Origin of the sequence: Halorussus halobius, assembly GCF_004765805.1 — an archaeon.
GTDB lineage: Archaea > Halobacteriota > Halobacteria > Halobacteriales > Haladaptataceae > Halorussus > Halorussus halobius.
Genome location: NZ_SBIU01000007.1, coordinates 110,979 through 158,353 on the forward strand (window position 1 = coordinate 110,979; position 47,375 = coordinate 158,353).

At 58.7% G+C, this 47,375-nt stretch carries 50 protein-coding genes and 1 pseudogene; 35 read left to right on the top strand and 16 right to left on the bottom strand.

What is annotated here, in order from left to right; genetic code table 11:
- Window positions 1–72 precede the first annotated feature (72 nt).
- Genes EPL03_RS17915 through EPL03_RS17925 form a run of 3 tightly spaced genes read left to right on the top strand, consistent with a single transcriptional unit; the run spans window position 73 to window position 2,044 of the window.
- Window positions 73–450, top strand: coding sequence for a winged helix-turn-helix domain-containing protein (locus tag EPL03_RS17915; protein ID WP_004594564.1), 378 nt, complete (start codon window positions 73–75; stop codon window positions 448–450).
- The gene (locus EPL03_RS17920) at window positions 447–725 is read left to right on the top strand and encodes a DUF7521 family protein (RefSeq protein ID WP_004594563.1); all 279 of its coding nucleotides are present in this window, start codon (window positions 447–449) and stop codon (window positions 723–725) included. Before EPL03_RS17915 ends, EPL03_RS17920 begins: the two co-directional genes overlap by 4 nt.
- The gene (locus EPL03_RS17925) at window positions 722–2,044 is read left to right on the top strand and encodes an arylsulfotransferase family protein (RefSeq protein WP_004594562.1); all 1,323 of its coding nucleotides are present in this window, start codon (window positions 722–724) and stop codon (window positions 2,042–2,044) included. Before EPL03_RS17920 ends, EPL03_RS17925 begins: the two co-directional genes overlap by 4 nt.
- Here the strand turns inward: EPL03_RS17925 and EPL03_RS17930 are convergent.
- From EPL03_RS17930 to EPL03_RS17955, 6 genes are all read right to left on the bottom strand, one after another.
- Window positions 2,041–2,424 carry a SpoIIAA family protein gene (locus tag EPL03_RS17930; protein ID WP_004594561.1) on the bottom strand — a complete coding sequence of 128 codons (384 nt, stop codon included), beginning with the start codon at window positions 2,422–2,424 and terminating at the stop codon, window positions 2,041–2,043. The genes EPL03_RS17925 and EPL03_RS17930 overlap by 4 nt on opposite strands.
- Before the next feature lie 26 nt (window positions 2,425–2,450).
- Entirely contained in the window at window positions 2,451–3,386 is a 936-nt protein-coding gene (locus tag EPL03_RS17935; protein WP_004594560.1) for a cation diffusion facilitator family transporter, read from the bottom strand.
- 21 nt (window positions 3,387–3,407) lie between these two features.
- Complete coding sequence (locus EPL03_RS17940) at window positions 3,408–3,845, bottom strand: hypothetical protein (protein WP_004594559.1); 438 nt, start codon at window positions 3,843–3,845, stop codon at window positions 3,408–3,410.
- 1 nt (window position 3,846) lies between these two features.
- The gene (locus EPL03_RS17945; RefSeq protein ID WP_004594558.1) at window positions 3,847–6,531 is read right to left on the bottom strand and encodes a heavy metal translocating P-type ATPase; all 2,685 of its coding nucleotides are present in this window, start codon (window positions 6,529–6,531) and stop codon (window positions 3,847–3,849) included.
- Between the two features lie 126 nt (window positions 6,532–6,657).
- Window positions 6,658–6,846, bottom strand: a complete 189-nt coding sequence (locus EPL03_RS20860; protein ID WP_004594557.1) for a DUF7333 family protein — start codon at window positions 6,844–6,846, stop codon at window positions 6,658–6,660.
- 20 nt (window positions 6,847–6,866) lie between these two features.
- Window positions 6,867–7,271, bottom strand: a complete 405-nt coding sequence (locus EPL03_RS17955) for a DUF7541 family protein (RefSeq protein WP_004594556.1) — start codon at window positions 7,269–7,271, stop codon at window positions 6,867–6,869.
- Between the two features lie 481 nt (window positions 7,272–7,752).
- On the opposite strand from EPL03_RS17955, the gene EPL03_RS17960 reads away from it, so the two are divergent.
- Complete coding sequence (locus EPL03_RS17960) at window positions 7,753–8,019, top strand: hypothetical protein (protein WP_004594555.1); 267 nt, start codon at window positions 7,753–7,755, stop codon at window positions 8,017–8,019.
- Window positions 8,003–9,514, top strand: coding sequence for a hypothetical protein (locus EPL03_RS17965; RefSeq protein ID WP_004594554.1), 1,512 nt, complete (start codon window positions 8,003–8,005; stop codon window positions 9,512–9,514). Before EPL03_RS17960 ends, EPL03_RS17965 begins: the two co-directional genes overlap by 17 nt.
- 60 nt (window positions 9,515–9,574) lie before the next feature.
- Here the strand turns inward: EPL03_RS17965 and EPL03_RS17970 are convergent, their stop codons facing one another.
- The 4 genes from EPL03_RS17970 to EPL03_RS17985 all read right to left on the bottom strand — a co-directional run bounded on the left by EPL03_RS17970 (window position 9,575) and on the right by EPL03_RS17985 (window position 13,894).
- Window positions 9,575–10,645, bottom strand: a complete 1,071-nt coding sequence (locus tag EPL03_RS17970) for an iron transporter (protein ID WP_011222433.1) — start codon at window positions 10,643–10,645, stop codon at window positions 9,575–9,577.
- Window positions 10,646–10,874: 229 nt separating this feature from the next.
- Entirely contained in the window at window positions 10,875–11,936 is a 1,062-nt protein-coding gene (locus EPL03_RS17975; RefSeq protein WP_004594552.1) for an iron transporter, read from the bottom strand.
- The gene (locus EPL03_RS17980; protein WP_011222434.1) at window positions 11,923–13,230 is read right to left on the bottom strand and encodes a twin-arginine translocation signal domain-containing protein; all 1,308 of its coding nucleotides are present in this window, start codon (window positions 13,228–13,230) and stop codon (window positions 11,923–11,925) included. Before EPL03_RS17980 ends, EPL03_RS17975 begins: the two co-directional genes overlap by 14 nt.
- Window positions 13,231–13,306: 76 nt before the next feature.
- Window positions 13,307–13,894 carry a methyltransferase family protein gene (locus tag EPL03_RS17985; RefSeq protein ID WP_004594550.1) on the bottom strand — a complete coding sequence of 196 codons (588 nt, stop codon included), beginning with the start codon at window positions 13,892–13,894 and terminating at the stop codon, window positions 13,307–13,309.
- A 230-nt stretch (window positions 13,895–14,124) separates the two neighbouring features.
- On the opposite strand from EPL03_RS17985, the gene EPL03_RS17990 reads away from it, so the two are divergent.
- Window positions 14,125–14,403, top strand: coding sequence for a DUF7471 family protein (locus EPL03_RS17990; protein ID WP_225935279.1), 279 nt, complete (start codon window positions 14,125–14,127; stop codon window positions 14,401–14,403).
- Window positions 14,400–14,918, top strand: a complete 519-nt coding sequence (locus EPL03_RS17995) for a winged helix-turn-helix transcriptional regulator (protein ID WP_004594548.1) — start codon at window positions 14,400–14,402, stop codon at window positions 14,916–14,918. Before EPL03_RS17990 ends, EPL03_RS17995 begins: the two co-directional genes overlap by 4 nt.
- A 71-nt stretch (window positions 14,919–14,989) precedes the next feature.
- On the opposite strand, the gene EPL03_RS18000 is transcribed toward EPL03_RS17995, so the two are convergent.
- Window positions 14,990–15,283, bottom strand: a complete 294-nt coding sequence (locus EPL03_RS18000; protein ID WP_004594547.1) for a PadR family transcriptional regulator — start codon at window positions 15,281–15,283, stop codon at window positions 14,990–14,992.
- A gap of 133 nt (window positions 15,284–15,416) precedes the next feature.
- On the opposite strand from EPL03_RS18000, the gene EPL03_RS18005 reads away from it, so the two are divergent.
- From EPL03_RS18005 to EPL03_RS18025, 4 genes are all read left to right on the top strand, one after another.
- Window positions 15,417–15,584 carry a DNA-binding protein gene (locus EPL03_RS18005; protein WP_004594546.1) on the top strand — a complete coding sequence of 56 codons (168 nt, stop codon included), beginning with the start codon at window positions 15,417–15,419 and terminating at the stop codon, window positions 15,582–15,584.
- 75 nt (window positions 15,585–15,659) lie between these two features.
- The gene (gene xseA / locus EPL03_RS18010; RefSeq protein WP_004594545.1) at window positions 15,660–16,712 is read left to right on the top strand and encodes an exodeoxyribonuclease VII large subunit; all 1,053 of its coding nucleotides are present in this window, start codon (window positions 15,660–15,662) and stop codon (window positions 16,710–16,712) included.
- A 3-nt stretch (window positions 16,713–16,715) separates the two neighbouring features.
- A complete protein-coding gene (gene xseB / locus EPL03_RS18015; RefSeq protein ID WP_011222436.1) occupies window positions 16,716–16,898 on the top strand; it encodes an exodeoxyribonuclease VII small subunit in 183 nt (60 codons plus the stop codon).
- Between the two features lie 705 nt (window positions 16,899–17,603).
- Window positions 17,604–17,828: a hypothetical protein gene (locus EPL03_RS18025; RefSeq protein ID WP_199242302.1), complete on the top strand. Its 225-nt coding sequence runs from the start codon at window positions 17,604–17,606 to the stop codon at window positions 17,826–17,828.
- A 20-nt stretch (window positions 17,829–17,848) separates the two neighbouring features.
- Here EPL03_RS18025 and EPL03_RS18030 read toward each other — a convergent pair whose 3' ends face one another.
- Window positions 17,849–18,052, bottom strand: a complete 204-nt coding sequence (locus EPL03_RS18030; RefSeq protein ID WP_004594541.1) for a hypothetical protein — start codon at window positions 18,050–18,052, stop codon at window positions 17,849–17,851.
- Between the two features lie 139 nt (window positions 18,053–18,191).
- Here EPL03_RS18030 and EPL03_RS18035 point away from each other — a divergent pair, with 139 nt between their 5' ends.
- The 8 genes from EPL03_RS18035 to EPL03_RS18070 are packed head-to-tail and all read left to right on the top strand — an operon-like array spanning window position 18,192 to window position 32,082.
- Window positions 18,192–18,614: a hypothetical protein gene (locus EPL03_RS18035; RefSeq protein ID WP_004594540.1), complete on the top strand. Its 423-nt coding sequence runs from the start codon at window positions 18,192–18,194 to the stop codon at window positions 18,612–18,614.
- A 25-nt stretch (window positions 18,615–18,639) separates the two neighbouring features.
- A complete protein-coding gene (locus EPL03_RS18040) occupies window positions 18,640–20,295 on the top strand; it encodes a hypothetical protein (RefSeq protein WP_011222438.1) in 1,656 nt (551 codons plus the stop codon).
- Entirely contained in the window at window positions 20,295–21,197 is a 903-nt protein-coding gene (locus EPL03_RS18045) for a hypothetical protein (protein WP_011222439.1), read from the top strand. The genes EPL03_RS18040 and EPL03_RS18045 overlap by 1 nt, the downstream gene beginning before the upstream one ends.
- Complete coding sequence (locus EPL03_RS18050; protein WP_004594537.1) at window positions 21,190–22,563, top strand: hypothetical protein; 1,374 nt, start codon at window positions 21,190–21,192, stop codon at window positions 22,561–22,563. Before EPL03_RS18045 ends, EPL03_RS18050 begins: the two co-directional genes overlap by 8 nt.
- Before the next feature lie 6 nt (window positions 22,564–22,569).
- A complete protein-coding gene (locus EPL03_RS18055) occupies window positions 22,570–23,583 on the top strand; it encodes a hypothetical protein (protein ID WP_004594536.1) in 1,014 nt (337 codons plus the stop codon).
- On the top strand, window positions 23,580–25,664 hold the full coding sequence (locus tag EPL03_RS18060; RefSeq protein WP_004594535.1) for a VirB4 family type IV secretion system protein: 2,085 nt from the start codon (window positions 23,580–23,582) through the stop codon (window positions 25,662–25,664). Before EPL03_RS18055 ends, EPL03_RS18060 begins: the two co-directional genes overlap by 4 nt.
- Window positions 25,657–30,027 (top strand): type IV secretory system conjugative DNA transfer family protein, encoded by a 4,371-nt coding sequence (locus EPL03_RS18065; RefSeq protein ID WP_004594534.1) that lies wholly within the window; start codon window positions 25,657–25,659, stop codon window positions 30,025–30,027. The genes EPL03_RS18060 and EPL03_RS18065 overlap by 8 nt, the downstream gene beginning before the upstream one ends.
- Before the next feature lie 39 nt (window positions 30,028–30,066).
- Window positions 30,067–32,082, top strand: coding sequence for a hypothetical protein (locus EPL03_RS18070; protein WP_134671650.1), 2,016 nt, complete (start codon window positions 30,067–30,069; stop codon window positions 32,080–32,082).
- A gap of 43 nt (window positions 32,083–32,125) precedes the next feature.
- Here EPL03_RS18070 and EPL03_RS18075 read toward each other — a convergent pair whose 3' ends face one another.
- Window positions 32,126–34,105, bottom strand: coding sequence for a hypothetical protein (locus EPL03_RS18075; RefSeq protein WP_004594522.1), 1,980 nt, complete (start codon window positions 34,103–34,105; stop codon window positions 32,126–32,128).
- A gap of 525 nt (window positions 34,106–34,630) precedes the next feature.
- Between EPL03_RS18075 and EPL03_RS18080 the strand changes: the two genes are divergently transcribed.
- The 7 genes from EPL03_RS18080 to EPL03_RS18110 all read left to right on the top strand — a co-directional run bounded on the left by EPL03_RS18080 (window position 34,631) and on the right by EPL03_RS18110 (window position 39,449).
- On the top strand, window positions 34,631–34,921 hold the full coding sequence (locus EPL03_RS18080) for a hypothetical protein (RefSeq protein WP_004594521.1): 291 nt from the start codon (window positions 34,631–34,633) through the stop codon (window positions 34,919–34,921).
- On the top strand, window positions 34,921–35,247 hold the full coding sequence (locus EPL03_RS18085) for a DUF7558 family protein (protein ID WP_011222441.1): 327 nt from the start codon (window positions 34,921–34,923) through the stop codon (window positions 35,245–35,247). Before EPL03_RS18080 ends, EPL03_RS18085 begins: the two co-directional genes overlap by 1 nt.
- A 156-nt stretch (window positions 35,248–35,403) precedes the next feature.
- Window positions 35,404–35,754, top strand: coding sequence for a hypothetical protein (locus tag EPL03_RS18090; protein WP_004594520.1), 351 nt, complete (start codon window positions 35,404–35,406; stop codon window positions 35,752–35,754).
- Between the two features lie 6 nt (window positions 35,755–35,760).
- Window positions 35,761–36,090, top strand: a complete 330-nt coding sequence (locus tag EPL03_RS18095) for a hypothetical protein (RefSeq protein ID WP_004594519.1) — start codon at window positions 35,761–35,763, stop codon at window positions 36,088–36,090.
- An 84-nt stretch (window positions 36,091–36,174) separates the two neighbouring features.
- Window positions 36,175–36,432, top strand: a complete 258-nt coding sequence (locus tag EPL03_RS18100) for a HalOD1 output domain-containing protein (protein ID WP_004594518.1) — start codon at window positions 36,175–36,177, stop codon at window positions 36,430–36,432.
- A gap of 587 nt (window positions 36,433–37,019) precedes the next feature.
- Entirely contained in the window at window positions 37,020–37,880 is an 861-nt protein-coding gene (locus EPL03_RS18105) for a hypothetical protein (protein ID WP_004594516.1), read from the top strand.
- Window positions 37,881–38,111: 231 nt separating this feature from the next.
- Window positions 38,112–39,449 (top strand): AlbA family DNA-binding domain-containing protein, encoded by a 1,338-nt coding sequence (locus EPL03_RS18110; RefSeq protein WP_011222445.1) that lies wholly within the window; start codon window positions 38,112–38,114, stop codon window positions 39,447–39,449.
- Between the two features lie 5 nt (window positions 39,450–39,454).
- Here EPL03_RS18110 and EPL03_RS18115 read toward each other — a convergent pair whose 3' ends face one another.
- Window positions 39,455–40,204 carry a hypothetical protein gene (locus EPL03_RS18115; RefSeq protein ID WP_011222446.1) on the bottom strand — a complete coding sequence of 250 codons (750 nt, stop codon included), beginning with the start codon at window positions 40,202–40,204 and terminating at the stop codon, window positions 39,455–39,457.
- Between the two features lie 221 nt (window positions 40,205–40,425).
- Between EPL03_RS18115 and EPL03_RS18120 the strand changes: the two genes are divergently transcribed.
- The 3 genes and pseudogenes from EPL03_RS18120 to EPL03_RS20530 all read left to right on the top strand — a co-directional run.
- Window positions 40,426–41,346, top strand: coding sequence for a transcription initiation factor IIB (locus EPL03_RS18120; protein WP_049938512.1), 921 nt, complete (start codon window positions 40,426–40,428; stop codon window positions 41,344–41,346).
- A gap of 263 nt (window positions 41,347–41,609) precedes the next feature.
- Window positions 41,610–42,479: a biosurfactant protein 1 gene (locus EPL03_RS18125; RefSeq protein ID WP_011222448.1), complete on the top strand. Its 870-nt coding sequence runs from the start codon at window positions 41,610–41,612 to the stop codon at window positions 42,477–42,479.
- A 93-nt stretch (window positions 42,480–42,572) separates the two neighbouring features.
- Window positions 42,573–42,733 (top strand): annotated as a pseudogene (locus EPL03_RS20530) (transcription initiation factor IIB family protein); the annotation flags it as partial.
- On the opposite strand, the gene EPL03_RS20780 reads toward EPL03_RS20530, so the two are convergent.
- On the bottom strand, window positions 42,730–43,218 hold the full coding sequence (locus tag EPL03_RS20780) for a hypothetical protein (RefSeq protein WP_011222449.1): 489 nt from the start codon (window positions 43,216–43,218) through the stop codon (window positions 42,730–42,732). The pseudogene EPL03_RS20530 and the gene EPL03_RS20780 overlap by 4 nt on opposite strands.
- 17 nt (window positions 43,219–43,235) lie before the next feature.
- A complete protein-coding gene (locus EPL03_RS18140; protein ID WP_049938513.1) occupies window positions 43,236–43,787 on the bottom strand; it encodes a DUF7342 family protein in 552 nt (183 codons plus the stop codon).
- 335 nt (window positions 43,788–44,122) lie between these two features.
- Between EPL03_RS18140 and EPL03_RS18145 the strand changes: the two genes are divergently transcribed.
- From EPL03_RS18145 to EPL03_RS18170, 6 genes are all read left to right on the top strand, one after another.
- Window positions 44,123–44,311, top strand: a complete 189-nt coding sequence (locus EPL03_RS18145) for a hypothetical protein (RefSeq protein ID WP_004594506.1) — start codon at window positions 44,123–44,125, stop codon at window positions 44,309–44,311.
- An 86-nt stretch (window positions 44,312–44,397) separates the two neighbouring features.
- The gene (locus EPL03_RS18150; RefSeq protein ID WP_004594505.1) at window positions 44,398–44,778 is read left to right on the top strand and encodes a hypothetical protein; all 381 of its coding nucleotides are present in this window, start codon (window positions 44,398–44,400) and stop codon (window positions 44,776–44,778) included.
- Window positions 44,779–44,845: 67 nt separating this feature from the next.
- Window positions 44,846–45,508 (top strand): DUF6735 family protein, encoded by a 663-nt coding sequence (locus EPL03_RS18155; RefSeq protein WP_004594504.1) that lies wholly within the window; start codon window positions 44,846–44,848, stop codon window positions 45,506–45,508.
- A 37-nt stretch (window positions 45,509–45,545) separates the two neighbouring features.
- Complete coding sequence (locus EPL03_RS18160; RefSeq protein WP_004594503.1) at window positions 45,546–45,830, top strand: hypothetical protein; 285 nt, start codon at window positions 45,546–45,548, stop codon at window positions 45,828–45,830.
- Window positions 45,831–45,891: 61 nt separating this feature from the next.
- On the top strand, window positions 45,892–46,641 hold the full coding sequence (locus EPL03_RS18165; RefSeq protein ID WP_004594502.1) for a helix-turn-helix domain-containing protein: 750 nt from the start codon (window positions 45,892–45,894) through the stop codon (window positions 46,639–46,641).
- A gap of 59 nt (window positions 46,642–46,700) precedes the next feature.
- Window positions 46,701–47,375, top strand: a 675-nt coding sequence (locus EPL03_RS18170; protein WP_135830621.1) for a cation transporter, incomplete at its 3' end; no start/stop codon positions are given.

A 47,375-nucleotide genomic window follows, 5' to 3' on the forward strand; every position in this document is an offset into this window, starting at 1 on the left:
AGTTCGTGGGACCAATGGGATGCCTCTCCAGCAATCGGACACCATATCCCGAGGACCACGTATTATCGAATAATGGGAGATGATTCAGTGTCGTCCGAGGACACTCCGGAGGTACAGGATGTCCTTGATGCGCTGGATGATCCCGCGTGTCGGGCTATTCTCCAGGAAACTATCGAACCAATGACTGCGAACGAACTCCTCGACGCATGTGACATCCCCAAGTCGACGCTGTATCGAAAATTAGAACTCCTCAGTTCCGCTTCCCTCGTTCGAGAACAGGAGACGATCAACCCCGGAGGTGGACGGGTTACCTACTACGAGCGGTCGTTCGAGGACGTCACGATCTCTATGGACGACACAGGTACGTTTTCGGTGAGCGTCGATCGGCCGCCGAAATCTACAGACGAACGGCTTGCAGATATCTGGTCGATGATGGGGGACGAAGTATGAACGGCGTCATCACGGCGATTGCAGTCGTCAAGTTCGTAATCCTGCTTCTCGGTGGCGGGATTACCTATATTGCATTTAAAGCCTATCGACGTACGGGTGCGGATTCGCTACGTGTCCTTGGTGTCGGGTTCGGTATCATCACACTCGGGGCAATTCTAACTGGCGTGGCCAACCAGTTCTTTTCTGTCGGATTGGCCCTCGGCGTGCTCATCAACAGCCTGTTCGTCGCCCTTGGCCTCGCGGTCATCATGTACTCGCTGTATATCCAGAAATGAACCCCGTTCCGAATGTTGCCGTTCCTGATCTCCGTCGGGGTAGCTACCTAATCCTTTTCGGCGTTGTTCTGTTCGTTCTCACGCTTGTTAGCAGTGCAATGCTCGCCCCTGCGATTGGGACGGCTTCGGAGACAGACCAGACGTCCCGAACCTTGGTCGGGTCTCAGGGGGGTGGCCCAGGCTGGCACGAATACGGCAGCGTCTATCTTCTCAACGGGACGAACACTACCTGGCGTGAATCGAGTGCTGATAGCTATTTTGACGTCACACAAACGGAGAACGGAACAGTGTTAGCCGGGTTCATGGACAGCGGGTACGCTTCGTGCGGACCGTACGAGTCTCCCTGTACCCGAACGGGATTCCGAGTCATTGACCCCGGGAAAGACCTGCAGGTGGTTTCGGAGTATAGCTTCCCGGTGCGAACGAACAAGAACAGCGAAGTCCACGATGTCGAACGACTCGAATCGGGAGAATACTTGGTCACCGATATGGAGTACGAGCGTATCTTTACTGTCAAGAACGGCGAAGTCACGTGGCAGTGGAATGCGAGTTCGTTCTACGACGCCCCACAAGATCCGACGACGACCGACTGGCTGCACATCAACGACGTGGACGTCATCGGCTCTGGGCGCTATCTCGTCTCAGTACGGAATGCCAACCAGCTACTCGTTATCGAGCGCGGCGAGGGCGTCGTTGAGGTTATCAATGAGGATACGACCGATTCGAACGATGCCAATTGCCGGAAATCCGGCCAGTTGAACGACTATGACAATGATGGCGATATTCGATGCGGTGACCCCGACGTGCTCAACCACCAGCACAACCCCCAGTGGCTCGGGGATGGTGCCGTCCTCGTTGCCGACAGCGAGAACGACCGAGTCGTGGAACTGCATCGAACGGAGGGCGGTAAATGGGAGCCAGCGTGGGCTCTTGATCGGGCAGCGGGTGTCGAGCTCGATTGGCCCCGGGATGCGGATCGCCTCCCGAACGGAAACACGCTTATCACCGACACGCTCAACCGGCGACTCGTAGAGGTCGACGAATCCGGGACTGTCGTCTGGAGCGTTCGAACAGAGCGTATCCCATACGAAGCCGACCGACTGCCCTACGGTGAGTCTGTCGGAGCCCCGAAGTACACGACTAACGGAAGCAGCGTCGACAGCCCTGACGCCGGCGTGCCGGTTCTCTCACTACTGCTGGTCGGGCTTCGGGCAGTCGTTCCGTCAACGCCATTCTGGTTCCGGGAACCACAACTTGGACTGACGCTTGTCTCTACACTCCTCATTGTCGTCGGCGGAGTTGATCGTATTCGTAACTAAATTTCCTCTCGAAGCCAGTCGAGAGCTCGCTCGCGTTTCTTGATGTCGAAATATCGCATTTCGTTGGGGGCGACTGGCCAGATCGGTCGGATTGCATACCACCAGTCGAACAGGAGTTTTGCCCATCGTGTATCGCCGACTGCGGCGTACCGGTCGATATCGAACTCAGGGCCGTACCGGAGATCGGGAACCACCCCGTGGAGGTGTGTGAGAAACGCCCTGAACGTCCAGTTCGGAACTTCCTCGTACACGTGGATGTACCCGTGCTTATCGCTCTTTTCGACGAGGAGTGAGTACAGCTCTTGATAGCCTGTTCGCGTGCCCTTCCCGACGCGAATCGCAATGAGGTTCTCGTTCGTCTCGTCCAACACCTCGAACATTTGATCGGGTGCTGTGTGGGACATCGTTAGTGGGAGTGATTCGTCGTACCGACAGGGTCAGTATCGGGATCGGTACGCCCGACGAGCTCCACGGTTGCGTGGTCGATTCCTCGATTCGTGAGATAGTCGTGAACCCGTGACTGGATTCTCCGTTGCTCCTCGAGTGTGGTCGACGTATCTGTCAGTCGGACGGTTGCGACGGTGAGTTGACTACAGACTTGCCAGACGTGGAGATCCTCAATCTGGTCGACGCCATCGAGTGTCGTCAATTCATCCCGGAGTTCTTCGGACGACACCGGGCTCCGTTCCAACAGGATCGAGGTGCTTTCCCGGAGGACGTTCCCGGCCGACGCGAGCACCAGCAGCCCAATGAGTACGGCCGCCACAGGGTCTGCGATGGGGAGATCGAACACTGCGACGGCGGCGGTCGAGACGATTACCGCAACAGAGCCACCGGCGTCACCGAGCAGGTGGTAGAACGCCCCGCGCTCGTTGAGACTCATCTCACCACCCTGCAACACGTACACGGAGCCGATGTTTACCAGCAGGCCACCCGTAGCGATGATCAGCGTCAACTCGGGATTGATCGCCACTGGCTCAAGGAACCGCTGGTAGGACTCCCAGACGATGTATCCGACCATTGGAAGGAGCAAGACGCCGTTCAGGAAGGCCGCAACCGGCTCCAGTCGGTGGAGACCGTACGACCACGCCTCGCCACCCTCGAACCGTTCGGCGGTGTAGCTCGCGCCGAACGCCATCGCGTACGCCAGCATATCGAACAGCATGTGGAGTGCGTCGCTGATAAGCGCGACCGACCCGAACAGGAGTCCACCAGCCAGTTCGATGACGAATCCAAAGAAATTGACGACCGCGACGAGCGCAAGCCGACGCGTACTGCCACTTGATTTAGACGGGAGGTTGTGCTCTGCGGTCTCCTCATCAGTATGCTCGTGAAGGGTCATAAGTTCACATTAGAGGGGGTTCTATTTCGAATCTGAGGATTCCGGTTGTTCCTGGGTAGATTCCTGGGCCCCGTCTTCACTCGTCACCATCGAATCCTGCGCCGTTGATTCAGTGCTATCCGAAGAGGTAATCTCCTCATCGGCTCCCTCCGGTTCTGGTTTGGACCGCTCCGATTCTTCGGAGAGTGATGTATCTTGGGCGGAGGAGCCCGCGAAATCGAGCGGACGAAGCCAGATGAACCAAACCACAAATACGGTTGTGCCATAGCCGACGATCCACACGAGGTCAGCAACTGCAGAGAGGTTCGCCTGTTCGAAGGTGTATACCAACAAACCGGGCCCGATGAGCCCAATGAGCACAACGAGGACGGCAAACTGCGGAGACGAGAGTCCGAACGGGTATCGTTGCTGATCTGCCTCCGTATGGGATGTTGCGTTTCCCTCATTCTCTGCACCCATCTTACCCCTCCGAAGCGCTGGTTTCGGTGTCTGTCTCCGGCGTGATTCGAGAGAGTCGCATCGCGTTCCCGGTGACGGCCGTCGTCATTCCGGCATCGCCAGCGAGGACGGCGAGCCAGATCGGGACGTATCCGAACGGGACTGCGACTGCCAGCCCGGCTTTGACAGCGAGACTCGACCAGATGTTCTGTCGGATGACCCCGTTCGCATCGTGTGCGAGTTCGTAGAGGTACGGGAGCTTTGCGAGGTCATCACCCATCAAGGCGATGTCGGCGGTCTCCAATGCGGTATCAGTCCCGGCAGCCCCCATCGCCACGCCGACTGTGGCGGTGGCGAGCGCCGGTGCGTCGTTGATGCCGTCACCGACCATCGCAACGCCGTCGTACTCCTCGACGAGCTCCTCGATCGCCGTCACCTTGTCCTCGGGGAGTAATTCGGCCTGGTACTCGTCGACGCCGACCTGTTCGGCGATCGCGCGGGCAGTCCGCTCATTGTCACCCGTCAGCATCACCGTTCGGGAGACGCCGAGTTGCTTGAGTCGCGTCACTGTTCGCTTCGCTTCGGGTCGGATCTCGTCGGCGACTGCGATGACGCCTTCGAGTTCGTCTTCGGTTCCAACGAGGACAACGGTCTTCCCTTCTGCTTGGAGTTCGGGAACGGTCTCGTCGAGAAGGTCGAGGCAGTTGTTCCGGTCGCATATCTGCCGAGCTGTCTGGGTGACGACACCGCCGTCAGTGGTCGCGTGGACGTGTGATAGGTCGAATCCCAGCTCCTCGAACAGCCCCGGCTTGCCAGCGAAGTGGGGCGTCCCGTCGAGGTCGGCCCGGACGCCCTTGCCGGTGATGCTCTCGAAATCATCGATCTCGCGCTCGGCGACTCCCATGCTGCCGGCCTCAGCGACGATCGCCTCGCCGATGGGATGTTCGCTCCGTTGTTCGAGCCCGCGGGCACACCGGAGGACGTCTTCCTCCGAATTTTCGTTTAATGGAACGACGTCAGTGACGGTGAGCTCACCTTTCGTGAGCGTCCCCGTTTTGTCGAAGGCGACGACGTCGACGGCCCCCATCGCTTCGAGGTGGTTGCCGCCCTTGATCAGGACGCCGTTCTTCGCGGCGCTCGTAATTCCCGACACGACGGACACGGGTGTCGAGATGACGAACGCACACGGGCAGGCCAGTACCAGTAACGTCAACCCGTAGACGACGGCCGTGGGCCAGGTCGTGCCGAGAACGTACGGGCTTCCCACCGTCGTCAAAATGGCGAAGGCAACGACGACTGGCGTGTAGTACGTTGAGAAGCGTTCGACGAATTGCTCGCGCTCGGTCTTGTTCGACTGGGCATCCTCGACCATCTCCACGATTCGCGAGAGCGTGTTATCACCGGCTTCAGAGGTAACCTCTACCTCAAGATAGCCCTCTTCGTTGATCGTGCCGGCGTATACCTCATCTCCCATCGTCTTGTCGACGGGTACGCTTTCGCCTGTGATGGGTGCCTGATTGACGGCGCTTTCACCGTCGACGACGGTTCCGTCCATCGGGATCTTCTCCCCCGGTTTGACGACGACCACGTCGCCGACAGCGACCTCGTCGACAGGAACTGTCTCCGTGGTATCGTCCCGTTTGACGGTTGCCTCATCCGGTGAGAGGTCCATCAACTCCCGGAGCGAGTTCCGAGCGCGATCCATCGAGTACCGCTCCAGCAGCTCGGCGATACTGAACAGGAACGCGAGGGTGGCCGCCTCGAAGTAGAGCGCCTCACCGAAGGCGAGGCTCGCAACGAGTGCTCCGAGGATAGCCACCGACATCAGGAAGTCGATATCGAGGTTCAGATTCCGAGCGGAGTAGTAGCCGTTGCGGAAGATCTCCTGACCACCGGACGCGACGGCAACGAGGAACAGTACGTCGGCGACGAGCAGCTCCGTTCCGAGAAGGCTTGCAAGCTGTACATTCTGCCCGGTCAGGAAGAACTCGAAGAGCAAGCCGAGAGCGACGAATCCACCGCTGATCCACGTCTTGAGTGCTCGTGGACTCGTCCAGATGCTCTCGCGTTCCTCAGTCGGGTCCTGCCGTCCTGATTCGTCGCTCGACGTGTCTGTAACCTTGTACCCGGCACGTTCGATAGCGCCGATGATATCGGCTTCTCCAGTCCTCGAAGAATCGTACGTGACGACGACGGTTCCGGTCGTCGGCTGGGTTTCGAATGTTGTAATTCCCTCGACCCTCTCGAGAGCGTTCTCGATTTTGCCAGCACACGACGGGCAATCCATTTCCGGAACCGTGAATTTCGAGGACACTTCGCCGGTGTCCTCCACGGTGTACCCGGCCTTTTCGACCCGATTAGCAATCGCGGTGGCACTCGTTTGTTCGCCGTCGTATGAAACGGTCAGCGTCCCTTTCGTCACTTGCGGGTCGACGCTGCGGATTCCGTCCAGTTTTTCGACGCTGTTCTCTACCTTTCCTGCACAGGATGGACAATCCATCTCCGGGACCGCGAATTGTGCAACGTCCCCTTGGTCTATGGGTGGAGAAACGTCGTCGACGCCCTGTTCTGTGTGTTGGGCGTGTTCGTGATCACTGTGGTCGTGGTCATGCGTGTGACTATGCTCGTGGGACCCTTCTTCGTGTTCGTGGGCGCGATCCGGTGGCTCACCACTCCTGTTGTGGGAATCGTCGTCGGGGGAGGTCATCACTCTCCCCTAGCCACTACACATTTATTAAATCGACTGCTATAAAACACCCATTTTCTGCCAATACCTAATAAATACTTTGCCCTATATTATTAACTCGGCCGTTGTCTCATCTCAAATGCAGACCTAAGTATGGTTTGCTCGATACTCACCGTGTTTGACCTCGAGGAAGAGCGTAAAGACTCCAAACACGACGAGGCCGACGCTCACCATCATGACTGTACTTTTGCTCGTCGGACTCATCATCGTCCCACCAATTATGAGGGTGAGCAGGACCCCGAACGCGATTACCGTTTTCGTGTTATCGAATTCCATCGATAGTTTGTTACTGAAACTCAATCAGATGTTGTTTCCGACGTCTCTGCTGTCGATACCGTTGCGCGGGTCTTCCTTCGAACGAAGCCTACCCAGACAAGTGCACCAACGAGACACAGGATACCAGCGATCGCAATCGATTGACCGCGGATTGTCGTCCCGGTCTGGTTCTGTGTGATCAGCAAGATACCGATGCCGAAGAGGACGAATCCTTGAACACCTGCTGCTTTCGCTGGTTCAGTAATATACTCCGCCTCTGTGAGAATGCCAGCAACAGATCCGACGAACAACAACAGTCCCGCAACAGAGACAGGACGAAGGCCGAGAACGACACCGACCTCCGAGAGAGCAAATCCAATAGCGACAAAGAGTGGCCATGGACTCGCTCCCGTGAAGGTTGAATCCGTGTCTTCGGAATCGCTCATTATCTCGAGTTGAGCTTCACGATATAATAAATCGGCTGTTATTGATACCCCTATAGTTAATAGAAAATGGCTGTAATTCAGCCGTTAGTTAATATTGGTGCGGTATAACCTCACAGTCTGAAGCTGGTAATACTGCTTAGTCCCGATTCTCCGCGCTATCCCATCTTACGGTCAAATGGTTTTATAGAGACGCTCTGCCTACTCTTTTTTATGTGCATCTACTGCGACGCCTACGAAGAAGAGCGAGAAACGGAGAGTCAGTCTCCAGTCGAAGACAACCACTCTGAACAAAAGACTACTTCCACGCTGTCAAAGGGAGCGTTTGGACAACTTCGTTCTTCGCTAGCAGATCTGTTGTAACCGACCATTCTGGCCATTGATGACGCCACGTAGGTCGATACGCGAGCGGAGAAGTTCGAACGTCGAACCAGAACGGTTTCAACGCTGACTGGCCTACGGCCGAATAACAGCTTTCGAGAGTATGTCATACGAAGGCACTACGGTTCCACGGCGTGACTCACCTGCAGGGGAGTGTGATTACTGTGGGCATCCGTTCCCGACGACCGACCGCCTCGTCCTCCACAAAGGCTTAGAACATCCCCAAGAGCTGGATGACGACGAGGAGGACGCATTCCTCTCTGCCCGAGCAGACGAAGAAGACGAGTTGCGTACACTCCGTCTGAAAGCGCTTGGAGCCCTCGTGCTCCTGTACTTCGGTCTTCTATTCATGTATGCTATCTTTGCCTGACTCAGATACGAACACCGGGGCAAGCGAAGAGGTACACATAGAGTCAGGTCCAGGGTCGAGGCTTCGTCATTGGGTCGTCTCGAACACGAAGCTCAGACTCTTCGTACAGTTTGTACTCTGGGTCTCGATACTGACGCTGTTTACCGAAACAGTCGCTGCCGGTAACGGGATGACGCTCTCGAAGCAGCCTCGGGATACCCTTGCCGTTCCCCGATGGCTGTATCTTGCCACTGGCGGCGCCACGATCGGCGCCTCTGCCCTACTTGCGAGCTTCGTTACTGATCGAGCCTTTATCCGCTATCTCCACAACTGGTCACTCCCCGGTCCGACGGTCGACGACTGGTGGACACCGATTCGATGGATCGGACGTAGTTTTGGGATTGTCGTCCTTGGACTGGCAGTGTATCTCGGACTGACCGGACCGCAGCTCCCGACAGCAAGCTTCACCATTCTCGTCACATTTGTCGTCGTTCGAGCGGGCTTGCCGATGCTTACGTATCTTGGAGGGAACGTTTGGCCAGCACTGAACCCCTGGCGAGGGATCGTCTCGCTTCTCCCAGCTGGACACAGAACGTATCCAAGAGAATTAGCCCGATGGCCAGCTGTCGGTGGCCTATTACTCCTTGTGTGGATTGAGGTGATTTTCCCTGTCAGCACGATTCCGTCAATTCTTTCGCTTGCGATCCTCGGCTACAGTGCCGTCACAATCGCAGGCGCAGTACTCTTCGGTCCTGACGCGTGGTTCGAGAACGCAGATCCGTTATCCGTCCTGTTCCGATTTTTCGGGGCTGTCGCCCCTGTAAAACGGCGGGACGGGAAGCTCACTGTAAAACTGCCCGGTAGCGACCTGACTGACTCAGACTTAATCACGGACACCTCCGATGTTGCGTTCGTCATTGCGCTGATTTGGGAGCTCACGTACAGCGGCTTCATCACGACGCAGACGGGCGCAGCAACTACCGAGGCACTCGTCAGCCTCTCCAATATTGGAGTGGGAGCCGTACAGATTCGTGCGATCCTCATCTACACACTCCTTTTCGTCAGTGGCTACGTCGTTTTCTTCGCCGCGTATTGGTATGCGGGCGTACTCTCTCGGCGACGGACCGGGACATACATCACAGCGAAACGTATCGCCTTTCGGTTTGCACCCTCGCTATTGGCCATCGCAGCGGGATATCACCTCGCCCACTACACCGGACTGGCTGTATCCCTCAGTCCGGCTCTAGGCATGGCAATTCTCTCTCCACTGTCGCCCCCAGCGAATCCCCTGACATTGTCTCCACCTGGGTGGTTCGAGGGTTTGAGTATCGCCTACGTGCTCATCGGGCATCTCCTCGCTATCTGGGCAGCGCACGCGACCGCCTACGAACTCTTCTCGAGTCGTCTCGTCGCAATCCGGAGCCAGTACCCGTTCATCGGTGTGATGATCGGGTACACCGTTATTAGCCTCTGGATTCTCTCACTTCCAGGAGCGACGCCCCCATATCTACCCTGATTCTGGTGGTTTCGAGAGAACAACGGATCGCACACTAAGGTCAGAACTCAACCAGAAAGATCACTCGGCAGTGAACTCAATCGGGTCCATGTCGAGAAACGCGGTTTCGTAGCCGTCGTGGCGCGCCAGTTGGGGTGGTGTCTCTACAGTGATTCTGACCGTATCGCCAGTCTTGAGTTCATCAATACCCATCCCATAGAAACTCCCGAGGTCAGGATCAAGGGACGCTTGGAGTGTCCCTTGTGTGATTGTATCCCCTCCACGGTCGAGTGTTGCTGAAAGAGCCATCCTCGGGAGCATCACGCGATTGTAGGGTGTGCGTGGAGAAACGATTAGGAAGGGTCCTTCAGTATCACTAAACCGATGGTCACCGTCAACGAGAGCAACCAGCATCGTTGCGTCACCGGATTGCCCTTCGTGGAGTAGTCGACCGGGAAGCTCGGATTTTGTCGGCACGACCGGTTCAGGAATCATTTCCATATCCATTAGATCGACTGTCCCACGGGTGCCTGCTTTGTCCCCTAACCGGCGAATCTCCAAATTGTACGTCTCATCCGTATCGAACGTGAACTGCATCGTGGCAGACTGTCCCTCTGTAAATCGCCCGTTGAATGGACTCGTACGAGCTGTCTGCAACGGGCCAACCTGGAGCGTCACATCGTACTGTCCTTCCCCCGGGAGAGCGATATTGTCGCCGTAGTGGAACCCCATATTCGGCGAGATCATCGGCCAGAGGTTGGTCGAGGACACTCGACCGTCGCTGTTACTGATTTCGACAGAGACGTCGACCGGGAGGATCGTCTCCGTCTCGGTGTCCCAGACACTCGCCATCAGATGCACCGAATCATCCGACTGAACGACGACTTTCGTCTTTCGTGAGCCAGTGAGGTTCCAGAAACGGTGCGGGAAGGAGTGCATCAGTGCAAATCCGAGACTGCCTGCCGTCGTCGTTCCGTACATTCCCATCCCTTCGATGATTGCCGGATAGTAGACCGCGTCAGGTCGATCCTCCACGATCGGTGGATCACGCCATGCAGACTGCGTCTCGAATCCGAGCCGCCCCAGGCAACCAGACAGTACCAGGCCCCCCGAGAGAGCAGTCCCCTGTTTGAGAAACGTTCTCCGATTCATGTTCTCCTCTGAGATACTATGTTTGGTAGATTCATTGAGTCGACCTCGCTGTCGTCAACCGGGGGTTTCTGTAACTGCCAGCCTCGGCCATTCTGTGACTGTCTACGCTAAGCGAACGACGAATCCGGTGAGTACCAGGAGTGAGACAACGCCAAGTAACGTCGCCAGTAGGAGGTGCTTCTCTTCCATAGATTTGGCTTCGGTTGGAATTCTAAAGACACCTTTGGAACTACAACGTCACCTGCACATCTGGCATATCAACGAAGGCTGTCTCGTATCCTTCATGGCGAGCTGTTTGTGGGGGCGAATCGACCGTGATCGTCAGCTCATCTCCCGTCTGTACATCTGCGACCGTCGCTCCGTAGTGATAGCGGAGCTCTGGATCGATGGTTGCCTGTAGAATTCCGTCGAACACTGACATCCCGTCACGGTGCAGTGTTCCCGAAAGCGACATCATCGGCAGCATCGTTCGATTGTAGGGTGTGCGCGGAGAAACAGCGAGATACCTCTGCTCCTCGTCCCCACCGAAACGTGACGCGTCTTCGAGGATCGTAACCACGAACTTCGCGTCCCCACTCGTCCCCGAGCCACGAACGTCCCCCGGGAGCGCGTCCGGTGTCGGCACTTGCGAACTCGGTAACATCTCCATGTCCATCAGGTCGACAGCACCCTTCGTGCCTTCTCTGTCGTCGGGAATGTCCGTATACGAGATCTCGTTGAGCGTCGATTCGCTGAATTCGAACTCGAACGTGAACGAGGCGTTCCCCTGATTCTCGGCCAGCGACCCCGTCCGTCGCGTCGACGGCCCGCCGATGCTGACCTCGACAGTGTATGTGCCGTCGCCCTGGAGCTGTGCGTTATCGCCGAAGTGAAACCCCATCGGCTGGGAGAGCATCGGCCACGGTGCGAACTGGTCGACCTGCTCGCCGTCCTGTGTAATCGTGAGCTGTGGATTGATATCGGGTGGGATGATCCCCGTCTGTGTCTCCCAAACGACCGGCATCAGGTGAATCGAATCTTCGGATTGAATCTCGACCTTCGTGATCCCATTCGGCTTCATCAGCCAGAACCGGTGCGCATACGAGTACGTGAGCGCACAACTGTACCCGCCCTGTTCCTTCATTCCGGGCATTTTCATGCCCTCGTAGTGGGTCGGATAGTAGACTGCGTCCGGGCGGTTCTCGGGGAGCGGTGGTGCCCGCGCTGACCGCGTCTCAAACAGGCCGGTACACCCCGCGAGCCCCACGAGTGACGTGCCCCCGACCGCCCGAAGCACGTCACGACGATTCATGCGTCACCTCCTGTGCGTTCTCGACCGGTCGCGCAGGCGGCAGCGAACGCAACGACCGTGGGGGGACGAGGAAATTACCGCGACGCTCCGTTCGGATGTACTGCAGGATGCCGTTGTTGTTTCGCTGACCGACGGCCGACTGCTCGGTGACGTCAGTGCCATTCATCGCTTCTCTCGTGTCGACGAAGTCGGTGATCCGTCGCTGGAGCGCAAGGAAGTGGAGGCTGGCGGTTTCACCGTCGGTAGAATCGAAGTCGCGCCGAAGGATGAGAGGCGAGTCATCGTCATCGCGAGCGCGGGCGGATTTCTGGGAGTGACCGACGACGCCCATCTCGCGGGCCGTCTCATCCGTTGGCTGACAGTCGTCGATTTTGCTGCTGGTTCCGAGATTGTCTCCAGCGCCCTCGATTACGTCGTTCTCGGCGTGGTACGGACAGAACATCTTCGCCTCACGCTGCCAGCGATCGTCCTGATTGTACCACTGATTGAGATTGAGCTGGAGCTTGGAGATGTGCTGGGTCGTTCCACCGGCGAACGGCCCCGACTGGATTGTCACGCGATCTTCACTGGCCTGGTTCTTTTTGAATCCCGATTTGAATCCCATAAACAGCGGCGCGTCCTCTGGGACCTTATCTGCCGGAACACCCTCTGCATCGTCAGCATTCTCCGCCGGCAACCCGTCCCCAATAAAGCCCGTCCGCCGGTCGGCGATTGAGAAAACATCGGTCAGTGTAGCGTCAGGCTGATCGACACCGTTGAGGGTTGATTTGTTCCCTTTGAGGGCTTCTTCGGCACCGAGCACCACCTGTGCCGTGTTACTCGCGAGATGGACGACTGCATCGGGCGTATCGAACTCGGGATCCTCAAACGGCGCAAGTGCTTCTGGATCAGGGAGGTCAACGTCTTCGGGAAGCGATTCGTCGAATCGGTCGAAGTATGCCGGAGAATAACTCACCGTGAGCAATAACCCGCCCCCGCTTCGCTCGTAGGCGTGTTCGATCCCACGGAGAGCTGTTTCAACTTGGTCACGGTCGTCTTCGTTCGGGGGCCCGTCTCGTCGGTAATTTAGATAGAGGAGCACACGATGGCTCGGAGCGACGACGTTCCCGTGGTCGTCCCGTGGGAGGGCCTCATTCCAAGCGTGCTGACGTTGTGGATACGACGAGAGATCATCCGGCCCTGTTGGGACGTCAACATCTTCACGGCCTAAACAGGCACTGAATGCCGCTGCGCCTCCGATAGCGACGGCCGACTTGAGGAATTCTCTGCGAGGGATACCTCTCTCATCAGTCATTGACGACAGTTAGGAAGCCAACGGAAAAGGCGGTTCTGGTAGAGTTCTTGAATCCCCGCTCAAGGTCGGTAGTAGACTATCTGGTGATGAGCTTCTTCACCAAGTTCCACCCGATAAATCGGGGGGCCCGCTTGCGGTATTGCTCGTATTCCTGGCCATACTGCTCTCGCAGCCACGGTTCTTCGGCAAACGGGAACAGTGCGTACACGAGGATGGTCAAGATGCCGTGTACAGCCAGTTTCCGGGAGTTCACTGCAATGATCGCGCCGACGATGAACGTAATGAATCCCACGCTCTGAGGGTTGCGCGTGTACTGGTAGATACCGTTCGTCCGAAGTTCCCCTTCTCTTCCACTGCTTTCCATCCACCCAAGTTCGAAGAGTGCTGAGAGGGCAAATCCCATCCCGAGTGCGGCGATACCGCTACCCGTGAGTTTGCTCCAACGTTCGGTGAAAATGAAGGAGTCCCGATCGAGCGCGCCCAGCACGGGAAACCCAGCGAACACGACGGAGAGCGCTGACCAATTGAACCACCACCGCCAAGAGCTGTCACCGATGGGCCACACTCGACGGTCAGGATGAACCGCACTGATGGCGTACCCGAGAATCAGCGTGACATCCGCGACGACCGCCGTCAGGAGCGCACGATCTGAGAACGAGGACATACGTGTATGTCGTGATAGTGAAGGACAAAAAAGTGAGACAATCTTGGGTTCGCATCTGGGTACTGCTCCCTCTGAAGAGGTTTGGAACCACCAACCACTCTCTACAATTCTAACATCCGGAGTAACTCGAATCGACGTTCTCAGGTAACTGCGTTTCAAATTCAGCCCACATGGCGGGATTTGTCCCACTCCATAGCGGGTTTACCGGTTCGCAGTCCCTTCCGTTGCTCGTGGTGATCACCGCCGCGGCTGCGGGTACAGCGGTACTTCTGGGACTTGCGATCGGCGCGTTCGTTCAACGCCAATCCCGTCCATATCTGTTAATCGTCGCTGCATTGGCTGCCCTTCTTGGACGCTCTGCGGTTGCGGGGATCTCCATCGTAGGCCTGTTTTCACAAGCCGAGCATCACCTCCTCGAACACGGGCTTGATGTCATTCTTGTAGCGCTCGTTATTGCTGCAGTCTATCACTCCCGAACCATTTCGAACGAGACCAACTTCGATACATGACACACCAACGTGACCGAATTCACGAGTATATTGCCACCCACCCTGGAGAACACTTCAACGCGCTCACGCGGAGACTCGACCTCGCACCAGGACAGGTACAGTACCATCTCAGGAAACTCCAGAATCAAGAGAGAGTGGTCAACCTACCTCTCTATGGCCGGACCCACTATTACACACCGGAATATGATGCGTGGGAGCGGGGAGCAATCGCTGTCCTTCGCCGGGAAACAGCACGCGACATCTTATTCTGTGTTCTCGAACAGGGAACATCCAGCCCGAACGCTGTCACAGAGTCCCTCGGGATTGCTCGGGGAACCCTTGAGTGGCACTTGGATCATTTGACGGAACAGAATCTCATCGAGAAACACCGAGATGTCAATAATCACGTGACGCTGGTCGCAGCCGAGCGGACTGAGACCGCTCGCCTCCTCGAAGAGATCTCCCCCTCGCTGTCCGATCGGATGATCGACCGGTTCACCCGCCTCGTCGATAACCTATTGGCGGATGGATCGTAACGAGCCCTCGGATGTATTTCGTTGAAACGAGAACTTGATTGTTCGATTACTGCACCCACTTGGATAGAACGCTATGCAGTCCCTGAGTCCACGGTTCCCAGATACTGGGTTTCCCACTCACGACGTGCCTCTATTTCACGCTGACCGCGCTGTGTAACTGTGTATACGTTCGTCCGCCTGTCGAGTTCACCCTTCTCGAGCAGTCCTTTGTCGACGAGGTCGTCGAGATTCGGATAGAGGCGCCCGTGGTTGATCTCCTGTTCGTAGTAGTCGTCGAGTTCGTCTTTGATTGCGAGCCCGTGTGGTTCCTTGAGCCCGGCCGTTACATACAAGATGTCCCGCTGGAACCCAGTTAGATCGTGCATCCGTCTGTTCTCTATTTTGAGGGGTGGCATATGTTCTCTCTGGTACCCCGAGGCGATTTTGGCTTGACTGGGTCGGGATATCGCGTGAAAACTTCGAACCTTTATATAGTGGACAGGTGAATTCCGCGATGGAATGTCTGACCTAATCGTCAAAGCAGCCGTGAAGGACGCACTCTCGGACAACAACGTCTCGGCAGATTTCTACGACACGCTCAACGAGGAGGTCGCCGAACTGCTCGACGACGCCGCAGAGCGTGCCGAGTCCAACGACCGGAAGACGGTCCAGCCCCGCGACCTGTAGGCCTGCGTAACGCAGCCAAGCCCGTCACTCGAACGTAGCTTTTTGAGGTTCCTGTACAGAAGTTAGGAAACGAAGATGGCGGACGCACCGGATACTGAACGGCAGGCGGTCGAGCCTGAGGCAGGAGACGTCCTCAGCGTGTCACAGCTGAACGACCGAATCGCCTCGGTCGTCGAGGATGCGCCTGCCCTCGACGGTGTCCGCTGTATTGGCGAAGTCACGGATCTCCATCAGAACAGTACAGCGCTCTACTTCACGCTTACCGATGGCGACGCCGAGCTCCCCTGTATGATCTGGGCAAACCGCTATCGGAAGATGGACGCCGAGCTCGAGGACGGGACTGAGGTCATCCTGGAAGGCGATATCGACTACTGGACTGAAGGCGGGAAAATCGACCTCAAGCCGTGGGAAGTGATCGTCGTCGGCGACGGCGACCAAGCGGCCGCGGTCGAGCGACTGCGCAGCGAGCTCGAAGAGCGTGGCTGGTTCGACGACGAGCAGAAACAGCGCCCGCCAGCGTTTCCGGAACGGGTCGGTGTTGTGACCTCACTCCGAGGGGATGCTCGGTACGACATCCAGAGCGCGATCCACGAGCAAGACCCTACAGTCGACATCCTGGTGAAGGATGCGACCGTCCAAGGGTCAGAGGCACCGACGTCTATCGCGAACGGGATTCACCATCTGGACCGCTCCGAGGACGTCGATTCAATTATCGTCGGCCGCGGCGGTGGGAGCGATTCGAACCTTCAGGCGTTCAACACCGAGCGGGTCGCGGAAGCGATCTTCACCGCGAACACCCCGATCGTCACGGCAATTGGCCATACTGACGACCGGCTAATCGCGGATCGGGTAGCGGATATGGCCGCGATCACACCGACAGCGGCCGGCGAGTACATCGCGAAGTCTCGGAATGACTTCCTGGCTAGCGACATTGGCCCGCTTGAGCAACAGCTTGAGGCCGCGTACGAGACCTTTGAACAGGAGCACGAACACGAACAGGAACTGGCCGAGGCAGTCGAAGAGGCGACCGCGCCTGAGGGCCTGTCGCCAGTTTACTACAAGGTTGCAATTGTCGTGCTCCTAGTGCTGTTGCTGCTCATTACTGCACTCTGGCTGGGGGTGATCTAATCGATGGCAAAAGACACGGACATCAGGAGTCGGATGAACCGAATCGAAGAGATTATCGACCAACTCGACGCGGATGAGGTGTCACTTGATGAAGGGAGTGAGCTGTACGAGGAAGGGCAGGAGTTACTAACTGAAATCCGCGAGCGACTCCACGAAGGCCAGGGCGAGGTCATCGAGATCAAATGAGGAACGGCAGCGGTATCGACTGTCTCTCCGCGTTAACCAACAGCCTGCCGTTGTTCACGAGCTTGTTGGTTAAGGTCGCTAGCCACGGTTACCCTTCAGGCTTATCTGCGATGTCCTCCCATTTCGAACCGTTCGACGGTAGTTCCAATGTTCCATGAGACGGTTCTGATATTCGGCGTCTACCTACTCGCGTGTGGTGTAGCGTGGATCCTCCATGAGTCCGCACACTACGCCGTCCACAGGCTCTATGCGGAATCAGTCTCGTTCGGTGTCAATCGACGTGGCCCATACGTTGACGCCGTTTACGCCCCGTCTGCTCCGACGGTCGCTATCCGACTCGGTTCGATCGCGCCGACTCTCCTCTATACCCCTATTGTCGTACTCGGAATTGGAGCCTATCTCTCGTCGAATCCGGTTCCACAGTTGGATCCAGTCGGGTGGTCGCTTGTCGCCGTTCCTCTCGTGATTTTGACTTTTCCGACTGGTGCTGATATCCAAGCGTGTCTCAACGCCTCAGAATAGCGTTTCTTAACGTGTATTCGGTCGGCGTCAGACAAACACTTCATTAGTTACATAGTCAGATTTTAAGAAAGTCATTGGCCGTCAGTATTTAGTAGATAAGACGCAAGTATGTGCAAATGTATCATGGCACAAGCCAGTCCCCGCAGTACCCCCCGTGAAACTGATACGGACGAGCGGTCCTCCGTGTCAGTTGAAGCGTGGTTGGAGGCGGTCAGTAGAGAACTGGATCCCGCCGAGTGTGAGGACCTCTCCGAACTCGGCATCTACTCGATCCACGAACACAGCAGCGCCCGCACGATCACCCTTCCTGAGGATGCGGACGAGTTCGAGGACGCGACGACGGTAAAGCAGTACTATTTCGAGGGCGAGGATTGCCCGCTTCTCATCGTTGCTCCGCTGCAGGTCTAAGTCGCCCTGTGGGTCGCAGATCAGCAGTCGGTGTCATCTTCTTTGTGGTCGGAATAGAACTGGATGAGGTACTGGAATCGGCCTGTATCACTCGTGAATGAGTCGAGTTCTTCCTGTAACCACTCGTATTTGTCCTGCGGGATTCGCATATTGATTCGGGCCACATCGTCGCTAACATCCGAGTCGGAGTTGCTGGCGCTGGTTGCTGTGTCCGCGTCTGACATTAGTTCGACCCAGGCTATGCGGTCGCATATATCCCAGTAGAATGAGAACTTCTCTAGAGAACTTGGAGAACTTTGAAGATCTACAAATTCATTCAAATTTTCTGACCTCTTTTGGTCGTGCTATCCTTTCCCACAAACGATGTGTGCTAAGGTCCCCTCCGGCGAGACGCCGGCCAGTACTGAGGAATCGACGTCCGTCATTCGGATCATCCACAGGTCCATCGGCCCGATTCTGCTGGCGCTCCTCCCGCTGATCCTGTTCGTGGGGACGGCGGCCGCACAGTCGGATCCGGGGAGCGCATTCTGCGACTCGAACATGGCCGACACCATCCAGAACATCTTCACCATCATCCAGTTCGGTGGGCCGCTCATCGGCGGCGTCCTCGCGCTCGGCGCGACGGTGGCGATCCCGTTCACCCGTCGCTCGGACTGGAAGAAGGAGATGAAATCTGTCCGGAATCAGGGCCTGCTCTGGGGCGTGATCGTCGCCCCCCTCGGGACGGAGATCGTCCAGTTCATCCTGAACAACATCGTGGTCGGTGGCACGAGTTGTGGATTCTAACCACGCACCAGGATTCGCACTCGTCATGTCCGCCGTCCTCGTCGCATCGACAGCCGCCGTTCCAGTGGGCGCCCATCCCCCGAATAGTACTGACCACGGCGTTCCGGAGGAGACCTTTCACAAACTGTGGTCGGGGGATCAAGACGGTGCGACCGACGGTGCGAATCTGAGTAACGGGTCGGCGGTCGAGCAGCTTGGCGAGGGGACCGATGTCCCGTTCGATTCGCCCCCGCGTGCAGTTGAGCGATGGAACCGTGGCGACCACTCGGAGTTCCCGGCGACCAACAGCTCCGTGTCGATCCATCCACCAGATGCGGACCTCACCAGCGACCAGTTCATCAAGGAAGCCTATACTGAGGTGTTCGCCGTTCAGCCGTCCACCCGAGCGCGCCTCTCGTCGTCTAGACAGCCGCTTTACGTCGCTCCAGACGGGACGCTCCGCGGGACCGTCGATTACCGGGTGGCGGTGCCGCCTGACGACACCTCCGGCGATCGACGTGTCTACTGGAGTCTGGAGAGCCATCAGGTTGAGGAGACGAGACTCCTCGTCGACGGCGACGAGGAGACGACGGCTGGTGGTTCCCACACGCCGGCACTGTCGTACTCCTTGGATGGATACGCCGGCGAGGACCACCAGCTCACGCTCCAGGCGAATATCTCGGTCCGACTTCGGAAGGAGGTCGAAGTTTGTACCGCTCACAACGACGAAGGCGATTGTACCAACTGGGAGAGTTCCGTTTCATACCCGACCGAGACCGTCACGGTAACCGATTCCATCGAGGTCACGAAGTATGACCTCGCGGTATCAGGGTTCATCGCGGAGTATCCGAACGGTGATCTCGGCCTCGTCGTTTACAAGAACCAGCCGTGGCTCGGCTACCAGTTGCCCAACGGTGATGTCCGAGGTGTCTGGCGGTTCTACTCAGCCCGAGACAAGGACTGGGATACGCTGGTCTACAGCTCGGACGACGGACAGCGGACCGCCCACTCACCGCTCCATCCACTCCAGGTGAACGCGTACCCCATCGAGACGGGGCCGACGCCGTCGCCCCGCCGGAACGTGACGATACTGGATGTGTACGGGACGTCGACGTCGCCGCCGACGCTCCCGTCGAACGTTCACCTGGATGTTCTCACGGAGTCGTACACGGCCAGCTACGGCATCGCGACGCGGGCCACGACCGACGAACAGCCCGAGACTGTCCGTGCGTGGGGGCTCGTCAGAGGGGTTGAGGCAGAACGGCCCGCCGATGAGTTCGCTCGAATCCAGATCGACGAGAGCAACCTCTCTCTGGAGGTGGTGAACCAGACCGAAGATACGGTCACCGTCCGGGTGACCCTCCAGAACGCGAACACCGGCGCACCAATCAATACCGACGAACGGGACGGCTACGTCGTCGTCAACGGGCAGCGGGTGAACACGACCGGGAACGGAACCGTCACGACGACGATTGAACGTTCCCCTGGCGGTGTGTCGGCCCGATACGAACCCGGCCACTGGTGGCTCAATCCTCCCGGCTATACCGGCGACTCGGATACTGTCCTGCTGCAAGGCTCAGTGCTCCAGTTGGTGTCGACGCTGTTCCGGATCGGCGTTCCCGTCTCGCTGTTCCTCCTTGCAGTGTTCTTCATCGATCGGATTACAGGGTGGCGTATCTGGCCCCCGTGGAGGTCACTATAATGATCAGAGAACATTCAGAATCCCATGACCGGAATTCGGAACGGTGGATTAGTCGACGCCGTCTTTTGGCTTCGTCTGGAACAGCCCTGCTTGCAGGAGTAGCAGGGTGTTCCGGAACCGATGGTCCCGGCAACCAGACTGAATCCCCAACAGGTTCGTCCTCTACGTCGCCGTCTACAGATTCGGTATTTGAGGAAATCAGCTTCGCGGGACCCAACCTTGTGGTGACGCTGGCTGATGATCACGATGTCGACCAACTCAATCTGATTGGTCCAGATGGTACTACGTTCGAACAGTCAACCGTTGCACAGGGAGCTACAAGAGTCGAAATACAGATTGTCTTCAAGACTGGTGGGACGTACTCTGCCGGCGAGTACGAGTTAGTCGCCGTTTCGGGCGAGACATCTGAGTCGATGTCCCTGGAGCTTCGGCCCGATATCCAGATCGTCGATGTCGAACCGGAGTTCGATGAAGATGATGGCTACAGTAGCGGTCGGCTCTTTGTGACGGTCGAGAACGTCGGTACTGGTCCCTCTTGGGTGTATAATATTGGCTTCCGGAATGCGCCGTATCGGAACGCACCTGAGGTAATCGAAGGAGACGGCGTTGCTGATACCACGTTCGAGCGTCCGGAGGCGAGCGAAGAATTCCTCAGCCCCGGTACTGAACGGGAATTCCTGAAACAACGGGGTGTTCTCGTCATCGATGACAACGACGATGTCTCATGTGAGAGTGATACTGCAGAATTAACCGTTGTTGTTCAGACCCCACACGGAGATATTGAGCAACCGATTCGGGCGGAACTGTCCGGTGGATACCACATCGACGATCAAGGCGCAATCCAACACCCGTGTAAAGACGTCCAGATTGAACTACTGGACGGGGGTGGAGACAATGCGTAGTCCCGTCCGATTCCTAGTTCGCTCTATCTTCGTCTTTTTCGGGCTACTGACTACGGGCACTGCTCCGGTTTTAGCTCAAAGTGACGGAGGCAGCGATGGAGGTGCTCTTGGAGACATTATCATCAGCGCTATCCAAGAACTCCTTGAGATACTCTTCAGCCCTATAGAGACCGTCATAGAGAATCACGGTGATGCAGTCTTGCGGACAGTGGTGGGTACTCCCCATCCAGATTCGGTGTTCAATCAGCCGACGAACGCAGCGTGGCCCGGAATTTATGACTACTACTGGGAGATGATTATCCCGCTTTCGCTATCGCTGTACGGCCTCTCGATTGGAATCGTCATTTTCCTTGAATCGACGAGCCACTTGTTCAACGGATACCATCGCTCGAAGCTCAAGAAACGCGCCTTCGCTGGACTGCTCGGTATCTTGTCGTGGTGGTGGATCTCAGCGCTATCGTTGCGGTTTATGGATGCATTGGCTGGGTTCCTCGTCCCCTCGGTGTCAGAAATCTCGCTATTCCAGACGCTGTCGTTCACTGGGATGGGCGTGCTCGGCACGGTCGTCGCTCTCTCAACGAATTTGCTCCTATTCGTGTTGATCGGCCTGATTTACCTAGCGAGACAACTGGCACTCTACCTATTTGTGTTCCTGATGCCACTACTCATTGTATTCTGGATCCCTGGCGTCGGGCCGTTCGCCCTAGTCTCGAAATTCATGAAGAAGTTGGCCGGGTTCTACGTCCCTTTCCTGTTTATGACGGTTCCAGTTGCTCTCCTGTTCCGTCTCGGGGACATCTTGGGGACGAGCTTCGGCCCCTCAGCCGGTGAGTTCGGGGCTTGGTTGACGGCACTCGTTATCCCGCTTCTCGCCGTTGCCTCTCCGTTTGTTTTGTTCTGGCAGGCCGGGGCGTTGTTCTTCATCGCCGACAGGGCGGCCAGGCATATGTCTGCTGAGAAGGCCCGTAGTCGGTTGTCTAGAGGGCGTGAACAAGTCCAATCGGCCAAACAGGGTGGGAGAAACTTCGTTCGAGGAGTGCGCGATGAGCCCGCAGTCAAGAGCGGTGGCCAATACGTCTTGAACTCTGGTGATTCGAGAGCCCACTCTACCGGCCAACGACTCAATACGACTGGCTCTCGCCTCCGTGAAGCGATCACCGACGGCAGCGGTGGAGGGGGAGGAAACAGCGGAGGCGGAAACCTCGGCGGCGGAAATGATGATTCTACGGCCGGCTCCACCACCAGCGAGGATAGTAGTGGGAACGACGGAGGCGAGGAATTCGATCGAGACGATGCGTTCCGGGACCCCCAGACTCGGAACCGGAATCCAGATTCAGCAGATGACCCGCCACGCTATATCCACTAACAACCCATGAGCTCCGCAACTGACCCCGCGAAACGAATTCCGAAGTCACTCGGTACCGACACCCAGTTCCTCGGGAAGTACTCGCTGACGGACCTCGCCGTCGCCGGTCTTCCCGGTGTACTGGTAGTCCTGGTGACGCAGGTCGTTATCCCACCGTCACTCACCGTTCGTGGCATTCCGGTGTCCGCCCTCACGATCCCCCTCGCAGCGATTGCGATCGCCTTCGGTGGGCTGTTCGTCTACCTCACGCCCGGCTACACCAACAGTCTCGACTGGCTCGGTCTGTTCGTGAACTTCCACCGCAGCGAGACGGAGATCGCCCACGAGGAGGCGAAGGAGTACACTCACGTCGAGCGCGTCTACCCGCGACAAGACGCCATCGAGCGGACGGACCGGGCTCTTGTCGGAGCCGTTCAGGTGTCGCCACCGACGATGGCGCTCGCGACCGACGAGGAGTGGGCCCAGAAGGCGGAGGCCTTCCAGGACTTCGTCAATACGACCGTCGAGTTCCCGATCCAGATTTACTCGACGACGCAGGCGTTCCCCGCCGACGAGTACGTCGGGCGGTACGAAGACCGGTTGAGCGACCCGGACGTCAAATCGAACGAGAAACTCCAGGCGCTCATCGAACACTACGTCGACTGGTACGACCGGGAGCTGGCGCAGCGTCAGATGACCATTCGCGACCACTACGTCCTGATTCCGGTACGACCTGAGGAGGTCCGATACGAACGGGCCAGCCTCCTCGAAAAGCTCGCTAGGATCCCCGTACTGGGCATCCTCATCCAGATTGTCACGGCGCCGCCGGAGGAGGAAGAGCGAGCCGCGATGCTCGAGGAACTGGACGAGCGGCGCCGGCGGGTCGAGCGCGGCCTCCGCGGCATCGAGGGGTGTGACACGCGCCCCGTTGATGCGGCCGAACTCACCCGCCTCATCGCGGAATACTGGACCGGCACGGAAATCGAGTACGGCGACCCCGAACAGGTGCTTCGAACGTCCCCCGTCATCAACAAGTCATGATTGGAAACCTGCTGCCCTTCACCGGCTCGGATAGTTCAGAAACTGACGACGAGGCGACCGCAGACGAGGCCCCCGACGAAGAGGGGGAAGATGCTGAATCACAGTTTACCGTGGACTACGAGGCCGACGGTGAGGCAGTCGACGGCATCCCCGAGATCCATCAGACCGTCGTCTCGCCGTCGAGTATCGAGCGAACGCCCAGCGCCCTCCGGACTGACACCCAGTGGGCGCAGAGTCTGTGGGTCGGTGAGTATCCCGATGCTCCGATGGATGGCTTCCTCGAAAAACTGTACGCGGCCGCCGAGACCCAACAGACAGATGTCAGCATCCACATCGATCCTCGTGATACGCGAGAGACGTTGGATTCGCTGGAGAACAAGATCGAGGACCTCGAAGCCGACTACGAGTACCTGACCGAGAAGCATCGTGCGAGCGCCCGGGGCGTCGAGAAAGACCTCGAGGACCACCAGGAGATGTACGACGTCCTTCGGAACACGACGATGCAGGCGTTCGACGTCTCGATGTATCTCACGGTCAGGGGCAACGATCGCGAGAACATCGACGCCGAGTCGGTGTCGACGACAGCCCGACAAGCGCCTGCGAATCTGACGCCGGTGACGCCCCGGTGGTCACAGCTGAAGACGTTCACCTCAGCGAGCCCGATCGCCCTGGATCAGTTCAACGAGACGCTCGACAGCAAGACGCCGATGCTCGGCGGGGCAGTCGGCGCGATGTTCCCCTTCGTTTCCGGTGCGTTTGCGGAACCCGGTATCGAATACGGGACGTACGCGCTGAATTCGAGTCCACTCATCCTCGACCGATTCAAACGGCAAACCGGCTACTGTATGATGGTTATCGGCCGGCTCGGCGCAGGCAAATCCTTCGCGACGAAGCTCCGGCTCGTGCGGCGGGCGATGTTCGACGAGGATACGGTCGTCATTATGCTCGACCCGATGCGGGGGTTCGCCGGCGTCAACGAGGCGCTCGATGGCGAGCGGATCACGGTCGGTGGCCGGCGGGGGCTGAACCCGCTGGAAATCAAACCGACGCCCGACCACGTCCTGCAGGAGGTCGACGACATCGACCCGTGGGGCGAGCAGATCAACTGGGTGATGACCTTCTTCGCGACGTTCTTCGAGCACGTCGCAGACCATCCACTCGGCGAGCGCAACCAGACGCTCCGGCGGGCCGTCCAAGAAGCCTACGAGAAGCGCGGGATCACCCGCGATCCAGAGACGCACACCCGGGACTCGCCCACCATCCACGACGTCATCACGGTCCTCGAAGAGATGGTCGAAGACCCCGAGGAGTACGGCTACGTCACGGATGGGGAGCAGGAAGCCGTCCAGTCCGATGCTCAGTCGCTACTCAAGGACCTCCGACCGTCATTCCGCGAGGGCGGTGAACTCGAGAATCTGGCTCGCCCCTCCGAGTTCGACCTCGATTCGAAGGTCATCTACCTCGATCTCCACCAGGAGGAGGGGACCCGTGGCCGGGCGGAGACCAGCCTGATGATGCAGGTGCTGTTCAACAGCGTCTACGAGCGGGTCAAACAGACCGACAAGCGCGTCGTCTTCTGTATCGACGAGGCGCACTACCTGATGAACGACGCCGTCTCGTTGGACTTCCTGGAGACAGCCGTCCGGCACAGCCGCCACTTCGATCTGAGCCTCGAATTCATCACGCAAACGGGGGGTGAATTCGCGCTGACGCCGGAGGCACGCACCATCGCGAACCTCTGTTCGTTGACCGTCCTCCACCGCGTCAATGAGGAGAAAGAGAAGATCGCCAAGTGGTTCGACCTCAGCGAGCGGCAGGTGAACTGGGTTACCTCCGCGAAGGCCGGGGAAGACGAGGACGGCTACTCTGAGGCGCTCGTCGGTATCGACCAGGAGGGATGGTTCCCACTCCGAATTCGGGCAAGTGACTACGAGGCTCACGTTATCGACGGCGGCGCTGCGGACGTGGCCGAGCTTGAACCCGAGCCGACGACGAGCGTGACGAATCCAGATAGCCGACCCGCCGGAACGCGTGCCGACGGCGGTGAACCAACTAGCACTACCACTCAGGAGGATGACTGAACAGACCCCGTCAGAAATCCCGTCAGTGGCTAACGGCGACGAGTACATCCGGATCACTCCCTCCCGGAGCGATCTCGCGCCGGAGACCGTAGTCCGTCAACTGGCCGGCCTCCACGGCCTTGACGCTGGCAACGACGGACTTCTCGCAAGTATCGGTCCCTTCGGCGATCCGCCACCGGTGTTCGAGTTCCTCGCAGTGAGTGAGGGGGCAGACGAGCCGGTCGAGTTCTATTACGGGGCCGACCGCCGGTTAGATGCCTTCGAAGAACGCCTCCGGACGCTGTATCCTCCGACCGTCACGTTCGAGCGGGTCACCCTTGACTTGGAAACGAAGCTACTCCCATCGACAGCAGACCCGTCTCAGGACCACAGTGCCGGAGGTGACGATAGCCACGGAATGAACCCCAGGACAGCTGAGGAATTCTCCGGAGACCCGAATTCGGATTCAGAGCCCGTGACTCTCTTCGATTCGACGGGGCAGGAACCGGTCGGTGATGGCGGAAGTGTGCTGTCGGAGAGCACTATGTCGCAGGACGAGGACGAAGTCTTGTTCGAGGCCGATTCGAGTGACGAGTCCACAGCGGCTGGTCCGTCCGACTCCGAACTCGATGCCGATCACCAGCCGGCTCATACGCAACCGACCGTCGATGAGACGACCCCACTCGGAATCAGTTGGCACGGGCAGGCTACCCGGCGGGAAGACTGGATGACGACACTACCCCAATTCACGAATACGGAAGACGACGATGACGATCACGCTCGGGCCCCGCTCGCGTCACTCATCGATCAGCTGACCCGGGCCGAACACCCGATCGCGTTCCAGGTACTCTTTCAGCGGAAATCGGACTGGACGCACGAGGCACGAGAGCGCCAGCGGAAGCTCCGTGAAGGCGAAGACCGGGTCGTCGACTGGTTCTTCGGAGAACTCCTCGGAAACACAGAGAACGAACCACAGAGTCCGTCGAACACCGGGCGACAGCGTCGGTATCTCGACATCGGTGGGCGAGAGCGGGTCGAGGCTATCGACGAGAAGGAGCCACAGCACACGTTCACGGTGAATATGCGGGCACTTTCGCTCGTGACCTCCGACCGACAACGAGAGCGGGTTGACCATCGTCTCGATGATATCGGGTCGGTATTCGATCACCTGAACGGGCCGCACTATCGGCTCCGACCGAAGCGCATCCGCCGTGGGCTTCGAAAGGGGCGGCGAGCCAAGAAGCACGCCGACCGGGTACTCAACGCTACGTTGGCTACCAAGAGCGACTGGCGGAAGACCCGCCCCGATCTCGTCCTCGGGCCGGCTGAGTTGGCGAACTTCGTGGTCGTTCCGCCGGCAACTGACCTCACGACCGAGGGCGGGCGGGGGTCCGACGCCGAACCCGAGAGCCGGACGCCCCTGCCACTCCCGGCGCAGGACCACATGGATGCGTTCACGGACGCCGGGATGGCGATCGGCCGCGGTCTTGGGGAAGACGGTACGCCCACGTCGGAGCCGATGCGGATTCCCCCGCATCTACTTCCGTTCCACGTCGGCCGGTTCGCGAAGAGCGGCGCCGGCAAATCGGTCGCGCTTGAAAACGACGCCCTCTCGCTGTACGACCAGACGAACGGGCCAGTGTTCATCATCGACTCCAAGGGCGGGAATTTCCCCGAGAACTATATGCGGGCTCACGCGAAGCGCTTCGGCACCGACGACCTCGAGGAGAACGTCCTCCACTTCTCGGTGCCCGACATCCTGCCTGGCTTCGCGTTCTTCGACATCACGCCGGCATTGGAGGACGGCGTCCGACGCGTCGACGCGATTCAGGACAAGGCCGACCACTACGAGGAGCTCATCAAGCTCGTGATGGGGCCGGAGCGGTACGAGGACGCCATCGCCTCGCCGACGCTCATCAAGTACCTCATCAAGGCGATGTACGACGAGGAGTACGGCCTCGAAAACGGACACTTCCGGCAGGATACAAACTACTTCACCCACGACCAGTTTGAGCAGGCGGTGACCCAGTTCCACGCCGCCGGGCCACCAGATTCGACACCCGAAGATGCACCGCGAGCCAGCGACCCGCAGGTCGCCGAGAAACTGGAGCGACACCTGCGCTCGAACCCGGCGACGTTCTCGAACGTCGTGAGCGGCATCAGCAACCGGATGGACTACATCACGCAGGACGCCCATCTCCGGCGGATCTTCAACAATACCGAGTCACAGTTCGACTTCCGCGACCTCCTCGACGAGGACAAAGTAGTCATCTTCGACCTCGGCGATCTCCGCGACGAGGCCGCCCGTGTGATGACCGGCGTCATTCTGACGCAGCTCTACGATGCTGTCAAGCGTCGCGACGGCGACGAGCTGGCCCGCAAGCCAGACGACTACGTGGCGAACCTGCTCATCGACGAAGCGTCGTCGGTCGTCGTCTCTGATACGCTGACGACGCTGCTCGAAAAGGGGCGGGAGTTCCGGCTATCCATCGAACTCGTGACGCAGTTCCCTGAGCAGATGAAGGAGGCCGGCAACCGCGAGGTCTACCTGAACGTCCTGAACAACATCGGCAGTCCGCTCGTCGGGAAGATCGCCGTCGACGCCGACATCGCCGAGGCACTCTCACACGAGGCAATGGATCCCGTCGAGTTCAAGAATCGGATCAGTTCCCTCCCGCGTGGCGAGTGGATCGCACAGCTCCCGAGCCCAGAGTTCGGCGAAACCGGCCCCGACCCGTTCAGTATCGAACCCCTTCCGATTCCACCCGGTCATCCCGATAGCGAGCAGCCACTGACCGGGACGCAAGAAGAGCGATTCCAAGACGCCTTGGACGCCGTCCACGAGCATACCCGCGAGGAGTACGGGGTCGCCGGCGGGACGACCGTGGAGAGCCGTGACGCTGCGACTGACGTCGCTCTGGAGAACGCGGATGACCTACCGTTGGAAGTCGCGATGGCCCGTGCGATTCGCGCCGTCCAGCTGTCGAACGACGTACGTGAGACGAACGGCTGGGTCTCCGTCGAGGACGTCGATGAGGAACTGCTCTCGCGCATCGAGGAAGACACCATCGAGGCGCAGGGCTACGAGACACTACCAGAAGTGAGGGAGGCGTCCTCGCTCATCGAGGTCGATCTCCCGGACGGTGGTTCGTCGGTGCAGTGTCGGCTCACAGACGAGGGTGAGCAAGCAGCCGCGCCCGACACGTCGACATCACCGACCGGCGGGGGCGAGCACCACGATGCAGTCCTTGAAACGGTCGAGCAATCCCTCGCAACTGCGGGGTTCTCCGTGGAGGTCCTCGATCAGAACGGGGAGTCCCGCCCCGATGCCATCGCGACGCATCCGGATCTCGACCGGGAGCTCCAGGTGGAGGTCGAAACCACCACCCACGTCCGGCCGGCGAAGGTCCTCACGAACCTCCGGAAGGCCCAGGAACAGGAGCGAATCCCGCTGTTCGTCGTCGCAGACCACGACGATCAGCCGGCTGACGAGATTGCCGACCGGCTTGCGAAAATCCTCAGCGAGCCGCGAAATCAGCTCTCCTCCGGGGAAACACGGCTGTATACGATGAACCACAACGTCACATTCAACGGTGGTGCGCGAGCCGCGGATGGAGTGACGGCCGTCCGACCGGCCACTGGTGGTAGTCGCCACACCCGCTGGTTCGAGCGGGACGGTGCGTTCGTCCTCGAGGATAGTGCCGGAGACCAGCACGCCCGGATCGACTCCTTCGACGCTGTGTCGAAAGATCAGTTCCCGGCGACGTACAGCTACGACGCCGAGAGCGAGTCATACACCGTCTTTAGGCCGGGAGAACTTCCCGAGTCCTACGAGTCACGTGAGGCGTTCGAAGCGGATTGGGTACCTGTCAAGCGCCCGTTCGTGCCCAGTACCGACCTACCCGTTCCGGAGTACACGGATGATTCGTATGCGATAGGTGTCATCGAGGATGAGCAGAATCTCGAGCTCTACACTCGAGACTCTGACGCGACCAAAGACCTTGCTGGGCTCATTGAGGCGATCGAAAACAATGAACTCCATCTGGCAGGTGTGGAGCCAGACGAACCTGCCGATAAGCAATCTATGAAGCAGGAAGACCACGAGAACGATCCGTTCGGCATCCAAGCATTCGTCCGCGATAGCATCGTTAAATCCGGCGACGGGGTCGTCGCGGTCGCTGAGGTCTACGATGCGTACGAGCAATATGCGACGGCCGAGGAGTACGAGGTGAAGCCAAAAAACCGGTTCACACGTACGCTTCGCGACCACGTTGCGTTCGAGCGTGACAAGAAGTGGTTGGACGGTCAGACGCGACGCTGTTACGTCGGAATCGAGCTGGACGACGCCGGCGACCAGGAGGAACCGAATGATGCCAGTGCGTAGTCGTTTCGCTCCCGCTCAGGAGGTGCAGGAGCACACGAAATGACGCTCTCCGAGGCAGCCATCCGCGAGCACTACCGTCGTGCCAAACCCATCTACGAGGCGCTGGCGACTGTCAAGAACTATCCAACCATCGGGTTGAACGACTTCGTCGGATGGTACATCAAACGCGACCACGACGACGTCGAGGCGATTAAGGCCGGGTATCCGCAGCGCGGACGGGTTGCCCGCCTCGATCGTGACTACGACGAGATTCACGACCGCCTCAACCGGACCCTCTATGCCGTCACCACCTACAAGACACCGACCGCCTTCCAACAGTGGGAACCCTGTCGCTACGACGAGTCTGAGGGGACGACCGTTTGGCAGGATGAGCCCCCAACCCCCGGGTATGCCGACCTCCGGGCAGTTCCCACCTGGGGCGATATTGACCTCGCCGACGACATCAAGCCGCAGCGAGGCGACCTGGATGGCGAGACGCGTGCCCTCGTCGAGCGTACCCTCGACGCCTACATCGACGAGTATGCAACGCTCTACGGCACGCGGAAGGCGGTGTATGCGCTGGACTCCGTCGGGGGCGCGTACGTCTTTGGGGCCCCGGAGGCCACACTACCAATTGCGGACCACTTCAATGACGATCCGGATGCGCTCGAACGGGTGTTCAACGAGTTCCTCGACCGCTCGAACGCATGGCTCCAGAAGGCAGAGGCCCGCGTGAACGAGCGCGTCGACGGCGCCGGCGACGTCATTCAGCCCGATTGGGTGAACAACAAGAACCGCCAGTACAAGCCGCCACTCTCGATCCACGCCGACCACGATGCCGTCGTCACGCCCATCGCGACCGACAACGTCCGCTACGAACTCCGTCCGTTCGAGGGTGTCGACGACGCACTCCTCGAGCAGGCGGTCAGTTGGGCCGATGACCTCACGCGAGTCGAGCACACGGACTGCGTCGACTCGCTTGTCGCGACGCTCTGGCCGGACCTGTACGAGGACCACGGGGGGTGGCAGGCCACGCTGGAGGAATGGGTGGAAGCGGAGCGTGAGCGGGAACGGGAGCGCCAGCGACAGCGTGAGGCAGCGCTCCAGCGACGCGAAGAGCGAATGGCAGAACTCGACGGTACCCTCGAAGGCCGTCCCGTTACGCCGTTCAAAGAGGACGTCTACGAGGCTGTCGAGGATATCGACATCACCGAGATTGCCCGTCACTACGCGAGCGATGCCTACGATACGGATCCGAACCAGCCGCGGCCGCAGTTCGACCCGTGCTGGCGCCACAGTGAGAGCGGGCAATCCTGTTTCGTCGACGAGCAGGCCAATACCTTCGGCGATTCGAAGGTTAACGCCGGGGGCGGGCCGGCGAAGCTGATGGCGCTCGCGACGGGGATTATCTCCGCCGCCGATGCGGACCTCGACGGGGAGGACTACTGGGCTGCCGTCGACGAACTGCGGAGCGCCGGCTACGACATTCCGGTGTGGGTTCCAGAGGCCGGATCGGACCGCGTCGACGGCGGGACCTACGACCAGATGCCGTTCTGGGCCGTTCGGAAAGCGGCTGTCGCGCTCGAGATTTGTCCGGAGAATGCGTTCGTCGATCGTGAGGGCGAGGAAGGAACCTACGAGGGATTCCCCGGGTACGAAACCTACAACGAGACGCTAGAAGCCATCGAAGACACGGACCTGAACCACGGGCGCGAGCGGGTCACGCCCGAGGAGAACGCAGCTGACGATGAATCGAAGTCACCCCCCGAATCTCCTACGAGTGACGATCGACCTGGTGACTTGGACCGGGCTCACCTTCGCGAAAAGAACCGTCTGTTGACAGCGAAAATCAAGCGTCTCGAATCTGAACTGGAGGAGAAATCGGAGCAAATCGAGGGGCTGGAAACAAAGGTCAACCATCTCCAATCGGAGCTCGCTACCGTCCGCTCTGAACGTGATCGGCTAGAGGCTGCTCTCGAAGAACGTGAGTTCGAGCAAGAGCCAAATCAGGGAAACCAGGACGAGAATCGATCCCCACTTGACAGGGCGAGAAGGTTCATTTCATCCAATCGGTAGACATCTCACTCACTCAGCATCAAATCTTAAACTACCTCAACAGTCACGTCTCCGGCGAATCCTCTCTATCAAACGCCCCCTCAGACACTGGGAAGATATCGATAACGTGCTTATCAAAGGTTCCCCACATAGTCTCGTGCCCGAAACGAATCCGATGACTAAACTCCGATTCAGCCTCCTCCCTATCAACCTCCGAACGCTGGAGCTCACCGACCGTCTCCCCATACCCTTCTCGCAGCTTATCAAGTAACTCATCAGGTGTATACTTCGTCGACTCAGGGTGTGTCCAGCGTACTTCCCCAGGAAAACGTTCCATATCATCCGCATCCTGAGATTCGCTCAAACCCATTATAGCACGGAGCTCGCCTAAATCCTCAGCGTGTGCCGGCTCATCCTCATCAACATCTACATCCGAGAAATCACCCTCCCAGACAGCAACACCCACTAATGACCGCCGAACCTTTTCACCTCGCTCCTGAAGCTCAGAAAGAATCTCCTCTGCTGTATCAGAGTCCAAATCGGAATCCTTGTAGTCATCGTACACCTCCCGATGCTTCTCCGTGATAAACTCCGGAAGAGGAATCCGAGTATCCGTCGCCAACCCCACACGTTTCACAAACTCGAGGATATCACGATCCTCGGGCTCAGGTAAATCGATACCTTCGAAAGGCTCCTCAAGCCGCTGCTGATACGTCTTATCCGAATCTGGGAATTCAAATTCTACCCTCCGGATATCATCCTTATCCTGGATTTTGAGCATCTCAAAGTATTGCTCAACACTCAGATCATCAGGATCAACATTAAAATTGAACTGGCCTTCTCCGAATTCGTGGATATCATCGGCAGTCTTCTCCCAATTAATCTCAACGTGGATTGGATGCTCAGGTGTAGGCTCCGAACCAAACTCTACCTCAAACTCCAGCGTGTCGCCGGCAAGAGACCAATTACCGATCCACTCTACTGTTGACTTTTCTGGAACCTGCAAATCCTCAATTACATCCGGCATTACATTTCTCGGCAATAGAATCCGAGAATCAGGATTAGCGATATGTATCAAATCATTCTCATCCTGGCCACCACCACCGGTGGACTTCCAGAAGCTGAGATTAATCTCTTCACCCTCATCTAAAGTCGCCACATCATATGCCTGGGTATAGAGAGTATACACATCTTCGACGACATTCAGAGTCTTCTCTTCCAGAATCGATCGAGGAATAGTCAGCAGATACGGCTCACCATCCTGTGAATCAGCAGAGTACTTACACAGGAACTGAATGACTTCATCATCGAGAACAATTCGATCATCGAGTAACTCGTCATTCCCGAGCTCAAACCCAGTACTGTCACCAACCGTAACCCGATTGCCGTGTTTAACGGCGTTGTACGCCTCTCGGAAATTCAAATAGAAGACAGCAATATTCTTGAGTTTATTTCTCAGATTCTCAATCGAATCCTCGACTAACAACTCCATCTCCATCGACTCAGGGATATCCTCACCCTCACCTTCGTGAATCTCTATATCAGCCAACCCAACATCAACTGGAACATCTTCCAGTTCTTCCTCTGAGAAACTAATCGCTCCCTCTCGCACCGCCTGATACCCAAAGATCAAACTCAGAACCTCATTCGAGTCAGCCTCAACATCTCGTTTATCAAGATACCCATCAAGTTCCTCCTCCAGAATAGCCTCAAAGAGTGGCCGTATATCTCCGCTTGAAGTCCGGATAATCTCATTAATATAGGATTCCTTATTCAAAATGAGATATCTGAAATAGGATCCAAACTCCTCGATATACTGCATCGTTGCTCGGAAAAGATCCACGACCGAGTACACCTTTACAGTATCCCGCTGGTCCTCAGGTACCGCATCCAACCCTGCGTTGATTGTCCCTGCGATTTTACATATGTGAGCGTACGCTATCTCCGGGTCTTGACGATCCTGAATAACCTCTTCGGGATCCTGAGTCTCTGAGTCAGAATAAAACTCGGTATACTCGAAGAAGCTTTTCTCATTTTCAGACATACTATACAGTATATAAAAGAGGGTGAAAAGCGTTTGTCACCAGAATTTCTTTCACTTTCTTCAGAGTTCGACAGGGCCATTTCGGTTAAATCGTCCGAACAGTTAACCTGACACCAGCGACGACCTCCCCTAGACACCAGGTATGCTGAGAGTCGTGCTGAGTCAACAAATCGTAGGACGGCAGCACTAGACACCAGACTCACCGACGAGGGAGTTCCCGGACAGCCCCCGAAATCTGGTGTCAGGTATTGCTGTCTTGCGATTTGGAGGCGAATTGTGCCACTAGACAGCAGGAAAATCAACCGATATGTGGTGGGGGTGGCGGCCCAAAGTTATGTTCGCGGCCACCAGGGCCGAGATGCCAGGCCGCTGGCCAAGCGAGAGTAGGCTGCCACCCGGACGATGGCGTGGGGCGTGGAGGGTGAAGGAGCAGATCGACATCGTGACTGAGAATGGTGACTGTGGCGACTGTTTATTGTGCCCCCGAGTGGGTGCGGGGCGGTTCCTGTGCTGCCCCTGATTTGTATGTCTGGTCCGGATAGATACGACGATACGGCAGACGATCACGAACGGTTCGAAGCGGAATTGCTCGCTCAGGATCGGGATGCGCGGTCACCATCGACGGCGGATCTTGACGACGAGACGGCCCGCCAGCTGGTTCGAGAGCTACTCGATGCCGGGACAGTCACACCGGTCGTCGACCAGCGGCTCCTCGTTCACGAGCCCAGCAACACAGCGTTCGAATCGATGCAGCAGCTCGCCGTCTTCCACACAGGCTGGACGGCCGCCCGGGACGCCGGCGAGGGTGATGGGTGATGCAGCAGACGCTGGCCGGCTGTGCCTTCTGCGAGGCTCCATCCGGGATAGAGACTGGGATCGCCTACACGTGGGGGAAGGAAGAGCGGGTCAACCACCCGATTTGCGTCGACTGTGCGATCCAAGAGACGCCGGATCCCGATGATCGTGATCACTACGCCTGTGACAGCTGTGGCCTCGTCGTCAACGCGCTCGCAGCGCTCACACGGTTTCGAATCGAACTCGGCCATCTCGAAGGCCCGATACAGGTCTGTGCGCGGTGTAGTCCAGGCGGGCCAGCAACGTACTGGACACGCGACCTCGAGGCACACATCGTCTCTGACTGACCCGCCGAGCGGTCGTCGACGCGAGTGGTACGGCGACCACTGCGGGAGGGTCACAGTTGTCCGTAGCTGTCCCACCCCGCGAACTCAGCAGCGCTGGTTGTGTCGCTGTCTCGTTGCTCCGCTATCTTCAACAGACGGGCGCTCCTCGGGATGACTATGGACTGCCCCGCGTGCGGGTCCCCCGTCACCCTCGAGGTCGGACCAGACCGGCCCCTGTCGACGTCGCTGTCCGACGCCGTCCTCGCAGCGGAAGAGGACGAGCAGATCGAGGTGACCCGCGATTGTTGGGACTGTGGCTGGCACGAAACGCGGGCGCTTCGCGTCGCATCGATCGACAGGACCGCCGGCGACGAGACTGCCGTCGAGCGAGCCGCACTCATCGACGAGATTGCCGATGAGCTCGCAGCGATCGGCTGTGTGGGTACGCTTGAGGAGACGCTGGCTGCAATCCGTGAGCAACGAGAAACCGACTCGGCGACGACCGATACGGACGACGCGGCGGAGTGACTCGCAATGCCTGATACAGAGGCCAACTATAATGTTCGTGAGCAAACCGGGAATCCCGAGCACGCATCGGTCGACGATGTGGTTGACCTCGTGATCTACCGGGCGCAGAACCCGCGAACCGAGCACGAGGATGCACATTTCGATACGGCGGTCGCGGCTCTCGTCGACAGATACGGAACGGAGTCGGTCCGGACAGTCATCAACCGCATCCTCGTCGACGACGAGCCGTTCCGGACCGCCACGAACGGCCTTGAGATGCGCAACGTCGACGGCGTTCGGATCGGAACCGCAGCCAGCTGGTTTCTCGAGGAGCTAAACGCACAGGACGACCACTGAGGGACCGGTTGAAAGGCCGCAGCGACAGGCCGTCGAGCCCCCATTTTTAACTCCTGTTCGTCCTATCTACCCGTCGAGGCCATAATGGCACCCTCCACCCCGAGAGACTCAGATCCATCCCCCGATCTACTCGTTGAAATCGTCGAGACACTGGAAGCCCACGGGCTCCCCACCGACTCGTATCAGCTCCACGACGCTGTTGACGTCGAGGCACTCGAGCAGCTTCTCGCATCCTCAGCCGGGGACGTGGAAGTCCGGTTCACCGTGGAGGGGATCCAACTCGCCGTCACCCACGACGGCGTCGATGTCCTTCTCGACGAGCCAGCCGGGGCACCGGATTAGTAGCGCGATCGAATTCGTCGACAGCGACACTCCCTGAAAGCCCTCGGCCGCTCGGCATCCCGCGACCACCGCTGCGCTCCTCGTCCCTGCGGTGCTTGCGGGGTCGGGGGACGACCGAGGCGGCCTCGCCCTTTCTGAGTCCGCCAGGACGGTGAATGACCATCCGAGCGGCGCAGCCGGGTGGACAGGTGTGTCCGTACCGGCCCGCCCCGCTCGCCGCTGCCGCCCTCCGCGTCGCTCGCGACCGACCATTCCGGGCTGCCTGCCTGCGGTAGCGGGCGGGCTGCCGGGCTAAAGTGAATGTGCCCTCGGCGCCAGCGGGAAAGCGCGGGGGGTTGCGCGGCGTGGCTGCTCACCCCCCACGCTTTCTCCGCTGGCCGCTCGCTCCGGGCGGGTCGGCGCGCGGTGCTGGTTGGGGTCGCCGCACTCGGGCGCGCTCTCGCTCGCGCCCGGTAGGGCGCTCGCGAAGGCGCGAGCGAGAGCGCGCAGTCGGTGCTATCGGTCGTCGACGTCGTCGGAAAACCGCGATGTTAGGGGCATCGCGGTGGCGGCGCACGAGCGCCTTCAGTGGTATCTGGAGGATACCAATGTCAAGTAACAACTCGAGTCGCAAGGTCGTTACGGTGGATGAACAGGCATTCGAACGAACCGAAGACGCCGGCGTCGACGAGGACGGCTTCAAGGTCGTCGACGACAAACCGGAGTTCCGAGCGACGGTTCAGCAGGAAAAGCAGGCGAAGGTGGATTCCAACCACCCAGACGGCATCGTCCAGGACTTCTCGCACCTGCCCCTCGCGCAGGAAGAGAAGATTCGCGCCCGGGAGGCCGAACTGGACCACATCAGCGCCCAGGCGGAACTCGGCACCCAAGACGGGCGGGCGAAGCGAACTCGCAAGGTCGTCACCGAACGGCGACAGCGTAAGCGGGCGGAACGCACCCCGGACCGGACGGATCCGCGAGAGCGTCTCTCCCGGATGGAGCTGGCGAAGGTGAACCAGGAAGCAGACCGGATGGCACAGCGGCTTCGCACCGGTCACAGTCGGGCGGCCGTCTCGCGGGCGCTCGCAAAGCGGGTCGCCAAGGGGCAAGACATCACCAAAGCAGTGTTCGACACGATGGATGCACTCAAGGCGGCCCCCGGCGCCATCTGCCCGATCGAGGACGTCCCGGACGTGCAGACGGATGAGGTGAGCATCGAAGGAGAAGTCGTTCAGCTCTGGGATGCTTCCAGCCGGAAGATCGCTCAAGTGGGCTTGGTCGCGGACGACACCGGGAAAATCAAGTTCACCTCGTGGCGAAAATCGGAGCCTGCCTTCGTCCAAGAAGGGGACACCGTCCGAATGCGGGCGGTTAAGAAGAACTGGTACGAGGGACGATGTTCACTCGCCGTGACCTACGACAGTATGATCGTCTTCCCAGAACGCGACCGCCGCTGGTGGGAGGAGTAGGGGCAACGCCCTTTCTTTTTTCGTGAGTGCCGGACCGGCCCAGGCCCCACCGCCCCACCCACCGCTCCGTGCTCGCTCCCGCTGGTCGCTGCGCGCGCAGCCACAACCTCAAGAACCGAGCTGAGATGTATGTCAGAATTCGGGAATTCGCTAACCGCGTGTATCCGTCCGAAATAAAAAGCAACTACCGCCTAGAGAGGTTTTTAGGCTGACTAGAAACATAGAGGGAATATGGTTAAATCGGGAGACGTGGATCAGCGGTGGCAGGATCTATTGCGTAATCCACGAGAAGAGGTCCATCGTGAAATCAAAAGCTGGCTTGATCTGTCTGATAATGTGGACAAGGCAAACGTAGCAAAAGCGATGCTCGCATTAGCGAATTCTGGTGGGGGTCAGATTTTGATTGGATATGAGGAGGTCGGTGAATCATGGGAACCGGATCCATCTCGACCACATCCGATTGACCACTACGATCAAGATACGATTAATGGGATCGTTGAGAAGTTTGCTGAGCCCCAGTTTCACTGTGAAGTATACCATATTGAACATCCAGAATCTGGTGAAGTCTTTCCAATTATCGATGTACCGGGAGACCATCGGGTGCCGATTCGATCAGACAGTGCTGGCCCTGAAGACCAACACGTTACCTACAACACATATTATATTAGGCGGCCAGGGCCAGAAAGTGCAGCACCGAAGACAGGACGTGAGTGGGACGAATTGATTCGGCGGTGTGTCACTGCCTCACGTGATGATCTGTTAGATCGAATGCGAACCGTACTGACGGGGTTCGAAAAAGGAGCAAGTGAAGAAGAGATTGATCCGCTGGATCAGCTTGCTTCGTGGACTGAGGCTATGCGGGAAGACTGGGAAGCCAACGTGATGGACGAGTACGGAAATATGGATAATTCACCCTATCGTCACGGGTACTGGTCATTTGCTTACAGTCTGGATTCTGAGTTTGATCAGCCATCTCTCTCTGAGTTCTTAGATCTACTACGGGAGGTGAAAGGTCATGAAACGGGGTGGCCGGCGTGGCTGATCAGCGAGGATCAGGTACATCCCCGCGATGAGACAATCGAAGGGTGGTATACCGGCGGAACATTCGATGACCCAGCGCACGCAGACTACTGGCGTGCATCCCCAGACGGGATGCTGTTCTTGCTTCGTGGCTATCAGGAAGACAGCAAAGATGAACTTGAGCCAGGTACAGTTTTGGATTATATTCTCCCAATCTGGCGAGTCGGTGAATGCTTGCTACATGCGAAGCGGTTGGGGCGAGAACTCGGTGAGGAAAACACGTCGGTCACCGTGCAAGCCCGATGGACGGGACTAGAGGGACGAACACTGGGCTCAATTGAAAATCGCCGTGGACTTTTCCCTCCGATTGAAAGAGAATCACATCAAGCGACAGTTACGGCCAGTCAACGCTTCACTGTTCAAGATTTTGAAGACGCTCTACCGGAAGTGGTTGAGACCTTGACCCAACCGCTATACCAGATCTTTGATTTCTACGAGCCGCCATCCGATCTAATCCAGAATGAGCTGGACCGGATGCAAAGCCAGTAACAACGCTACTCTAGATGTTCATCCAATTCCCACGCACCTTCATCATCGTAATAGAAACCGGGATGATATCCGAACTGAGAGTTTGATAATGGTCGGAAAAGCGGTGTGAGTTGGTCACGGATACCGTCTTCATCGGACAGACTGAGAGGTGTGAGGCGCGAGGTGCGGTTAGGTTCAGGAAATGCTTCAACCCGGTCAACCTGCCGATGTTGGTCTATTGTCGCGTTCGTGAGATTTGTCCCACTGAGGATTGCATACACCTTCTCGCTGTGTTCATCAGGAAGGACGTCACGATAGAACTGGAGGACGGTGACGAGACTTAATTCAAGATCCTGTGAACTGACTGCATAGTCACAGTCGTATGAATGACCGGTTGGATAGCAGAGCCCGCTCCCCCGGGCCTCATATATGCCAGTATCATACAGAGTTGCCACTGAACTCAGGTCTTTTCGATTCTCGTAGCGAGCGACAATATGGTTCCATGTCGGATCCGCGTGTTCAAACAGTCTATCGGGCCGAAACGATGGTCGACACGTCGCGGGAACAGGCAGTTCCTCAAGTTCTGTGATATCGACAAGACGCGATCCATCAAGAGCACTTTCAGGAACAATATGGAACAAGAGCTGTGGAATTGCATCCTCTGAATTAAGCATATCGAAGCGCTGAAGGTGGTATTCGCGATATAATGTCGACCGATCAACCGCCGGATATTCACGGTTGAGTTCATGGAGACGCCGAAGATGTGAATCACTCATATGCTCCCCCTCTCACCTTAGATAAATATGTATTCGGTCCCCTGTTGTGGCCTTGAGTGCCGCCCCAGTTCCTGCATAGCCAGTTCATTGGTATAAGAATCAGACTCGGTCGCTGTACGCCATCGGTTCCGAGATATCTGAACCGTCTTGTAGAGGTTTATTCCACCCATAATGGGTGAAGGATTCGCTGTACTGGCGAGTTCCTGAACATGGTGAGAACGATGACTACCAGAGACATCTACGAAACTGGCTTCGACGAAGACGTCCAAACAGAGTCGAGCGCTACCCAGTGTCCAGAGTGTGACGGCCGGGTCACTACGAATGCGGTCGAAACGATCTGCGAGGACTGTGGACTTGTTATCGAGGAACAACGTATCGATCACGGGCCGGAGTGGCGGGCGTACGATGCAGACGAGCGCGAGCGAACAGGCGCACCACTCACTACAGCCCGTCACGATCGAGGCATCTCGACCGAGATCGGCCACGGAACCGACGCACACGGGAACGAACTCTCTGGTCAGAAACGCCGGCAGCTGGCCCGGATGCGACGTGAGCAGACCCGTGGTCGCTGGCGGTCCAAAGCGGAACGGAATCTCGCACACGGGTTGGGCGAGGTACGCCGGCTGGCGAGTGCGCTCGAGCTCTCTGAGTCGATTCGTGACCAGGCGTGCCAGCTCTTCCGGAGCGCTCAGAGCGAGGATCTGCTTCGAGGCAGATCCATCGAAGCCATCGGTGCAGCGAGTATCTACGGTACCTGTCGATGTAACCAACACCCGCTTCTCCTCGAGGATGTCGTCGACGCCGCCCGAGTCGAGTCCGCTCGTGTCACCAACGCCTACCGAACACTGAATCGCGAATTAGAGCTCCCAGCACCACCAATGCGCCCGACGTCGTTCATTCCACGCCTGATCTCGGCGCTGGAGTTAGACCACGACATTCGTCGGCGCGCGAACGAACTCGCAGAACGCGCCGAGGGGACAACCCTCACGAACGGCTGTCAGCCATCGGGCGTCGCGGCCGCCTGTGTCTATCTGGCTGCCCAAGAGCAGGGCGCGTTGATTACCCAATCCACCGTCGCGTCGGCAGCAGAGGTGTCAGTCGTGACGCTCCGAAGCCGGCGAGACGAACTCCAAGCGATCTGAGACGCCTCCGGTAGAGGAATACCTACATACAGGCAGAGAGTCTACAAGGGGGTATGGATCTGGACGAGACTGTCGAGTATCTGTCGACAGAACTCGATATCGAGCGGAGTGAGCACGTTCGCGAGGTCGGTCGAGCGGTCGCCGAGCTCCGTGACTGAATCGGTCTCAGGCGGTCAGATTTATCCCGTCGTCGCCGAATCCGTCCCCGCATTTTCTCACCCCTGAGTTTAAATACCAAACCGGGGGAAACGCGGAGCGAATCGATGACTGACCACAACTCAGACCGAGAGGCGTTCCAACCTGTCGGGGAGGGCGCTCTGGTGCCGGACCCAGCGCTGGATCAGCCAGCAGACGGCCAGCCAAGCCGCCAGCGTGAAGCCTCGCATTCGGGTGGGTATCCGGACGGAACAACCGACACAGACCGATCCTGTGTCTCCTGTGGCGCATCGATCCCGGCGTCGCAACGAAAATGCCGGTTCTGTCTCGAACACGAACTTGACGGCGCGTCGGAGTCGGGTGCTGCGAGTTCCGAGCAGACACTGCGTGGTGTGATCCACTTCCTCGTCGAATCGGGGACGTTCTACGGCGCCGTGGCAAGGGGAGCAGCAGCAGCGACACTTCTCTCGTCAGGTCACGACCAGCCCATCGACGACTGTACGCTCATCTACGATCTCGACGACGAGCCCGCACCCCAGCTAACCGAGCGCTGGCCTACGCTCCCCGCTGCTACTGAGGTGACCGCAGCGGCTGGCGACGCGTTACTAACAGCGGCCCGTGAGCGGACAGCGTGGAACGAGAGGAGCGATCGTTCTCAGACGGAGATTCCACGCGTCTATGACGAGCGTGGCCAGGGAATTCGCGATGAGTCGTCCCTCGAGCACACGCTCGACGACAGCGATCAGCTGTGGATCGTCCCAGCAATCGCTGTGGAAACAGTACCCCGCGAAACGAAATCCTCCAGTACCAGAGCTGAAATCCCGACCGTAACAGCCCTCGAGTGCCAGCACTGTACGAAAGAAACAGAACATCGCTTCAGTACACGCGAGTCGCTCCCTGACGAGACCTGGACGGGCCAACCAATCTGGGAGTGCCAAGTGTGTGGCACAGGTCGCTACGGGCCTGCTCCCGAATAGGGCAGTAGGAATCTCACCGTTTAACCAACAGTCTCCGATGGAGATGGCTTCTGTTGGTTAACACGGTGAGTACCCGCAAGTCCGACGTCAGTCATAGCGGGCGTTCATTCGGCAGGTTCGCAGCGGCCTGTCTCTACAAAGCGGGGCGGGAACAGGGGGTGTGGGTAACGCACCGTGACATCGCCAAGTCCGGAAACGTCACGCCGACCACGGCCTGGACGCATCACCAGAGGTTCGATGAACTCGCTGTCTAGACGGGCCAGGTAGGGAGCGAGGGCGCTCCATTCTTCCAGTGGATCGCATCTAGCGCGGGCGGGAACTGCTGTAGTCGGTCATCGAGGACGGCGAGTGGGTGCGCATCGAGAAACGTCGCCTTGTGCCGATCAACCGGCGTGTCTTCGTGATTGAGTTGGATATGACAGGGCCCAAGGTCCGGATGGTCGGCATCTTGGTGGAATCCGAGCATCAGATTTCGGTCCGGTTCGACCCAGTTTATGCGGTAGTATTCGTGGTCGACGCCGGCGGGGTACCAGAAGCGAATCTCCAGTCGTGCTGTCGCCGCGTCGTACGAGTCACTCAGGAACGTCGTCGGATCGACACCCGCGATGACGTACCGGGGTCGGCGTCGAGACGGGCGATAGCGGACCTCTTCACACCCTGGCTGGTTCGTCAATCGGTCGTGAACGTCGCGGAGGAGGGTCCGCTGTGTATAGCGGTCGCGACCGGCAAGAAAGATCATTCTGTGAGAGAGGAGGGTTAGCTCGTGGCGCGGTCAGCCACGTCGGTCATCTGCTCGCGGGCAGCTTCGACGTCGGAGTAGAGTTCCAGTGCGTGCTTGATGAGGCGGCGATCCTCCTCGTTCTCACGCCAGAACGCGATGACGTCGCGGCGGTCCCGGAGCTCCGCACTTGTGAGGTCGCCGTCGGCGAGCGACTGTTCAAGCTCTTCCCACGTCTCGACGTCGTAGGTCGCCTGCCACTCCTCGATCTCCTCGGTAATCGCGGCCAATTCACTCCGCAGCTCCTCGCGGGTATTTTCCTCGATGAGCGTGCGGATCTCCTCGAAGAGCAGTCGCGTGTAGTCCGGTTGGTAGCGCGTCGTCTCGCCGGCCTCGACGCGACGCAACTGGCCCTGGTCGACGAGGTCCTGAAGTTCCTCGTTGGTCGTGCTCCAGGCGGCGTCGGCCTGCTCGCTGATCCAGTTAACTGAGCGGGGTTCGCGAAGTGACTCGGCGACCGCCCGAATGCGGTCGCGGGCGCTCATCGACTCAGTCCACGATTGGACCCCATCTCGCGAGGATTCGGTCATGGTTGGCACCTCTTGGGACAGTGTTCGCGCCCTACTCCCATATATGTTTGTACTGTCTCGCATAATCAAGAATGCCTTGCGGGCGAAGGCGTCCGGACGTTGAAATGCGATACCGACAGAAGGTATGGCCAACCGATGTACGACCGATATTCTGACGTTGAGGAACTACGGCCGACCGGCGAGGCATCCCACAGCCCGGACACAATGTTGGACGACGGGTGTGAGAGTGACCTCCTGGCGGCAACGCGTCGCGACGAGCACTGGTGGCGACCTGATGCGACGACGACAGTCACGTGGAGTGTCTATCCGCGCCGGCGAGTGGTGAGGCGCTACCGATGAATCAGCAAGTCGAACAGGGCTACTGGATGCATCGTGTACTCAGCAATCTCAGCCGCCTCGACGTCGAGCGGTTGGACGACGCGGATCGAGAGCGAGTCGAGACTGCAAGAGACCTCCTGGAAGAAGTGAGCCTACTCACGGGACCAGAGGACGGGAGCGGACCAGACGCCCCAACAGACGACTGATCGTCATCGCCGTCGACGCCAGGGGCACTTCCAGTGTCGGTTTATCGCCCCCCAAGAGGGGTGCGGGGCTTCCCGCGAGTCCAGACATGGCGACACTACAAGCTGCGACGACGTCAACCGGCGCGATCGTATCGGATCCACAGGCTGTCCGCGAACTCTGTGAGAGCTACTGCTTCGGGACGCTCGACTGGGAGGTCACCGACAAGGGCGAACTCACCATCTGGGGGTACGATGACTTCGAAGTGTACGAGGCGCGGGAGAACGGCCTCCCGGACTACGAGGGCGGCATCGTGACCCACGAATTCTTGCGAGAACTTGCCGACCACCTCGAAGCTGACGAGGAACTCGACATCCAGACAGCGGGGTTCACGAAGTGTCGCTTCCCAGTGCTGGCGAAGCGGTACGTCGTTCGCGACGGCGAAGTCCTCTACGCGGATCTCAGTTCCCCCGAACCAATCGAGGAGTAGCGTTGTTCGTCCCCCGAGAGGGGTGCGGGGCGATCCAGTAGCGGTCGCCCCGTGAGGTGATTGCTCGATGGGCCACCGCGCACTCGTTGCGTACGAACGCACAGACGGACAGTACACGCTCCACTACAGCCATTGGGGCGCAGCGAACCTCAAGCTCAAGCACCGAATTTCGGCTGAGTCGCCGTTCGGTGGCGACGACACCAACTCCAAGTGGGCGAAACAGCTGCTGGCTGAACTGGCCGATGGCCTCGAGGCAGATGCGGTCGACGGCTACCTCGCTGACGAGGATCGACCGTCGACGGTCGTCGAGCCGAAGCCCCGCGCCACCGGGCTCACCCTCGACGAGATCATCGCTGACCATCTCGACTACCTCCACCACGAGGCGTTCTACGTGGTGTCACCGACCTTCGAGGTGACCGCCTACCGGACGCTGTGGTTCGGCCTGCAGTACGATTCAGAGACAATCGACAACGGTGAGACGGTCGGGAACGGGGCGCTCGCGACCGTTCGGTGGCACGACGGCGAGCCGGTCGGCGACGGCCATCTGAAGGGGCAGTTCCGGGCGCTGAAGGACGTCGTCGGCGATATGGTCGACAAGGGGGTGTTCACGCCGTCGACGGCGAGGCAGTACCTCAAGCAGAAACTCGGCGAGTGGGTCGGCGAGCGCCAGGAACTGCGCATCCCTGGTGGTGAATCACCGTCGAAAACTGCGTCAGTCGACCGATTATAACGCCAATCCCTTTCTGAGTCCCCACGAACGTCTGGATATGTCAGATCGGGCTGATGACGAGGTGCGAGTATGGCTCGTCGAACGTACCTACTCCGATGATGAACAGAACCTAATCATCCTCACCTACGCGACACCCGACGGCAAACAGTATTATCGGAAAGAGCGGGCACTCACGTCCTTCACCGATATTCGAGATACGACAGCGGCAGTCGATGCGGGGCCCGGCAATCTCGGCACGGTTGATGACCCCGATCTCCAGGACCAATACGCGGCCGAAGCGCAGCGAATGCAGGAGGTCCACGACCCGAACGACGTGATCTGATGCTCACCAGTAGACGTAGTCCCGTGCCATTGGTTATGTCGGAGGAGGCCGTAGACGGGGTATGCGCGAACTCGTCTTCGCCCTCGAATACGAGCCGGGGTGCAATAGGGTGGCGGATGCCCTTGCCGACTACCCCGACGCCCGTGTCCGCTCGCTTTCGTTGCACGCGACTGCCGACCAACTTTGGCGAGTCGACCATGCCACCGGCACTCCGGACGCACTCGACGCCATCGAGGACGCGTTTCGAAACAGCGACTACTACGCCGACTGTCTCGCCACCGAGGACTGCGGCGCCACCCAGACCACCCGCGTCCTTGACCGCACGGACGACACGCTCGTCCTCTACTCCGACTGGGAGCGAACCCCCACCTGCGCCTCGGTTCCCCACATCGCCCGCGACCATCTCGGGGACGGCGTGCTGTTCGAGACCCGTCATGAGGGCCGCCACTACACGTGGCGACTCATCCACTCGGGCGACGGCGACGTGGCGGCATTCTTCGACTCCCTCGAGGTTGCCGTCGAAGAATGCGCTCAGATGGAGATGCTCCGCACCGCGGACACGACGACAGCAGCTGGAGGAAGCGACGAAACACCGAGCGGATTACCCCCGGCGCAGGAAGCCGCCCTCCAAGCCGCCGTCGAACACGGCTACTACGAGTCGCCCCGCGAGGTCGATGTCGGCGAGTTGGCCGAGCATCTCGACGTGCCTCGGTCAACACTTACCTACCGGCTCCGTCGGGCGGAAGAACATTTGGCGAAGCAACACGTCGCCGGCGAGCGGGTAGCGGAAGAACGGCTGGCATCGCACTGACACCGCGGTTGGAATATTCCAACAAAGACATATCGAACTCCCGCTCCTACCGTGAGGTGATGACAGAGAATTCCGATGTGGATACAGCGGGACCACCGAACGGCGGCGGGCAGCGGGAGTTGACTGCCCGTCTCACGGTCCCCGAGATGGACTGTCCGTCGTGTGCGCAAAAAGTCGACAAGAGCCTCCAGCGCGTCGACGGCGTCGTTGAGGCCACGCTCCAGCCGACCACCGGGACAGCTACCATCAAGTACGATCCGGACCGGACTACCAAAGCCGACGTCGTCGCGGCGATCGAAGCCGCCGGCTATGACGTGATCGGCGGAGCAGACGACGAAACCGACGAGTCTGCCGACGGCGTCGATATCGCGCCACCTTCGGAGGTCTGGACGAGTTCTCGCGCGAAGAAGACGTGGCTCGGCGCAGCGTTCGTCATCCTTGGTCTAGTCTTCGAGTTCCTTCTCACCGGCCAGAACGTCGCGATAGCGAGCATCCTCGACTACCCGCTACACATCGCAGATGTCCTGTTCCTCGGTGCCGTCGCGGCCAGTGGCATCCCGGTCGTCCGCAGCGGGTACTACTCCGCGAAGAACCGAAGCCTCGACATCGACCTCCTGATGGGGACAGCGATCATCGCCGCAACCGGCATCGGCTACTTCGTCGAGGCCGCGACGCTGGCCGTCCTGTTCAGCATCGCCGAACTGCTCGAGGACTATGCGATGGACAGGGCACGG

Coding starts and splice junctions, on each gene's coding strand:
- EPL03_RS17915 (WP_004594564.1), top strand. CDS start 73: ATGGGAGATGATTCAGTGTCGTCCGAGGACACTCCGGAGGTACAGGAT.
- EPL03_RS17920 (WP_004594563.1), top strand. CDS start 447: ATGAACGGCGTCATCACGGCGATTGCAGTCGTCAAGTTCGTAATCCTG.
- EPL03_RS17925 (WP_004594562.1), top strand. CDS start 722: ATGAACCCCGTTCCGAATGTTGCCGTTCCTGATCTCCGTCGGGGTAGC.
- EPL03_RS17930 (WP_004594561.1), bottom strand. CDS start 2,424: ATGTTCGAGGTGTTGGACGAGACGAACGAGAACCTCATTGCGATTCGC.
- EPL03_RS17935 (WP_004594560.1), bottom strand. CDS start 3,386: ATGACCCTTCACGAGCATACTGATGAGGAGACCGCAGAGCACAACCTC.
- EPL03_RS17940 (WP_004594559.1), bottom strand. CDS start 3,845: ATGGGTGCAGAGAATGAGGGAAACGCAACATCCCATACGGAGGCAGAT.
- EPL03_RS17945 (WP_004594558.1), bottom strand. CDS start 6,531: ATGACCTCCCCCGACGACGATTCCCACAACAGGAGTGGTGAGCCACCG.
- EPL03_RS20860 (WP_004594557.1), bottom strand. CDS start 6,846: ATGGAATTCGATAACACGAAAACGGTAATCGCGTTCGGGGTCCTGCTC.
- EPL03_RS17955 (WP_004594556.1), bottom strand. CDS start 7,271: ATGAGCGATTCCGAAGACACGGATTCAACCTTCACGGGAGCGAGTCCA.
- EPL03_RS17960 (WP_004594555.1), top strand. CDS start 7,753: ATGTCATACGAAGGCACTACGGTTCCACGGCGTGACTCACCTGCAGGG.
- EPL03_RS17965 (WP_004594554.1), top strand. CDS start 8,003: ATGCTATCTTTGCCTGACTCAGATACGAACACCGGGGCAAGCGAAGAG.
- EPL03_RS17970 (WP_011222433.1), bottom strand. CDS start 10,645: ATGAATCGGAGAACGTTTCTCAAACAGGGGACTGCTCTCTCGGGGGGC.
- EPL03_RS17975 (WP_004594552.1), bottom strand. CDS start 11,936: ATGAATCGTCGTGACGTGCTTCGGGCGGTCGGGGGCACGTCACTCGTG.
- EPL03_RS17980 (WP_011222434.1), bottom strand. CDS start 13,230: ATGACTGATGAGAGAGGTATCCCTCGCAGAGAATTCCTCAAGTCGGCC.
- EPL03_RS17985 (WP_004594550.1), bottom strand. CDS start 13,894: ATGTCCTCGTTCTCAGATCGTGCGCTCCTGACGGCGGTCGTCGCGGAT.
- EPL03_RS17995 (WP_004594548.1), top strand. CDS start 14,400: ATGACACACCAACGTGACCGAATTCACGAGTATATTGCCACCCACCCT.
- EPL03_RS18000 (WP_004594547.1), bottom strand. CDS start 15,283: ATGCACGATCTAACTGGGTTCCAGCGGGACATCTTGTATGTAACGGCC.
- EPL03_RS18005 (WP_004594546.1), top strand. CDS start 15,417: ATGTCTGACCTAATCGTCAAAGCAGCCGTGAAGGACGCACTCTCGGAC.
- xseA (WP_004594545.1), top strand. CDS start 15,660: ATGGCGGACGCACCGGATACTGAACGGCAGGCGGTCGAGCCTGAGGCA.
- xseB (WP_011222436.1), top strand. CDS start 16,716: ATGGCAAAAGACACGGACATCAGGAGTCGGATGAACCGAATCGAAGAG.
- EPL03_RS18030 (WP_004594541.1), bottom strand. CDS start 18,052: ATGTCAGACGCGGACACAGCAACCAGCGCCAGCAACTCCGACTCGGAT.
- EPL03_RS18035 (WP_004594540.1), top strand. CDS start 18,192: ATGTGTGCTAAGGTCCCCTCCGGCGAGACGCCGGCCAGTACTGAGGAA.
- EPL03_RS18040 (WP_011222438.1), top strand. CDS start 18,640: ATGTCCGCCGTCCTCGTCGCATCGACAGCCGCCGTTCCAGTGGGCGCC.
- EPL03_RS18045 (WP_011222439.1), top strand. CDS start 20,295: ATGATCAGAGAACATTCAGAATCCCATGACCGGAATTCGGAACGGTGG.
- EPL03_RS18050 (WP_004594537.1), top strand. CDS start 21,190: ATGCGTAGTCCCGTCCGATTCCTAGTTCGCTCTATCTTCGTCTTTTTC.
- EPL03_RS18055 (WP_004594536.1), top strand. CDS start 22,570: ATGAGCTCCGCAACTGACCCCGCGAAACGAATTCCGAAGTCACTCGGT.
- EPL03_RS18060 (WP_004594535.1), top strand. CDS start 23,580: ATGATTGGAAACCTGCTGCCCTTCACCGGCTCGGATAGTTCAGAAACT.
- EPL03_RS18065 (WP_004594534.1), top strand. CDS start 25,657: ATGACTGAACAGACCCCGTCAGAAATCCCGTCAGTGGCTAACGGCGAC.
- EPL03_RS18070 (WP_134671650.1), top strand. CDS start 30,067: ATGACGCTCTCCGAGGCAGCCATCCGCGAGCACTACCGTCGTGCCAAA.
- EPL03_RS18075 (WP_004594522.1), bottom strand. CDS start 34,105: ATGTCTGAAAATGAGAAAAGCTTCTTCGAGTATACCGAGTTTTATTCT.
- EPL03_RS18080 (WP_004594521.1), top strand. CDS start 34,631: ATGTCTGGTCCGGATAGATACGACGATACGGCAGACGATCACGAACGG.
- EPL03_RS18085 (WP_011222441.1), top strand. CDS start 34,921: ATGCAGCAGACGCTGGCCGGCTGTGCCTTCTGCGAGGCTCCATCCGGG.
- EPL03_RS18090 (WP_004594520.1), top strand. CDS start 35,404: ATGGACTGCCCCGCGTGCGGGTCCCCCGTCACCCTCGAGGTCGGACCA.
- EPL03_RS18095 (WP_004594519.1), top strand. CDS start 35,761: ATGCCTGATACAGAGGCCAACTATAATGTTCGTGAGCAAACCGGGAAT.
- EPL03_RS18100 (WP_004594518.1), top strand. CDS start 36,175: ATGGCACCCTCCACCCCGAGAGACTCAGATCCATCCCCCGATCTACTC.
- EPL03_RS18105 (WP_004594516.1), top strand. CDS start 37,020: ATGTCAAGTAACAACTCGAGTCGCAAGGTCGTTACGGTGGATGAACAG.
- EPL03_RS18110 (WP_011222445.1), top strand. CDS start 38,112: ATGGTTAAATCGGGAGACGTGGATCAGCGGTGGCAGGATCTATTGCGT.
- EPL03_RS18115 (WP_011222446.1), bottom strand. CDS start 40,204: ATGAGTGATTCACATCTTCGGCGTCTCCATGAACTCAACCGTGAATAT.
- EPL03_RS18120 (WP_049938512.1), top strand. CDS start 40,426: ATGACTACCAGAGACATCTACGAAACTGGCTTCGACGAAGACGTCCAA.
- EPL03_RS18125 (WP_011222448.1), top strand. CDS start 41,610: ATGACTGACCACAACTCAGACCGAGAGGCGTTCCAACCTGTCGGGGAG.
- EPL03_RS20780 (WP_011222449.1), bottom strand. CDS start 43,218: ATGATCTTTCTTGCCGGTCGCGACCGCTATACACAGCGGACCCTCCTC.
- EPL03_RS18140 (WP_049938513.1), bottom strand. CDS start 43,787: ATGACCGAATCCTCGCGAGATGGGGTCCAATCGTGGACTGAGTCGATG.
- EPL03_RS18145 (WP_004594506.1), top strand. CDS start 44,123: ATGAATCAGCAAGTCGAACAGGGCTACTGGATGCATCGTGTACTCAGC.
- EPL03_RS18150 (WP_004594505.1), top strand. CDS start 44,398: ATGGCGACACTACAAGCTGCGACGACGTCAACCGGCGCGATCGTATCG.
- EPL03_RS18155 (WP_004594504.1), top strand. CDS start 44,846: ATGGGCCACCGCGCACTCGTTGCGTACGAACGCACAGACGGACAGTAC.
- EPL03_RS18160 (WP_004594503.1), top strand. CDS start 45,546: ATGTCAGATCGGGCTGATGACGAGGTGCGAGTATGGCTCGTCGAACGT.
- EPL03_RS18165 (WP_004594502.1), top strand. CDS start 45,892: ATGCGCGAACTCGTCTTCGCCCTCGAATACGAGCCGGGGTGCAATAGG.